General features: G+C 56.3%; 55 protein-coding genes (2 of these 55 cut by a window edge). 30 read left to right on the plus strand and 25 right to left on the minus strand.

The genetic code is table 11. The features are described 5' to 3' along the window. Both JQR86_RS10170 and JQR86_RS10175 read right to left on the minus strand, forming a co-directional pair. A protein-coding gene (locus tag JQR86_RS10170; RefSeq protein ID WP_434153513.1) for a hypothetical protein crosses the window boundary here: on the minus strand, positions 1-7 show its start. 203 nt of this gene lie to the left of the window's left edge; the window shows 7 of its 210 coding nt (coding positions 1-7); it begins with the start codon at positions 5-7; its stop codon lies off the left edge, out of view. Positions 8-46: 39 nt separating this feature from the next. Next, positions 47-763 carry a type III secretion protein gene (locus tag JQR86_RS10175; RefSeq protein ID WP_125912893.1) on the minus strand — a complete coding sequence of 239 codons (717 nt, stop codon included), beginning with the start codon at positions 761-763 and terminating at the stop codon, positions 47-49. Positions 764-995: 232 nt separating this feature from the next. Between JQR86_RS10175 and JQR86_RS10180 the strand changes: the two genes are divergently transcribed. Then, positions 996-1784, plus strand: a complete 789-nt coding sequence (locus JQR86_RS10180; RefSeq protein WP_434153514.1) for a tetratricopeptide repeat protein — start codon at positions 996-998, stop codon at positions 1782-1784. Between the two features lie 33 nt (positions 1785-1817). Here the strand turns inward: JQR86_RS10180 and JQR86_RS10185 are convergent, their stop codons facing one another. The 8 genes from JQR86_RS10185 to JQR86_RS10220 form a co-directional block, all read right to left on the minus strand. Next, the gene (locus JQR86_RS10185) at positions 1818-2207 is read right to left on the minus strand and encodes a CpaD family pilus assembly lipoprotein (protein WP_010798167.1); all 390 of its coding nucleotides are present in this window, start codon (positions 2205-2207) and stop codon (positions 1818-1820) included. Then, the gene (locus tag JQR86_RS10190) at positions 2197-3555 is read right to left on the minus strand and encodes a type II and III secretion system protein family protein (RefSeq protein ID WP_434154882.1); all 1359 of its coding nucleotides are present in this window, start codon (positions 3553-3555) and stop codon (positions 2197-2199) included. Before JQR86_RS10190 ends, JQR86_RS10185 begins: the two co-directional genes overlap by 11 nt. A gap of 52 nt (positions 3556-3607) precedes the next feature. Then, positions 3608-5707 (minus strand): type III secretion system export apparatus subunit SctV, encoded by a 2100-nt coding sequence (gene sctV, locus JQR86_RS10195; RefSeq protein ID WP_434154883.1) that lies wholly within the window; start codon positions 5705-5707, stop codon positions 3608-3610. Positions 5708-5721: 14 nt separating this feature from the next. Further along, on the minus strand, positions 5722-6069 hold the full coding sequence (locus JQR86_RS10200; protein WP_150347488.1) for a tetratricopeptide repeat protein: 348 nt from the start codon (positions 6067-6069) through the stop codon (positions 5722-5724). Next, positions 6066-6440 (minus strand): hypothetical protein, encoded by a 375-nt coding sequence (locus JQR86_RS10205; protein WP_434153515.1) that lies wholly within the window; start codon positions 6438-6440, stop codon positions 6066-6068. Before JQR86_RS10205 ends, JQR86_RS10200 begins: the two co-directional genes overlap by 4 nt. 43 nt (positions 6441-6483) lie before the next feature. Continuing rightward, positions 6484-7389 carry a SctD/MshK family protein gene (locus JQR86_RS10210; RefSeq protein ID WP_434153516.1) on the minus strand — a complete coding sequence of 302 codons (906 nt, stop codon included), beginning with the start codon at positions 7387-7389 and terminating at the stop codon, positions 6484-6486. 120 nt (positions 7390-7509) lie between these two features. Beyond that, positions 7510-7671, minus strand: a complete 162-nt coding sequence (locus tag JQR86_RS10215; RefSeq protein WP_010798161.1) for a hypothetical protein — start codon at positions 7669-7671, stop codon at positions 7510-7512. Between the two features lie 581 nt (positions 7672-8252). Then, positions 8253-9221: a DNA replication terminus site-binding protein gene (locus JQR86_RS10220; RefSeq protein ID WP_312508005.1), complete on the minus strand. Its 969-nt coding sequence runs from the start codon at positions 9219-9221 to the stop codon at positions 8253-8255. 710 nt (positions 9222-9931) lie between these two features. On the opposite strand from JQR86_RS10220, the gene JQR86_RS10225 reads away from it, so the two are divergent. Next, positions 9932-11239 carry an alpha/beta fold hydrolase gene (locus JQR86_RS10225; RefSeq protein WP_434153517.1) on the plus strand — a complete coding sequence of 436 codons (1308 nt, stop codon included), beginning with the start codon at positions 9932-9934 and terminating at the stop codon, positions 11237-11239. Positions 11240-11277: 38 nt separating this feature from the next. On the opposite strand, the gene JQR86_RS10230 is transcribed toward JQR86_RS10225, so the two are convergent. Both JQR86_RS10230 and JQR86_RS10235 read right to left on the minus strand, forming a co-directional pair. Then, positions 11278-11640: a putative quinol monooxygenase gene (locus JQR86_RS10230; protein ID WP_219652087.1), complete on the minus strand. Its 363-nt coding sequence runs from the start codon at positions 11638-11640 to the stop codon at positions 11278-11280. A gap of 47 nt (positions 11641-11687) precedes the next feature. Next, positions 11688-12425, minus strand: a complete 738-nt coding sequence (locus tag JQR86_RS10235; RefSeq protein WP_122042664.1) for an SDR family oxidoreductase — start codon at positions 12423-12425, stop codon at positions 11688-11690. A gap of 363 nt (positions 12426-12788) precedes the next feature. Here JQR86_RS10235 and JQR86_RS10240 point away from each other — a divergent pair, with 363 nt between their 5' ends. The 8 genes from JQR86_RS10240 (at position 12789) to pip (ending at position 22265) form a co-directional block, all read left to right on the plus strand. Beyond that, positions 12789-13712, plus strand: coding sequence for an AraC family transcriptional regulator (locus JQR86_RS10240; protein ID WP_122042665.1), 924 nt, complete (start codon positions 12789-12791; stop codon positions 13710-13712). A gap of 399 nt (positions 13713-14111) precedes the next feature. Next, positions 14112-14933, plus strand: a complete 822-nt coding sequence (locus JQR86_RS10245; protein WP_404627507.1) for an NAD-dependent epimerase/dehydratase family protein — start codon at positions 14112-14114, stop codon at positions 14931-14933. 58 nt (positions 14934-14991) lie between these two features. Then, positions 14992-15894: an SMP-30/gluconolactonase/LRE family protein gene (locus tag JQR86_RS10250; protein WP_197870749.1), complete on the plus strand. Its 903-nt coding sequence runs from the start codon at positions 14992-14994 to the stop codon at positions 15892-15894. 65 nt (positions 15895-15959) lie between these two features. After that, the gene (locus JQR86_RS10255; RefSeq protein ID WP_434153519.1) at positions 15960-16943 is read left to right on the plus strand and encodes a TRAP transporter substrate-binding protein; all 984 of its coding nucleotides are present in this window, start codon (positions 15960-15962) and stop codon (positions 16941-16943) included. Between the two features lie 89 nt (positions 16944-17032). Further along, complete coding sequence (locus tag JQR86_RS10260) at positions 17033-17563, plus strand: TRAP transporter small permease (protein WP_010798152.1); 531 nt, start codon at positions 17033-17035, stop codon at positions 17561-17563. Position 17564: 1 nt separating this feature from the next. Continuing rightward, complete coding sequence (locus JQR86_RS10265; RefSeq protein WP_010798151.1) at positions 17565-18848, plus strand: TRAP transporter large permease; 1284 nt, start codon at positions 17565-17567, stop codon at positions 18846-18848. 220 nt (positions 18849-19068) lie between these two features. Continuing rightward, the gene (locus JQR86_RS10270) at positions 19069-21033 is read left to right on the plus strand and encodes a PAS domain S-box protein (protein ID WP_434153520.1); all 1965 of its coding nucleotides are present in this window, start codon (positions 19069-19071) and stop codon (positions 21031-21033) included. Between the two features lie 245 nt (positions 21034-21278). Continuing rightward, a complete protein-coding gene (gene pip / locus JQR86_RS10275) occupies positions 21279-22265 on the plus strand; it encodes a prolyl aminopeptidase (protein ID WP_434153521.1) in 987 nt (328 codons plus the stop codon). 133 nt (positions 22266-22398) lie between these two features. On the opposite strand, the gene JQR86_RS10280 is transcribed toward pip, so the two are convergent. Then, the gene (locus tag JQR86_RS10280; protein ID WP_434153522.1) at positions 22399-24360 is read right to left on the minus strand and encodes a glycoside hydrolase family 3 protein; all 1962 of its coding nucleotides are present in this window, start codon (positions 24358-24360) and stop codon (positions 22399-22401) included. Positions 24361-24496: 136 nt separating this feature from the next. Beyond that, positions 24497-25471: a Gfo/Idh/MocA family protein gene (locus JQR86_RS10285; RefSeq protein WP_434153523.1), complete on the minus strand. Its 975-nt coding sequence runs from the start codon at positions 25469-25471 to the stop codon at positions 24497-24499. Positions 25472-25701: 230 nt separating this feature from the next. Between JQR86_RS10285 and JQR86_RS10290 the strand changes: the two genes are divergently transcribed. Further along, entirely contained in the window at positions 25702-26367 is a 666-nt protein-coding gene (locus tag JQR86_RS10290) for a nucleoside/nucleotide kinase family protein (RefSeq protein WP_434153524.1), read from the plus strand. Positions 26368-26433: 66 nt separating this feature from the next. Here the strand turns inward: JQR86_RS10290 and JQR86_RS10295 are convergent, their stop codons facing one another. Further along, positions 26434-27147 carry a LuxR family transcriptional regulator gene (locus JQR86_RS10295; protein WP_010798145.1) on the minus strand — a complete coding sequence of 238 codons (714 nt, stop codon included), beginning with the start codon at positions 27145-27147 and terminating at the stop codon, positions 26434-26436. 120 nt (positions 27148-27267) lie between these two features. Here JQR86_RS10295 and JQR86_RS10300 point away from each other — a divergent pair, with 120 nt between their 5' ends. The 3 genes from JQR86_RS10300 to JQR86_RS10310 all read left to right on the plus strand — a co-directional run bounded on the left by JQR86_RS10300 (position 27268) and on the right by JQR86_RS10310 (position 28847). Then, positions 27268-27684, plus strand: coding sequence for a DUF4902 domain-containing protein (locus JQR86_RS10300; RefSeq protein WP_434153525.1), 417 nt, complete (start codon positions 27268-27270; stop codon positions 27682-27684). Positions 27685-27764: 80 nt separating this feature from the next. Beyond that, positions 27765-28346 carry an acyl-homoserine-lactone synthase gene (locus JQR86_RS10305; RefSeq protein ID WP_122042672.1) on the plus strand — a complete coding sequence of 194 codons (582 nt, stop codon included), beginning with the start codon at positions 27765-27767 and terminating at the stop codon, positions 28344-28346. 180 nt (positions 28347-28526) lie between these two features. Then, positions 28527-28847, plus strand: a complete 321-nt coding sequence (locus JQR86_RS10310) for an Arc family DNA-binding protein (protein ID WP_434153526.1) — start codon at positions 28527-28529, stop codon at positions 28845-28847. 401 nt (positions 28848-29248) lie between these two features. On the opposite strand, the gene JQR86_RS10315 is transcribed toward JQR86_RS10310, so the two are convergent. Continuing rightward, positions 29249-29944, minus strand: coding sequence for a TerC family protein (locus tag JQR86_RS10315; protein WP_434154885.1), 696 nt, complete (start codon positions 29942-29944; stop codon positions 29249-29251). Between the two features lie 211 nt (positions 29945-30155). Between JQR86_RS10315 and JQR86_RS10320 the strand changes: the two genes are divergently transcribed. After that, a complete protein-coding gene (locus tag JQR86_RS10320) occupies positions 30156-30941 on the plus strand; it encodes an exodeoxyribonuclease III (protein WP_010798139.1) in 786 nt (261 codons plus the stop codon). A gap of 68 nt (positions 30942-31009) precedes the next feature. Next, the gene (locus tag JQR86_RS10325) at positions 31010-31561 is read left to right on the plus strand and encodes a GNAT family N-acetyltransferase (protein WP_434153527.1); all 552 of its coding nucleotides are present in this window, start codon (positions 31010-31012) and stop codon (positions 31559-31561) included. A gap of 44 nt (positions 31562-31605) precedes the next feature. Here JQR86_RS10325 and JQR86_RS10330 read toward each other — a convergent pair whose 3' ends face one another. The 6 genes from JQR86_RS10330 to JQR86_RS10355 form a co-directional block, all read right to left on the minus strand. Beyond that, positions 31606-33315, minus strand: a complete 1710-nt coding sequence (locus tag JQR86_RS10330; protein ID WP_122042676.1) for an ABC transporter ATP-binding protein — start codon at positions 33313-33315, stop codon at positions 31606-31608. Between the two features lie 168 nt (positions 33316-33483). Continuing rightward, on the minus strand, positions 33484-34686 hold the full coding sequence (gene spt, locus JQR86_RS10335; protein ID WP_434153528.1) for a serine palmitoyltransferase: 1203 nt from the start codon (positions 34684-34686) through the stop codon (positions 33484-33486). After that, positions 34670-34933, minus strand: a complete 264-nt coding sequence (locus JQR86_RS10340; RefSeq protein ID WP_010798135.1) for an acyl carrier protein — start codon at positions 34931-34933, stop codon at positions 34670-34672. The genes spt and JQR86_RS10340 overlap by 17 nt, the downstream gene beginning before the upstream one ends. Before the next feature lie 37 nt (positions 34934-34970). Then, positions 34971-35885 carry an NAD-dependent epimerase/dehydratase family protein gene (locus JQR86_RS10345; RefSeq protein WP_286788628.1) on the minus strand — a complete coding sequence of 305 codons (915 nt, stop codon included), beginning with the start codon at positions 35883-35885 and terminating at the stop codon, positions 34971-34973. A 4-nt stretch (positions 35886-35889) separates the two neighbouring features. Further along, positions 35890-37638, minus strand: a complete 1749-nt coding sequence (locus tag JQR86_RS10350) for a fatty acyl-AMP ligase (RefSeq protein WP_286788629.1) — start codon at positions 37636-37638, stop codon at positions 35890-35892. A 42-nt stretch (positions 37639-37680) separates the two neighbouring features. Next, a complete protein-coding gene (locus JQR86_RS10355) occupies positions 37681-38130 on the minus strand; it encodes an HIT family protein (protein WP_125889038.1) in 450 nt (149 codons plus the stop codon). A 292-nt stretch (positions 38131-38422) separates the two neighbouring features. On the opposite strand from JQR86_RS10355, the gene JQR86_RS10360 reads away from it, so the two are divergent. Both JQR86_RS10360 and JQR86_RS10365 read left to right on the plus strand, forming a co-directional pair. Next, entirely contained in the window at positions 38423-39511 is a 1089-nt protein-coding gene (locus tag JQR86_RS10360; RefSeq protein WP_434153529.1) for an N-acetyltransferase, read from the plus strand. Further along, positions 39495-40325 carry a nucleotidyltransferase family protein gene (locus JQR86_RS10365; RefSeq protein ID WP_286788630.1) on the plus strand — a complete coding sequence of 277 codons (831 nt, stop codon included), beginning with the start codon at positions 39495-39497 and terminating at the stop codon, positions 40323-40325. The genes JQR86_RS10360 and JQR86_RS10365 overlap by 17 nt, the downstream gene beginning before the upstream one ends. Here the strand turns inward: JQR86_RS10365 and JQR86_RS10370 are convergent. Then, positions 40316-41098: a phosphocholine cytidylyltransferase family protein gene (locus JQR86_RS10370; RefSeq protein ID WP_286788631.1), complete on the minus strand. Its 783-nt coding sequence runs from the start codon at positions 41096-41098 to the stop codon at positions 40316-40318. The two genes, JQR86_RS10365 and JQR86_RS10370, sit on opposite strands and share 10 nt — an antisense overlap. Before the next feature lie 148 nt (positions 41099-41246). Here JQR86_RS10370 and lptF point away from each other — a divergent pair, with 148 nt between their 5' ends. The 6 genes from lptF (at position 41247) to JQR86_RS10400 (ending at position 47459) form a co-directional block, all read left to right on the plus strand. After that, positions 41247-42320 carry an LPS export ABC transporter permease LptF gene (gene lptF / locus JQR86_RS10375; RefSeq protein ID WP_286788632.1) on the plus strand — a complete coding sequence of 358 codons (1074 nt, stop codon included), beginning with the start codon at positions 41247-41249 and terminating at the stop codon, positions 42318-42320. Beyond that, positions 42317-43390, plus strand: a complete 1074-nt coding sequence (gene lptG / locus JQR86_RS10380; RefSeq protein WP_286788633.1) for an LPS export ABC transporter permease LptG — start codon at positions 42317-42319, stop codon at positions 43388-43390. Before lptF ends, lptG begins: the two co-directional genes overlap by 4 nt. A gap of 105 nt (positions 43391-43495) precedes the next feature. After that, on the plus strand, positions 43496-44680 hold the full coding sequence (locus JQR86_RS10385) for a CDP-alcohol phosphatidyltransferase family protein (protein WP_074825498.1): 1185 nt from the start codon (positions 43496-43498) through the stop codon (positions 44678-44680). A gap of 37 nt (positions 44681-44717) precedes the next feature. Continuing rightward, complete coding sequence (locus JQR86_RS10390) at positions 44718-45644, plus strand: diacylglycerol/lipid kinase family protein (protein ID WP_010798125.1); 927 nt, start codon at positions 44718-44720, stop codon at positions 45642-45644. A gap of 8 nt (positions 45645-45652) precedes the next feature. Next, positions 45653-46621 carry a hypothetical protein gene (locus JQR86_RS10395; protein WP_434153530.1) on the plus strand — a complete coding sequence of 323 codons (969 nt, stop codon included), beginning with the start codon at positions 45653-45655 and terminating at the stop codon, positions 46619-46621. A gap of 67 nt (positions 46622-46688) precedes the next feature. Then, on the plus strand, positions 46689-47459 hold the full coding sequence (locus JQR86_RS10400) for an aspartyl/asparaginyl beta-hydroxylase domain-containing protein (protein WP_434153531.1): 771 nt from the start codon (positions 46689-46691) through the stop codon (positions 47457-47459). A gap of 53 nt (positions 47460-47512) precedes the next feature. On the opposite strand, the gene JQR86_RS10405 is transcribed toward JQR86_RS10400, so the two are convergent. Both JQR86_RS10405 and JQR86_RS10410 read right to left on the minus strand, forming a co-directional pair. Further along, positions 47513-48280 carry an aspartyl/asparaginyl beta-hydroxylase domain-containing protein gene (locus tag JQR86_RS10405; RefSeq protein ID WP_286788634.1) on the minus strand — a complete coding sequence of 256 codons (768 nt, stop codon included), beginning with the start codon at positions 48278-48280 and terminating at the stop codon, positions 47513-47515. A gap of 58 nt (positions 48281-48338) precedes the next feature. Continuing rightward, positions 48339-50756: an ELM1/GtrOC1 family putative glycosyltransferase gene (locus tag JQR86_RS10410; protein ID WP_312124636.1), complete on the minus strand. Its 2418-nt coding sequence runs from the start codon at positions 50754-50756 to the stop codon at positions 48339-48341. A 300-nt stretch (positions 50757-51056) separates the two neighbouring features. Between JQR86_RS10410 and JQR86_RS10415 the strand changes: the two genes are divergently transcribed. The 6 genes from JQR86_RS10415 to JQR86_RS10440 all read left to right on the plus strand — a co-directional run. Continuing rightward, positions 51057-52097: a purine-nucleoside phosphorylase gene (locus tag JQR86_RS10415; RefSeq protein ID WP_150347513.1), complete on the plus strand. Its 1041-nt coding sequence runs from the start codon at positions 51057-51059 to the stop codon at positions 52095-52097. Positions 52098-52449: 352 nt separating this feature from the next. Next, a complete protein-coding gene (locus tag JQR86_RS10420; protein WP_125889078.1) occupies positions 52450-53187 on the plus strand; it encodes a FadR/GntR family transcriptional regulator in 738 nt (245 codons plus the stop codon). Then, a complete protein-coding gene (locus JQR86_RS10425; RefSeq protein ID WP_407363252.1) occupies positions 53184-54179 on the plus strand; it encodes an ABC transporter ATP-binding protein in 996 nt (331 codons plus the stop codon). Before JQR86_RS10420 ends, JQR86_RS10425 begins: the two co-directional genes overlap by 4 nt. Beyond that, entirely contained in the window at positions 54176-55267 is a 1092-nt protein-coding gene (locus tag JQR86_RS10430; RefSeq protein WP_434153532.1) for an ABC transporter ATP-binding protein, read from the plus strand. The genes JQR86_RS10425 and JQR86_RS10430 overlap by 4 nt, the downstream gene beginning before the upstream one ends. Before the next feature lie 47 nt (positions 55268-55314). Further along, on the plus strand, positions 55315-56766 hold the full coding sequence (locus tag JQR86_RS10435) for an ABC transporter substrate-binding protein (protein ID WP_434154886.1): 1452 nt from the start codon (positions 55315-55317) through the stop codon (positions 56764-56766). A gap of 55 nt (positions 56767-56821) precedes the next feature. Further along, on the plus strand, positions 56822-57671 hold the 5' portion of the coding sequence (locus JQR86_RS10440) for an ABC transporter permease (RefSeq protein WP_407363250.1). 98 nt of this gene lie beyond the right edge of the window; only the first 850 of its 948 coding nucleotides appear in the window; the start codon lies at positions 56822-56824; its stop codon lies beyond the right edge, outside the window.

A 57671-nucleotide genomic window follows, 5' to 3' on the forward strand; every position in this document is an offset into this window, starting at 1 on the left:
TTGCCATGTCCTTCTCCTTGTCTGTGAGGGCCAAAAGGCCAGATGTTCAACCCTGTCCGCTAAAGACTTCGGTTTCCGCGCCACCCCTAAAAATACGAATGCCCTGGCTTTTTCCCCTCGAAATAACGGGCCTTTCCAGGCCTTCGAGACTGCGCTGCACATAGCCAATGTAGGCAGGCGGCCCGGATACGCTCAGAACCGAGCGGCCGGGGTTGAGCTGTATCGATACGTTCTCGCCTACCAGGCCCAGCTGGTCGAGCACGCCTCTCAAAGCCTTCTGATCGAACCGGCGGGTATCGATGACCTGACTGATCAGCTCGCGGTTGGCGTTCACATGCAGGGCGCTGCCGTCGTAGTACCAGACCAGCCCCTGGGTGGCGCTGATACGCGAGAGAAACTCACCCGCGCGCTCCGCCCGCACATGGCCCTGTACCCGGCCCTTGACCTGATCGGACAAGACCACAGGCAATGACAGATTACGACCGAACTCCATCAGTACGCCGCGTACATCCTGATCAATCACAACGTAGTGATAGGGCTGGTCCAGCCAGACAGGTTTCTCTGTCTGTGCCCAGCCATCAAGCGCAACCCCTGCAAGCGCAAGCAGGCAACACAGTGAACGTAAACAGCGAGCGGTAAAAACAGGCAACGGCATGGCTTGCTCGTTCTTCTTCATCTCTTCCATACCCGGCTCGATGCCACATACGACTCGAACCGATGGCAGACAGTGATCCATCCCTGTACGAAGCAAACCAAACGACAACTCCGGCTTATCCTTTATCCGGAACGTTCGGACACTTTCTCGATGCCCCGAGTATGGTGAGGCTTTGTGACAAGCCCGTTGCAAGTCACCCAATGAGTGTTGTCTGTATCACAGAACCAGGGCGGTACAGGACAAGCCTCAAACACAGCCGGGCGCTGTCATCGAGCTGTCATGTTTGTCCGGCCAAATGCGCAGGATGTGGCTCTTTGCAGTCAAAACATGGAGTGTGATTTTGCCTACCTCCCGCCCTACCCGGCTCGCCCTGGCTGTTGTGTGCTCCTGGCTGGCCGGTTGCAGCTCTGCACCTTCCAATCCTCACCCTGATCTTCAGCTGGACAAACTGGCATCCGACATCGAACGCCGGGGCGACCCTGCCACCGCGTCGGCCCTGTATGCACGCGCGGCTCAACAGCAGCAGGACGCTCCCGCGTTCATTCGTCTGGGTAATGCCCGGCTTGGCAGCGGAGATGCCAACGGTGCCGCCCAGGCCTTTCGCGAGGCTCTGATAAAGGAACCCCATAATCCCGACGCGCTGTTGGGATTTGGTAGTGCCCAGCTACGGCTCGGCAATGCCAGCAGTGCGGCAAATGCGCTGAAGGAAGTTGCCCCGCTCAAGAAAACGGCCAGTACCTATAGCAAGCTGGGCACGGCCTACAGTCTGTTGGGCCAGTCAGCCGCAGCGGAAACAGCCTTTTCCAAGGCGCTTGAATTGGCGCCCGGCAATCTGGACATCCAAAGCAATCAGGCCGTCGCCATGGCATTGGGAGGCTCACCGGATCGTGCCGTCACACGGCTGCGTGAAGTCACCCGCTCCCCTCTGGCCATGCCAGGCCATTACCGCAACCTGCTTCTGACACTGGTACTGGCCGGTCACGAGCAGGAGGCTACGGGCTTGGTCATTCCCCAAACGACACCGGCTCAAAAAGCCCGGCTGCTCGAACAGGCCCGGCAGATCAAGTCCCTGCGCGACCCGATGCAACGCGCCCAGGCAGTAGGGCTTATCGCCACTCATCTCAATTAAAAATGTTCGCCAGACCTGATCTGACGAACATCATCACATTCCGACAGCGTTACGGTTTGCCGCTTCCTGCTCGAGCCGTTGCCGCCTGATGTCATCGGCGGTGTGGCCGGTGATATAAGCTTCTGCCGCACGTGCTACCGGAGCAGCCATGGCGGGTCCCATCGGACGACCACGCTGTAGGTCAGTAGGTCGCTCGATCATTCTGGCCAGATTAAGCGCATTGGCGCAGCCCATGGGTAAACGATCGGGCGCTGCCGCTGTTTCGGGACTCAAGCACACACGGGGCACCCATACCGCCTGACCGTTGCGATCAGCCAGACGGACATAATCCGATGCATAGGACACCGGCTCCAGTGAGCACCCCGCCAGCAGCATGACAGCCGCGCCGAGCACAGCAAGGGAGCCTCTCGAATCAATCCACATAAAACCCGAACTCCGAGTAAGGCTTGGTGGGCGTGGTAGACGTTCGCGCCAAGTGCTGTGTAGGATTGGACGCGCTCGGATCAAGTGGCGTAGCCAGCGTGTGGTCTGACTCAGGCTCGACAAGGTACGGCGTGATCAGAATGACCAGCTCGGTTTCATTGCGCTGAAAGCGTTTGGACTGGAACAATGCACCCAGGATCGGAACGTCACCCAGCATGGGAAGCTTGTCCATGTCCTGCGCGCTGTTGCGCTGGAAAAGACCGGCGATGGCAAATGTCTGACCACTGCCTACCTCAACACGCGTATCGGCCCGCCGGACCTGGAACGTTGGCACACTGGTGCCCGCTATCTGCACAGCACTGGTCGTTGAAAGACTGCTGACCTCGGGGCGAACCTGCATGGCGATACGCCCACTGGGAAGCAGCGTAGGCGTAAAGAGCAGCGATACACCAAATGGCTTGTATTCAATACCTACCAGGTCACGACTCACAGGAACCGGTACCGGCACTTCGCCCCCTGCCAAAAAACTGGCCGTTTGCCCCGTTACCGCCGTGATGTTTGGCTCTGCCAGAATTTCGAGAATGCCGTTACTTTGCAGCGCATCGAGTAGCACATCGATATTGGCGCTGCCGGAGCTGTAACCTGCCGAGATCAGATTCGTGGCCCCGGCTACTGCCGACTGCGCCAGCGGACCGCCTGTCACCAGCCCGAACGAAAACGAACCACGGGTAATGAGCGCATTCCAGTTCACCCCATACCGCAGCAACTGCTCGCGTGACACCTCGGCGAAACGTACCCGGATATTGACCTGGGGCGATTCAGGATACGTCGTGGTGTTCAGGGGTGGCGGGCCACCGGCTGGTGTCTGGCTATCGAGTAATGCATTCATATCCAGCGCCGACGCAACATCCTGTGTGGCTCCCTTGGCTATCAGCCGCTTGCCGGATTGCGCCACCGAAACGCTGCTGCCTGGCTGCAATGCCTGTACGGCCTCCTTGATCGGCCCGACATTGGGCTGGACCTTGAGCTGCCAGGTGCCTTGAATGTCCTCGCTTGCACTCAGGGCAATCAAATTCGTTTCGCCACTGGTCTTGCCATAGACATACACCACTCCCGGCGAGACAACGCGCAGATCGGCAATGGCAGGATCAGCGACAAATACCGACTCTACCGGCGCCTTGAATTTCACAATCTGGCCCTCCCCCGAGGCGAGGTAAAGCACACGCCCCTCAGAACTCACCCCCTCAACAGGTTGCGCAACGGCCCGCCCGGGAGCCAGCCAGCCGCCGGACAGTAAAAGACAACCGAAACCAATAATCAGCCATTGTCTTAACGTCGGTCTCGGCACACACCCTGCCTGCCGGTAATCCTCAAACACCCTCACCATCCTTTCTGTTCCCTTACAACGGTTGTGGAGCCGTCAACGATTCCGTTACGGTGTGTGGCAAGGCCGCATTGGCCTCCGGTAGCGTGAGCGTCGTCAGCGACTGCACGGTGAATTCCCGGGTCAGGTCCTGGTAGCACAGCACGGGAACATCCAGATCATGCCGGGTCAGCAACTGCCGGAGCGGGCGACGGATGTCCGCCGTCACCATGACCACCGGATTCAGATCATGACTGGCAGCGTCATACGCGTGCTGAAGCTGGATCGTAATGGTGCGGGTCAATTCGGGTGGCAGTACCGTAGGGCGGCCTTTATCACTGCGGCGCAGTGGCGCCCGTAGTGCCTCCTCCAGGTCTCGGGAAAAGACATAGGCTGAAATGACGCGGTGACTGTCGGCGTACGCATAGCAAATCTGCCGGGCTAGCGCAGCACGGACGTGTTCGGTCAGAATGGGCGTATCCAGATCACGCGGTGCCCACTCCACAATCGCCTCAAGAATGGCGCGGCGGTTGCGGATGGAAATATGCTCACTGACCAGCCGCCTCAGCACATCCGCGATTCGCTGCAAGGGCAGCACACGGAGGGCCTCCTTAACGAGCTCGGGATACTGCTCTTCCATCTCGGTCAGGATCTGACGGGCCTCCTGGATACCCAGGAATTCAGCCGCATAGCGGCGTAAAGTCTGATCCATGCAGGCGTCAAACGTCTGCGCCAGATCTAGATGCCCTACCCCAGCCTCTACCAGCGTGGCAGCCTGTTGTGCATCCACCCACAGGGCAGGCTTACGGCGTAACAACGGGGCCGAGGCTGTATGCTCGATTGCCAGCAGCTCGAGATGAACTTCATCGTCCTGCAGCAACACCGCATCAGGGCGGATAGCTCCCTCCATGACGGGCACGCCCTCCAGATCAATCCTGAACCGCTCCGCCACGGCGTTGCGGTCAATGCGCAAGCCGATACGGGGAAGCTCGACGCCCAAGTCCTCACTGATCTCGTAACGAGTACTGTCCAATCGCTGCCTGAGCGTATTGAGCGAGACCTGTGACACATGGGCTTCACTGATCCATAGCGTAATGCGGAAATGACCCGTGTCCTCTACATCTTGTATTGGCTCAGCCATAACCTCACGTGGTTCCGGCTCCTCCTGAGCAGCCGGAACTTGTTCCGCGGTCTGTTTACGCCGATGCATGTAGAAGGCCGTTCCGCCCAGGACCAGCGAAATGGCAATGAATACAGGCGCCGGGAATCCTGGAATAAACGCAACGCCCAGCAGAATGGCAGACGTCAGTGCCAACGCCCGCTGGTTGGCGCTTAGTTGACTAATAATTTCCGTGCCGAGATCTGTCTCTGCATCGGTTGTTACGCGCGTGACTACCGTGCCTGCGGCAACCGCAATCAACAGGGCAGGAATCTGGGCGATCAACCCATCGCCTACGGTTAATAGCGAATAGGTATGCACCGCCTCGCCAAAGGGCATGCCCCGCTTGATCATACCGATCAGCAAGCCACCCAGCAGGTTCACGCACAGGATGACCAATCCGGCGATCGCATCTCCTTTCACGAATTTCATGGCACCGTCCATGGCCCCATAGAGCTGGCTTTCCCGCTCCAGGCGTGAGCGACGTCGACGGGCTTCGGCCTGATCGATATCACCATTACGCAGATCGTTGTCGATACTCATCTGCTTGCCTGGCATCGCATCCAGAGTAAAGCGAGCCGCCACCTCGGCCACTCGCTCGGCGCCCTTGGTGATAACGATGAACTGCGCCACGGTAATGATCAGAAAAACCACCAGGCCAATGACCACCTCACCGGCAATCACGAAATTGCCAAATGCCTCGACAATATCCCCCGCTTCTCCGTTGAGCAGGATCAACCGGGTCGTGGTGATGGAAAGCGACAGGCGAAACAGCGTACTGAGCAGAATTACCGGCGGGAGTGCAGAGAAATCCACTGAATGCGACACGTAGAACGCAACGACTAGAACCAACAGACTGAACGCGATATTGGTGCCGATAAGCACATCGACCATTACTGTGGGGAGCGGGATAATCATCATCACGATGGCCAGCATCATGAACAGTGCAATGACGATATCGGTACGCTGTGAGGCCATTACAGCCAGGCGGTTCAATCTGGCGAGCACGTTACGGCCCTCCGACTATCCAGATATTCACGAAAACAGCGTCGTGCCTCGTCTTTGGCACCCAACGCCCATAATGCGCGGCTACGCAGAAACTTGAGCGGCATGCTTGACCCTTCAAGCTGCTCCAGCCTTCCGATAGCAGCCAGTGCCCGCTCCCCATCACCAGTGGCAATAAAGCCATTGGTGAGCGTACGCAGCAAAGCGGTATCTGCCGGGTCGATCTGAATAGCCAGAAGCAGATAGATCAACGCTCGTCGCTGTTGTCCGCTGCGTAGATACAGAGCGCCAAGCGAGTGCAGCAGCTGTACTGCCTCGCGATCCTGTACGTTCATAAATCGTCGATCTCGCTCAACCGCATCCCAAGCTCCCGACGTTGCTGGATTTCCTGCTCAAGCAGGCTGGCAGCAAGTGCTTTGATCTCCGGCTCGGCGTCCAGCCGAGGCAACACCGTATCAATGATGTGTTCCAGCACCTGAAGCGAATGGCCAGGGCTGAAGATGCCAGGGTCGTTAACGGGAGGGCCGATCAGCTCCGCCAGCTCGTTACGCAGGGATTTGAACGGAGTCCGGCTGCGCAACCGCAGCAGCGACTCGAACACCTCACTCTGCCTGGCCCTGGCAACCGAGCCGGTCCGACGCAGGGATTCGCTGGACGCCTCTTCAGACCGCTGCAGGTCCAGCGGTCGGCTGGTATCGATTCTCATCGAAAAGGCCTCCCACCCAGGGGTTGTGTAAGCAATGGCAGCGTCATAGGGTCAGGGCAAACTCGTGGCCGTTGCGACTCAGGACAATCCGCTGCGGCTCTATCCCCTTGAGCACCCAGCCGTCGTCCAGCGATGCGCCGGGGTAAAGACGTGTACCGGACTCACTAACCACATAAGGATCCTGTCCCAGCCATACCGCCTGGAACCTGACACGGGGAGAAACCGGCGCCTTGCGTAGCGTGACCGAGCTGACCAGTACATGGCTGCTGCCATATTCACCATCGAACCACTTCTGGATATCGACCCAGGCTGGCTGCTGAGCAGTATCAATTTCACCAGAGAGCATGAAATGGCGACCTTGTGATTCCACATGCAGCGCGGAAAGTCCAGCAGCCTCAAGTCGGGACAGCAATTGCCGGGCAACCTGATCGTCCCGCACTACGGGCTCCTGACCAGCGCCGCTGTCGAGTACCGGGCTAGTCGGCGCGTCCGCAACAGGCAATAAGCGATCTTCGGCTTCGCTGGTGCCGATCAACGTATACAGGCCTAGCAATACCGCCGCGCCAAAAAGTGCCATCATACCGGCGTGGGTAACAGGCCATCGCTTGGGAGGCGCAACCAACTTTGTCAGCGGAGCAGATAAGCGGATTCGAGCCTCTCCAACGGATAACTCGACCGGTAATGGCAGGCGCAGTCCCTTGCCCAAAGGAATTCGTTTTTTAGCCGTGAGTACATCGCCTCCAATTGCCTCAACGGCGACTGTATTTTTCTCCAGACGCAACACGGCATGGCGAGGCGCAACGCCTGCATCCCTGAGCACCAGATCCACCTCGTCGGAGGCGCCCAGGCAATAGGCAGGTTCATCCAGCGATACCGATACGCCGGTATGCAGTCCCGCAATGACCTCAAGAGTAGGCACTGCAGGTTTTGAGCCGGGAAGAGAAGACATTGCGGACATCATTGTTTTGCCTGACCCGGCACGCATGGCAAGGCCAGCCTGCATGCAGGTCCAATCTGGAAAGCTGTCTGAACAAACAGACGGCGCCATAAGGCGCCGCCCGTCCACACCTTAGTTCTGAGGACGCTGTTTGGTCGCGTCAAGCTCAGTTTTCTTCTCGGTGGTGATCTCAGTGATCTTCGCGGATTTTTCGATGGCGGCATCGAAAGCGGCAGTCATTTTGTCGATAGCAGCGTCGGAAGAACTGGTGCTGGTCGGAGTAACATTACTCATATCAATATCTCCTTATTGAAAGAAATTAGACATGCGCCAACTGCTACTACACGGCTGCAGAGAAGAGCATATTTCCAGCAACGTCCTGATTCTTTCGAACCCCAATCGCTGCCAGACGAGTGAATGTTGCCCCGCAAGGCATGAACATTTAATTACACGAATATTAAGAATTATAAATAGCTGCAAACCGACCCTTCATATAATGAGCTTTAATGTCTTAATGCCATGATCTCCAAGCAATTAAGAATTCTTTGTCACTTTATCGGTCAAGATTGCAACGCACTAATTATGCGAACAGATTCACTAAGCAGCATATTCAAACAGTTAATTGAGTAAATATTTGTAAATAACCGCTAACAAGCAGATGCTTATATATGGGCTGAGCGAGTATTGCTTTGTATAAAGCATTACTCGCTTAGCAAACAGCATATGAATAAGATTTGGCAATGCCCCGCATATGAATTAAAGATAGAGTCTTTCAGTCATCGAAACGGAACATATTCCACTCAACCAATGCGTTAGTCTGTTGACCCTTATTTAATCCACCTTCTGCGTACATATTGTGAGTGTCCGTTTACCACTCAACGCTTTTGATAAGTAGACGAGACTAACGCTCGTGCCACGGCGGTCGAGTCCCCACGGGCCGTCCTGGGGCTGCGCTTACGGTCGGGCGCGGTTTTAAGGTACAGCCCCAGGCGCGGAATGATTTCCTGGCGGGGCATCTTGTCCGAGCGCTCAGCCTGAGCGTTTTCTGCATCAAATTCTTCGAGCGCATCGACCCGCGGCCACGGCTGCTTCTCATCCAGTGAAACAAAAATCGGTAGATTGGCGTGAGGCATGGCGTCATAACGAGGGCTTTTGGAGAAATACAGCATCACGCGCGGATGGGGCGCAATAGGACGGTAGCGATGCAGTTCGGCCTTCGCATCCAGAAACCCCAACGCCTTGAGCTCAAGCCTCAGATTGCGTTCCTTATCCATATCAGCCTTGGCCACGGCATCAGCCAGCTGCGTTTCGATCTTTTCGATCACATCCTTGACAGGGATGCTTTCCGGGGCCGCCGTTTTACCCGCCCAGGTGAACAGGATACGCCGTGGCACCCCTTCAAACACCTGGATATGGCGCTCGATCTGCTTGATGACGATCGGCAGCTTGAGAATGCTCCGAAGATGCTTTCCCTTGGATAGCGATTTCAGGTTCATGGAGGCCGTTTCCTGAGCCAGAACCTCAAGAAAACGATCACGCGCGGCATTGGCCTCGCGGGCGTACTCCAGCACTGACTGCGAAACACCGATCCACCCTGGGAGCCGCATGACAGTACTAGGGTGCTGCCCCTCCTCCTGCTCGAATTGCAGGATGGCCTTTTTCGCAGCCTCGATGGCAGGCTCGCCCACTAGCTCCATCGGTGTGATTTTAGTCTGGCCTTTAGGCTCCTTGTTGATGGGAAGCAACCAGACTTGTGCATGAACCACCGCCGAAGGCCACGTTGCGTTGAAGGCTCGCTGAGCTTCTACCATTTCCTGCCACGCTTCGCGCACGTCAGTGATCATGAGCACCTCTTTCCTCAATAAGTAATACCAACAGTCATTATAGCCGTCTCATCCCAATCTGACCGATTAAACATATTCACAATCAGATAAAGTCCTTGTCGATGCGCCTATTAACCTGCATTAAGCTGCAACAGGCTGGAAATGCGGCTCTTTTACTTATTATTGGGCTGGTATTACAAGACAATGTTTCGTTTACCTCTCTAGTTAGCTTCAACGTATCGTTTGATCGGCTCCGTCATCGCTTTGCAAGGGATAAAAGGTACTCACGTTCGTCGCTTCCAAGGCACTTTTTCTTTTCCAAACTATCGGTCATTAAGCAAGGCATACATTTGTTGACCTTGCCCTTTTCACATTCGAATCGGTACGAGCTTATGCTCAGGCCGATGGTGATACGCCGTGACATGAGGAGCCTTGAGATGTGCAGCCCCCTTTATTTCAGCCGCTATTCACTGCGGAAACTGCTCATCATCACTGATTACTTCCCGGCAAGAACTTCCCCTCTGGGCCCTTGATGGAACGGGCCCTTTCGCGGCAGCGAGCTGTTCAAAGCTCGTTTTGGCCCGCTCTGCGGGCCTTCTTTTTTCTGCATGTTCAGACAACATTTACAATGCTCACGCCCAGGAGCCCGCGCATGCCGCATGATTGGCTCATGATGCCTTCAGGCACGCTGCGACCTGGGCAAGGCTCGATATACATGGGAGCTGTCCCTTATGTTCAAACTCGCTTACGCCCCTTACAAAACCTGGACGACTATTCCTTCGCTCGGCATTCGCATGCACGCCCGCACCTGGCTAGCCCATGAAGACGATCCACATCAGGTTCCAATCATCCTGATTCATGGCCTGGCGCTTTCAAGCCGCTATATGGTCCCGCTGGGGAGACGTCTCGCATCGATGGGTCATGACGTCATGGCACCCGATTTGCCCGGTTTCGGGCGTTCGCCTGCGCCGCGGATGTCCAAGTGGCCAGCAGGTCCGGATGTCAGAGAGCAGTCGAATCATCTGCTGGCCTGGATGGATGCCAACGGAATCCACAAGGCGGTGCTGTGCGGCAACTCCGTAGGCGTACAAATCGCCGTTGAAATTGCGGCACGCTTTCCGGATAGAGTCGAGCGCCTGATCCTGATCGCACCTACGCCAGACCCGGCCTATCGGACACCGGCGCGGCAGTACGCCCGCCTCGTCTTGAACATGCCGTTCGAGGCACCCTCGATCAACCCGCTGATGCACATGGAGTATCTTTCCAATGGCCTACCGCGCATGGTTCAGCAGCTTCGCAGAACGGTGGACGACCCCATAGAAAACCGTCTGTCCCACGTGCATGTTCCTGCCCTTGTAATCCGTGGCCAATACGACAAGACCCTTACCCAGCAGTGGGCAGAGGAATTCACCAGTCTACTTCCCAACGGCAAACTGGTGGTTGTAGAAGGCGCGGCGCACAACGCGCACTACACCGCCGCGCCGCTCATGTCGCAGCTGGTCCATCGGTTCATCACCGGTCGTTTCGATACCCGAGCAACCGACATGAGTAATGAAATTGTCGTCTCCGGAATGGATCAGGGTCGTGATCGGCTGGCGCCAGCCAAGTTATTATCACCTCGCATGCACGGCCTTCTGGACTATGCCTCAGCAGGCCTCTGTCTGGCATTGGCAGGTGTCAACGAGTGGGGACCGCGCACCCGCCAACTGTTTGCCGTTGCAGGTCTTTCAACCGCAACCTACAGTCTTCTGACCAACTACGAGTATGGTCTGGTGCGCAAGCTGCCCATGACGGTTCATCTCAATATCGATACCTGCAGCGGATTGAAGCTCCTTCTGGCCGCCGCTACCTTGCTTCGCGGCGAGCCTATAACCGGACGCTGGGCCGTTGCGGCTCAAGGTACGTTCAATCTGCTGGCTGTGGCGGCAACACGAGTTCCAATGGGCCCGGCTCGCCTGGTGCCGGTGCAAAACCTGAGCCTCTGCGCTCCTACGGACTACCACCCCGCTACCGCCGATGAGAACACCTACTCCCAATGACGTAAAACGCAGCTCACAACTTACAATGGCGCCTGCGCCTAGCCACAACAGGCATAGGAGCCGCAACCAGGCGAGCTGAACCGTGGAGTTGCCCAACGATAGGCGTTGGGCAACTCGTTACCTTCGAACGTCATGAACTCCATACGGGCCGCAAGGGAGCCATTTACCAGGCGCATCCACAGCTCGGCTGGAAGCGTGTTGAAGTAGCTGTCCATATCCGACTGCGACTGCCATTGGCCATACACCAACCAGCAGTTTTCCTCTTCTGGCGATGGCATGACGGTAAAGGTGAGACACGTCTGCCCTGGATAAGGCAATCCCCTGAGACATGCCCTGAGGGCTGCGGAGCGCCCGGTACGGGCATGGATCAAGAGCAACGATATATAAGGCGATGCGGACATGAGTCCTCCTCCGAGATGAAGTGCCATGGGATGAAACCAGAAGCCCCTTAATAAGGGCTCGCGGTCGGCCTGACGATAATCTCGCTTACGTCCACTTCAGCAGGCTGTTCAATTGCAAACGCAATGGCGCGTGCGATGGACTCCGGTGAAATAGCCCCTCGGCGAAACGCGTCCATGGCTGCCTGAGCGGTTGGATCGGTGATGGTGTCAGCCAGCTCAGACTCCGTTACCCCGGGCGAGATCACAGTGACGCGGATATCGGCTCCTACCTCCTGACGCAACCCTTCGGAAATGGCCCTGACGGCAAACTTGGTTGCACAGTAAACCGCGGCAGTAGGACTGACAGCATGCCCGCCAATCGAAGACAGATTGATGAACTGTCCGCTACGCTGCTGTTGCATGACCGGCAAGCCCGCCGCAATCCCGTGGAGCACGCCCCGAATGTTCACATCGATCATGCGATTCCATTCGTCAACCTTGAGCGCTTCAAGCTTGGAAAGCGGCATCACACCCGCATTGTTGACCAGCACATCCAGACGTCCGCCCTGCTGCTGAGCAAACTGCACAAACGACTCCATATCTTCCAATGCGGTAACGTCGAGCCGGCGGTAGTCAGCCTTGCCGCCCTGCTCCCTGATTTCAGCTACCAGGGTCTCAAGCCGCTCTGTACGACGCGCCCCTAGAATGACGAAGCCGCCCTGTGCCGCCAGATACCGTGCGGTTGCTTCGCCAATGCCACTGCTTGCGCCGGTAATTGCGATGACCTTGCCTTCTAGACCTTTCATACGAATCTCCTTGCCTGTCAGTGAGGGCGGCCGGTGTTGCCGCGTTAGTGACAAGGCTAGAGCCGAAAGGCATTCAGACGTTAGACGGATCCTGCTCGCTTCTTGCCTGATCCTGCACGGAGAAGAATGCAGTGGGCCAGGAAGCGCCTGTCCAACACGATTATTCGCGCTCTGCAGGCAAGGTTGGACTACGCTGGCTTTCACAATCCTGCGGACCGCGGGCGTACCATGACAGGATCAGGCAAGAAGTCAGCAGAATTGATATAACCCTGCATTGCCACTTTTGGTTATCGTGACGCCTGACTTGATCGGTACGCCTGTGCACGCCGATACAATGGGAACCGCTAGCTTCAGGGGATCAGCATGGACTGTGTAACGCATGAATCCACTCATAGTCGAGACACGCTTCAGCAGCAGGAACTGGCAGCGCTGATCGATCAGCTTACGTTGACGGATGGCGCTCATACCACCCGGATCGACGGTCTCTGCCTGATGCGTGCAAGCCAGCCCTCTGATCCTGTCCATGGCATCAGCAACCCCAGCTTTTGTGTCATCGCACAGGGTCGCAAGCAGGTTACGCTTGGCGATGAATGCTTTACCTATGACCCGCTGTATTACCTGGTGGGCTCCGTCTCGCTTCCTGTGACCGGCCAGATTATCGAGGCTACCCCCGAGCGCCCCTATCTCTGTATTCGGATCAACCTGGACCCGGCAGAAATTACCCGCCTGATAGCCGACGCCGGCCCGACAGGTGTCCCCGTCGTACCAGCTCACCGGGGCCTGTACGTCGAGCGCGTGGATAATGCCATGCTCGATGCCGTGACTCGACTGGTTCGTCTCTTGCACACCCCGCGTGACGCGGCGATGCTGGCCCCTCTGGTGCTACGAGAGATCTATTATCGGTTACTGCGTAGCCCCCAGGGATATCGACTGTACGAAATGGCAATAACGAACAGCCAAACCCACCGTGTAAATCGCGCCATCAACTGGTTGAATCAGAACTACATCGAGCCGTTGAAGATCGATGAGCTTGCCCGGCGCGTCAATCTGAGCCCTTCAACGCTGCATCATCGCTTCAAGGCGGTGACTGCAATGAGTCCACTGCAATATCAAAAGCAGCTACGCCTTCAGGAAGCCAAGCGCCTAATGCTCCATGAGGGCATCGATTGCTCGTCGGCAGCGCACCGGGTGGGTTATGAAAGCCCCTCTCAATTCAGCCGCGAATACAGCCGGTTGTTTGGCGCGCCGCCCATGAAGGATATGGCCCGTTTAAGAGCGAGCGCGTAGTAACACCTGACGTCCTACCGCCCGCACTTAGAACCTTGCGCGCACCTAGCACGGCAGACTACCCCGGCGGGATTAGACCTTTGTCTAACCAACAGCAATGACCTATCGGTCAAACCCAGCATTTCTCTGCTCCGCTCTTATCAATCAGGTCATTACGCCACTATAGGGCGCTTGTACCCTGGGTTTGAGCTTAATCGACACCCTTAAAAGCTTGTAAGAGAATGTTTCCAGCGAAGGGTTTCCTTACAGGAGTCTTGGCGAAACTCGTAAGATACGACAACTTACCGCCTCCAAGAAAAAGGCGTCGTTGACATCGCAGGTAAGCACTGTTAAAAATTTCGCCATCTAGTCGTATGATGTCTTACGACTCAAAATAATACTAATAACCAGGAAACTGACATGGCGACCAGTTCTGTAGAGAATCAGCGTTTGAACCGTATCCTTCTCACCGGCGCCGCAGGCGGTCTCGGGAAGGTACTCCGCGAAGCCCTCCGCCCTTACGCTGAAGTGATTCGGCTTTCCGATATCGCCAACATGGCACCCGCCGAAGGCCCCCATGAAGAAGTCGTTCCGTGCGACCTTTCTGACAAAGCCGCCGTCGATGAGCTCGTCAAAGGTGTAGATGCGATTCTGCATTTTGGCGGGGTTTCGGTTGAGCGTCCTTTCGAGGAAATCCTGGAAGCCAACATCAAAGGCGTCTTCCACATTTACGAAGCGGCACGCCGCCATGGCGTCAAGCGCGTCATCTTCGCCAGCTCGAACCACGTCATCGGCTTTTACAAGCAGACCGAACGTATCGATGCTAGCTCGCCGCGCCGCCCAGACAGCTACTACGGGCTGTCCAAATCCTATGGTGAAGACGTCGCCAGCTTCTATTTTGATCGCTATGGCATCGAAACCGTTAGCATCCGTATCGGCTCCTCCTTCCCCGAGCCGCAGAACCGCCGCATGCTGGCTACCTGGCTGAGCTACAACGATCTGACCAATCTGATCGCCCGCTCCCTGTTCACGCACAATGTTGGCCACACCGTCGTGTTTGGCGCTTCCAAGAACCGTGACGTGTGGTGGGATAACCGCCTGGCCGCTCACTTGGGCTGGGAGCCACAGGACTCCTCCGAGCAGTTCCGCGAGAAAGTCGAAGCAGAGCCGGCTCCGGCTGCGGATGATCCGTCCATGGTGTATCAGGGCGGCGCTTTCGTCGCCTCGGGTCCGTTTGAATAAGTACGCCGTTGCTTGCGATGGATCAGGACGATCGGACTGAACAAGAGAGATAAGAATGATGCAAGCTGAACTGATTCTGGATGCCCGCAACGGTACGGGAGAAAGCCCGGTCTGGAACCCACGGGAACAGGCGCTCTACTGGGTCGATATCCCTGCTCGTACCCTCAACCGCTGGAGTGCTGCCGATGGCAGCACCCGCGCATGGCTGGCTCCAGAAATGATCGCCTGCGTGGCACGCTATGACGGCAGTGACACTGCATGGTTGGCAGGCCTTGAGAGTGGTCTGTTCAAGGTAGAGATCACCGACGGAGACACCTTGCAAGCCACAGCCCTGGCCAACGTGACGCACCCGACCGGAAACATGCGCTTTAATGATGGGCGCTGTGACCGCCAGGGTCGCTTCTGGGCGGGAACCATGGTCATGGATATGGCAGCTGCAACACCGGCGGGAAAGCTATACCGCTTCCCTGAGCAACACTCGACTGCAGCCGATGGCCTGACCCCAATTCTGGAAGACCTTATCGTACCCAACGGCCTGGGCTTCAGCCCGGACGGCCGGACCATGTATCTGTCCGACTCCCATCCCAATGCACAGCTGATCTGGGCATTCGACTACGACACGGATACCGGCACGCCCCACAATCGCCGCCTGTTCGTTGACATGAACAATCATCCAGGTCGCCCTGACGGCGCCGCGGTGGATGAGGACGGTTGCTATTGGATCTGCGGTAATGATGCTGGCCAGATCCATCGCTTTACCCCGGATGGGAAGCTGGATCGTTCGCTGACCGTACCGGTAAAAAAACCGGCCATGTGCGCCTTTGGCGGACCGGGCCTGGATACGCTGTTCGTCACCTCCATCCGACCTGGCGGTGATCTATCTGATCAACCTCTGGCGGGCGGTGTGTTTGCCTTGAGGCCTGGCGTGAAAGGCCTGGAAGAGCCGACGTTCAGAGGATAGAACAACGCCTTCTACTACCGCTGTACTCCTCATAACAAAGACAAGATGTACTAAGGAGTTATCTCATGAATTTCAAACGTAACCTGTTGGCCGCTACATGCTGTGCGCTTCTGACTCCCGCGATCGCACTGGCTGATATCACCCTGAAGTCTTCGGACGTTCACCCGGCGGGCTACCCGACGGTCGTTGCCGTCGACAACATGGGCAAGAAACTCAAGAAGGAGACCGACGGCGAACTCAGCATTCGCATGTTCCCCGGCGGCGTCCTGGGTAGCGAAAAGGAAGTGGTCGAGCAGGTTCAGCTGGGCGCGATTCAGATGGCCCGCATTTCCATCGGATCGGTAGGCCCGGTGGTACCGGAAGTCAACGTGTTCAACCTGCCCTTCGTCTTCCGCGACGAAGCGCATATGCGCAAAGTGATTGATGGTGAGGTAGGCCAGGAGTTGCTGGATACCGTAACCAACTCCAACTTCAATCTCGTGGCCCTGGGTTGGATGGATGGCGGTACTCGCCATCTGTACACCAAAAAGCCGGTGCGCAAGATAGAAGACCTTGGCGGCATGAAGATCCGTGTAATCGGCAACCCAATCTTCATTGACACCCTGAACGCCATGGGCGGCAGCGGTATTGCGATGGCAACCGGTGAGATCTATAGCGCCTTGCAGACCGGCGTGATCGATGGCGCGGAAAACAACCCGCCTACCATGGTTACGCAGAACCATTTCCAGGTAGCCAAGTATTACACCCAGACAGGTCACCTGATCCTGCCGGAAATGCTGGTCATGTCCAAGGCCACCTGGAACAAGCTGACGCCGGATCAACAGGCGCTGGTCAAGAAAACTGCACGCGAAGCGCAGATGGAAGAGCGTGAGCTGTGGGACAAGTACAACGCGGAAAGTGTCGCCAAGTTGAAAGCTGCCAACGTTGAGTTTATCGAAGTTGACCGCAAGCCTTTCTATGACGCCACCGCGCCGGTACGTGAAAAATATAGCCAGCAGTACGGACCCAAATTCGCCGAGCTGGTCAAGCGTGTTGAAGCGGTGCAATAAGGCCTAACGGCCATTACAACAACAACCTGACATGCCCTGCTCGCTCCGAGGTCCTCTCGCAGCGAGCATGCGGCCGCTCGGAGCTTTTCATGAAACATGCTCTTCTGCGTGTCAACGATGTCATCTATACCCTCTGTGTCTGGATAGCGGGCCTGTCAATTCTTGTCATCTCGCTCATCATTCCGTGGGGTATTTTTACCCGTTACGTAATGGGAACCGGTTCATCCTGGCCGGAGCCTATCGCCATTCTGCTCATGTCCATTTTCACGTTCATTGGCGCAGCGCCCAGCTACCGTGCCGGTGCGCACATGGCTGTAGCAATGTTTACCGATCGTCTTCCGCCACTGCTCAAGAAATACGATGCCGTTCTGGTCAATCTGCTGATGACCGCCATCAGCCTCTTCATGACGATCTGGGGTATCAAGCTGTGCATGGCGACCTGGTACCAGTTCACCAGTGACCTGGCCTGGCTCCGGGTAGGGATTGCCTATTCGCCTATCCCAATCGGTGGCGCGCTGACCCTCTGGTTCGTGCTCGAAAGAATCATTTTTGGCGATCAAAGCCAACGGCGCGTCGTGCAATACGATGCGGTAGAAGAAGCGGCCGAAGGAGTTGCCTGATATGGATGCGTTCGTATTACTAGGCAGTTTCATACTGCTGATTCTGCTGGGCATGCCGGTTGCCTACGCACTTGGCCTAGCGGCGCTCGTCGGCGCCTGGTGGATCGATATTCCGTTCGATGCGCTGATGATTCAGGTGGCTGGGGGTATCAACAAGTTTTCCCTGCTGGCCATTCCCTTCTTCGTGCTGGCGGGGGCCATCATGGCCGAAGGGGGTATGTCGCGGCGGCTGGTGGAGTGCGCCAACGTACTGGTAGGCTTCATCCGCGGTGGGCTGTCGCTGGTCAACATCCTGGCCTCGACCTTCTTTGGCGCAATTTCCGGCTCCTCCCTGGCGGATACCGCCTCGGTAGGCTCGGTACTGATTCCGGAAATGGAAAAGAAGGGTTATCCGCGTGACTATGCCACTGCCGTTACGGTCAGCGGCTCGGTTCAGGCGCTGCTGACTCCACCCAGCCACAACTCCGTCCTGTACTCGCTGGCCGCCGGTGGTACGGTTTCCATCGGCTCGCTGTTCATCGCCGGCATTGGACCGGGGCTTCTGCTCAGCGCCATCATGATGCTGATGTGCCTGTTCTTCGCCAAGAAGCGCAATTACCCCAAGGGTGAAGTCATTCCCATGAAGCAGGCGCTGAAGATCTGCGTCGAGGCGCTCTGGGGCATGATGACCATGGTAATCATTCTCGGTGGCATTATCTCCGGCATCTTTACAGCAACGGAATCTGCTGCGGTTGCCGTGCTGTGGGCATTCTTCGTGACGATGTTCATCTACCGCGATTACAAGTGGAATGAACTGCCCAAGCTCATGCATCGGACCGTACGTACGGTCTCTGTGGTGATGATCCTGATTGCCTTTGCCTCAAGCTTTGGCTACATCATGACGCTCATGCAGATACCGGCACAGATCACCGGCGCCCTCATGACCATTTCGGAAAACCGTTATGTAATCCTGATGTGCGTAAACATCATGCTGCTGATCCTGGGTACGGTAATGGATATGGCTCCGCTGATCCTGATCCTGACGCCTATCCTGTTACCGGTCATGATCTCCATTGGCGTAGATCCCGTGCATTTCGGCATGATCATGCTGGTCAACCTGGGTATCGGTCTGATCACCCCACCGGTAGGCGGCGTGCTGTTCGTGGGCGCAGCTGTAGGCAAGGTGACTATCGAGCAAACCGTAAAGGCGCTGCTGCCGTTCTATGTAGCCCTGTTTGCAGCCCTGATGGCCGTAACCTATATCCCCGCAATCTCTCTCTTCCTGCCCAGCCTGATGGGTAACTGATCCATCGCATGACTGCTGGTCTTATCGAGACCAGCAGTCCCTCTCTACTGCCGACTGGCAGCTCATCGGATCACCCCTGCAATTCGCTTCGTTTCCCCGCAATTTTTCCTATAGTGAACGTGCCATTATTGATAGCCTTTCAGTACGTTACTGCCTGCATTAATGGCCTGAGCCTGTTGAACCTATAAGAACGATAAAGCCCCACCTGGAGGATGCCTTGATGCAACATGCCGAACGGCTGCCTGCCGCTCTCATCGATGAGGGGCAGTATCGTCTGCTCGTGGAAGCCGTTTCTGACTACGCGATTTTCATGCTGGATCCGGACGGTTTCGTAGCAAGCTGGAATCCCGGCGCTCGCCGCTTCAAAGGGTACGAGACAGCAGAAATCCTCGGTCATCACTTTTCGTGTTTCTATACCGCTGAGGACTTGCTGACCGGCCTGCCCGGTCGGGCACTTGAGCAGGCCCGCTGTGAAGGCCGGTTCGAGCAGGAAGGCTGGCGTGTACGCAAGGATGGCACACGCTTCTGGGCGCATGTCGTAATCGACCCTATCCGTAACGCACAAGGCACGCTGTTGGGCTTTGCCAAGGTGACGCGCGACCTTACCGAGCGAAAGGCGGCGGAAGACGCCTTGAGAAAAAGTGAAGAGCAGTTCCGCCTGCTGGTTCAAGGCGTCTCCGATTATGCCCTTTACATGCTGGACCCGACCGGTCAGGTGACCAGCTGGAATGCCGGTGCCGAGAAGATCAAGGGCTACACCCCACAGGAAATCATCGGTCAGCATTTCTCACGCTTCTACACCCCTGAAGATCGGGAAGCAGGCCTGCCGCAACAGGGGCTGGAAACGGCTCAACGTGAGGGTCGTTTTGAAAAGGAAGGCTGGCGAATCCGCAAGGACGGTACACGCTTTTGGGCCAATGTTGTCATCGATGCAATAAGGGACGACAACGGCACCCTCCTCGGCTACGCCAAGGTCACCCGTGACATCACCGAGAAACGGGAAACCCAACTGGCTCTGGAGCAAGCCCGAGAGGCCCTTTTCCAGTCACAGAAGATGGAAGCCCTGGGCCAGCTGACCGGTGGGATTGCCCACGACTTCAACAACCTGCTCATGGTGTTCATTGGCTGCCTTGAACTGGTTCGCAAGCGTCTGCCGGATGATCCCAAGGTTACACCGCTGCTCGACAATGCCATCCAGGGGGCACAGCGAGGCGTTTCTCTGACCCAGCGCATGCTGGCCTTCGCACGCCGTCAGGAGCTGAATCCGGAGACCATTGAGCTGCCTACTCTGGTCCGCGGTATGGCCGAACTGCTTCAGCGTTCCCTGGGCCCGTCGATCAAGATCGAAACCCGCTTTCCGCTGATTCTCAAACCCGCCCACGCCGACACTAATCAATTGGAGCTGGCCCTGCTCAACCTGGCCATGAATGCACGAGACGCCATGCCGGAGGGCGGCTCCATCATCATCTCGGCCCGTGATGAACTGATCTCCCAAGGCCATCCCAGCCACTTGAAACCGGGGGCCTACGTCTGCCTATCGGTACAGGACACCGGCCAGGGAATGGATGAAGACACATTGTCCCGTGCCATGGAGCCTTTCTTTACCACCAAGGGCATCGGTAAGGGAACGGGGCTTGGACTGTCCATGGTGCACGGCCTTACCGAACAATCCGGTGGCAGGCTCATCCTCAAAAGCCGGCTGGGCGAAGGCACTACAGCCGAAATCTGGTTACCCGCCGCACACGTATCTGATGCCGGCATGCAGACCACTGACGAACCCCTACCCGCGCCTTCAACAGACAAACCCGAAAATACCTTTCATATTCTAGTGGTAGACGATGACCCACTTGTTCTGACCAGTACCGCCGCCATGCTGGAAGACCTGGGAAACACCGTTTACAAGGCCTCCAGTGGCGCCCAGGCGCTCGATATATTGAGGAAGGCATACCCTCTTGTGGACTTGGTCATTACCGACCAAGCCATGCCTTACATGAGCGGCACTCAATTGGCAGAGGCCATACGGGCTCATTGGGCGGACCTTCCCATAGTGCTCGCATCAGGGTATGCCGAGTTGCCAGCAACGCTTTCGGTTGATCTGCACAAGCTAGCTAAGCCCTTCCGCCTGGAAGAGCTGGCCAAGGCCATTGATCAGGCCATGCGTCCAGACGCCATAGCCTCGGCTTGATGCTCTCACGCCGGGTGGCCATCGCGCACCCGGCCTTCCATCGGCTCGATAGCTTTCAATAGAAACTCCACACCAGCGAAACAGCTCCTATAAAACGTATCCGAATCAATAACCTGATCTGGATTACCACCCTCTTCTCAGCTCATACCTCATTCGCCCTAACCTGATATGGCAGGTATTGCCTCACATTCAGCAGGAAGCCGCACAGTCGAATAGAGCAGTAAATCTGTCTTGCGGAGTTATCTATGGATGCTCAGTGTGAAGTTTGTTATTCAATTTTCCCTCCCATCGAGAATCCCAACCGAAGCGGGATGCTTCAGGTTGACGACACCCATCAACTCTATTGGGAGGAGTCCGGCAATCCCGAGGGGTTACCCGTCGTCTATCTGCACGGCGGACCTGCCGAAGGGGCCCCGCCCTCCAAGCGCCAATGCTGGGACCCGGACTATTACCGCATCATCCTCTTCGATCAGCGTGGCGCGTTACGCTCCACTCCCCTGGCCGAGGTTAAAAACAACACGACCCAGCATCTGATCGATGACATCGAGACCCTGAGGGAGATGCTCGGCATTGACAAATGGCTTGTCTGTGGCGGCTCATGGGGAACCACCTTGGCGCTTGCTTATGGCGAAGCCCATCCTGAGCGTTGTCTGGGCTTTGTCCTGCGTGGCATCTTTCTGGGCACAACCGATGAGATCAACTGGTTCGTTTACGGTATGCGCCTGTTTTTCCCAAAGGCCCATGAAGACTTCGTCAAGTGGCTACCGGAGGAGGAACAAGGCGACCTGTTGGAAGCCTATTGCAAGCGAGTGATCTCGGAAGACAAAGATGTCCGGCAGGAGGCTGCCCGTTACTGGGTAAAGTATTCCGGCAGCTGTGCGCTGCTGCGCCATGATCCTGAAGGCGTTGAAGAGCAAGCCGCTGACGATACGACCATGATGGGCATGGGTATCCTGGATCCGTATTACTTCAAGCACAGCATGTTTCTGGAAGACGACCAGTTGCTTCGTAACATTGACCGTATCAACCACCTGCCGTGCGCCATTGTGCAAGGTGGGCACGATATGATCGCAACGCCTCATGCTGCCTATCGACTGCACAAATCCTGGCCAGGCTCCGTGCTGAACATGGTGCCTGATGCAGGCCACTCACCAATAGAACCCGGAACGCTGAGTGGGCTGGTCCAGGCGTTCGAGGTCTTCAAGAAGACCGGCGATTTCCACCAGCCTTGATAGCTCTGTCACGACACAGATACCGCTGGAGCGCTTGCAATAGACCACGCCACACAAAACCTGTGGCGTGGTCGAGGCTGCTGGCAGGGTTTGCCACACCAGCAACCACACGGCAAGCCTTTCCAGAGAGCAGTTAGAACATCAATCCATACCCCATCGGGTACAGAGGTTTGCGGTTGCCTTCCTGGTTGGTTGAGTGACGGTTGATTACCTGTTCCATGGAAAGCGGCAGATCAAACGGTAGCTTGCCTTTGAAGCGGGTCGGATTGACTACCGCGTCCAGAAGGATCTCGTCGGATACACCAAAGTTGCCGATCAGGGCGCCTACCTGCCCCTGAAGCTTGGTCAATATGGCCGGACGATCCAGGTACACACTTACAACGGTCGGCACACCCTTTGCGCTGGCAGCCTTGATCTGGACAAGGTCTGGATTGTCCTCCGGGTAGTCCAACGAACCCTCATGCTGCATGCTTCCGAACAGATAATTCGGATGTAAGAGCTCGTAGGGCGCTGTGGAACGCATGATGGCAACGTCCGCCTTGTCCAGCGAGTCCACGACATTCAGGCCGGCCTTTTGCGCCGCAGTGGCATCGACGTTATAAAGATAAACGTTTCGGCCTTGGCCAATAGGCAGCAACTTGCGGTTCTTGAGCAGTACCAGCGAGTTCTTTTGCGCGTCATCTGCCAGTTGCTGATGCTCTGCACTGCCTACAACCTCGGCGGCCTTGGATTCATCCACATACGGATTCTCGAAGAGTCCCTGCTCGAACTTCTGCTTCATGATGCGGATGACCGCCTCGTCCACACGACGCTCGGACACAAGCCCCTGCTTGACCGCACTCACTATAAGACTGCTGTCATCCACTCCGCCAAGCTGGTCGACCCCGGCGTTGATGGCCTTGGCGGTACGCTCAAGCTCTGTCAGCGACTCGACCCCCCAGGGCATTCCCAGCGAGAACGGCTCACCCGGCTTGCTGCCGTTCTGGCAAGCCTCGTTACAGTCTTTGGTGATCAGCCAGTCGCTCACGACGACGCCCTTAAAGCCATAGCGGTCCCGCAGGAGATCCTGCAACAGGAAGCGATTGAATCCTGCTCCCACCTGCTCTTCAATCGGCCGTCCCTGGTGAGAGGCGTTCTGCAGAATCGAATAGGTCGGCATGACGGAGCCTACATTCGCCTCGAATGCCCCTATGAACGGAACGATATGCTGACGAATGTCCTTGCCGTAGAAATCTGCGTATTTGCCATAGGCATTGTGGCTGTCCCAGCCATCCTTCGCTTCTCCATAGCCTACCCAGTGCTTGACCACAGTCACCACACTGCCCGGGTTTAGGAAATTACCATTCTGCATGCCTTGAACATAGGCGCGAACCAGACGCTTGGCCAACTGGGCATCTTGTCCGAAGGTACCACTGCCACGGGGCCAACGCGGCTCGGTATAGAGATCCGCCTGCGGAGATAGCGCCACGTTGATGCCTACCGCGCGATACTCATCGCGTACGACCTCGGCAAAGGTCTTGACGACCTTAGCGTCCCCAATGGCGCCCAACCCCAAGGCTTCCGGCCATTTGGAGAACGAACCGGACTGGTTGCTGGCACCTGGTGTGTAGAGGAAAGAGTTGCGGGGGTCGGTGCTGATGCTCAGGGGAATCGCCAGCCGCGATTGTTCAGCCAAGACTTGCAGCGCATTGTTCTGTTTGGCGAAATTCTCGGGGTCTGTATCCAGGCGCGTGATATAGGTGTTTACCTTCTTGGTTTCGATCGTCTTGGCAATCGCCTCCTGATCATAGACGGCACCGCCACCCAGCCCACCGGCATCCGCTACGGTCGGAAAGGTGCCATGCATCATGGCTCCTGCCTTCTCCTCAAGCGTCATCCAGGTAACCAGATTGCGGGCACGGTCCTCGGCAGGCAGTCGCCAATCCTCATAACGATCCAGCCGACCGTTACGGTTCATGTCCTTGAACTGTAAGCCGCCCACCGTTAGTACAGGCAGGTCTTTCTGCTCAAGCGTTACACCGTGCGAAGAAATACCTTGCGCCGAGACTCCTGTCGCCAGTGTGGCTAAGCTGATTAAAGCAGCGGCCTTTTTCATCGAACCCTCTCTTTTCCTTGTTATTGGTTAACGTAGCCCACTAATGATCTAGGGCACTGGAACTATAGAGCAGGTTTTACGAATCCGCTTGCTAACCGCACCGATTTGTCTGGCGCAGGTATTTCAACAAGCTTATCTATGTCTTGGCGCGCCCCAGAATCTGGTCCATTACCCTGTCCGTCTTGACGGCTTCCCGCGCCAGCGCAGCGTAGTCACGCTCACCTCGAATATGCGCATTCATACCCAGCACGTGATACCACTGGATATGCTCAGGGTGCTGGATGTACTCGCTAACGGTTTCTTCAGCGTCCAGCCGGACCGGCTCATCACCATATACTGAAAAGAGAATACGCCCCCGACTGCCAATGATTTCGACTCGATCTTCATGGCGGTCAGCCACAAAATTCCAGCACCCCATGCCGAGCGCGCCGGATGAGAAACGCCAGCTTGCAACTACTGCATCTTCCGCCGCATAGAGCCCTGCCTGTCTTGCAGTGAAACCGCTTACGGCCACGATATCGCCCAACAGGTACTGGAACAGGTCAAGGCCATGACTGGCCAGATCGGCAAAGTATCCACCTCCTGCGACAGCCGGGTCGGTTCGCCAGTTGGCCTGCTGCTCCAGATCTTTTTGCGAAGGCGGCTTTATCAGGCTCCAGGTCAGCTGCCTGACCTCGCCAATATGGCCCTGCGTCAACCATTCGCGTACCCGCTGAAACCGGGGCAGTGACCGACGGTAATACGATACGAAAAGATGGCGACCCGCCTTGTCGAATGCCTGCTGCATCTCCTCGCTCTGCGTACTGCTGAGCGCCATCGGCTTTTCGACACAACAATGTTTGCCTGCGGTGGCCACCTGCATGCTGTAGGCATGATGGCTGTCGGGAGGCGTTGCGATATAAACAGCGTCCACGTCCGGATCATCGATCAAGGCTTGCGCATCGGTGTATACCCGCGCAATGCCATGACGCGCCGCATAATCGGTGACTGCCTCGGCACGGCGGCCCATCACCGCTACCAGCGCAGAGCCAGGCGCCTTGTAAAAGGCTGGCCCGCTTTTCCGCTCCGTCACATCCCCACAGCCAATCATTCCCCAGCGCACAACATCCATGAATTCTCTCCCGTTCAAGGAATCAATAGGTTTGGCACTTTTTCCCTTGTCTTCGTGCGATGCGACCACGCAGACTCAGGACTACCGTACAAAACAGGTGTGTCGGAATAGTAGTCACTGCACCCTATGCTGCGAACTGTTAGTTGGTAACGGCGCGGTGACAAACCGTCTGCCCAGGCATACAGCCCGTTCGGCATAGACAATCCATCCGCAACAAGAAGCGAGCCACGATGACCAGCAGCCAACGTCCGGTAGCGGGCCTCTCCCTACCTAAACCCATTATCGAGCGGGCCGAAGCCCTTTTGCAGCAAGGTGGTCGTCGCCTGCTGGGAATCGCTGGCCCACCGGGTGCTGGCAAGTCGACCGTGGCGGATCTGCTGGCGGCTGAGCTGGGCACGCGAGCATTGGTCGTACCCATGGACGGCTTTCATCTGGCCAATCGGGAGTTGGCTCGCCTTGGCCGCGCGGAGCGCAAAGGGGCACCGGATACGTTCGATGTGTATGGATACCGGGCCCTGCTGGAGCGTCTCAGGCACCAGCAGGCAGACGAAACGGTCTACGCGCCCTCGTTTCATCGTGACATCGAGGAAGCCATTGCCGGATCGATTCCAGTCTCATCCGAAGTGTCGCTGATCATCAGTGAGGGAAACTATCTGCTACTTGAGGAGGGCCCCTGGCAACCCGTGGCCGAACTGTTCGACGAGTGCTGGTACGTTGCTGTCGACCCTGATGAGCGCCGTACCCGGCTGATCGAGCGCCATATGCATTTTGGGCGAAGCCGCGAAGCTGCTCAGGCCTGGGTTGAGCAGACCGATGAGCCCAACGCTCTGCGTATTGACCAGTACAAGGATCGAGCCCATCTTCAGATTCCCTGGTCTGATGGACCGGCCCGGTAAGTGAGCTGCATAATGAATCAAGGACCTGGCTGATGCGTTTCAGACAGGCCCTTGAGGCAGTAGTCACTAGAATAACATCCCCAACAAAGACGCTTTGACCGCCGCCTCCGCCTTATTGGATGCATGAAGTTTCCGCATGGCATTTACCAAGTGAAACTTAACGGTACGCTCGTCGATATTAAGAATCAGTCCAACTTCGATATACGTCTTGCCTACGGCTGTCCATTTGAGAACTTCCCGCTCACGGCAAGTTAGTTCACTCGTACATTCAGGCATGGTTTTCGGAGCCAGAAAACGCACCATTGAAGAATGAACAAGCGTGGTCAGCCATATAAGCTTGGCTTCTTTTTCGTCGAGTTCTGTAACGGTAAGTTTTTCCGAAGAACGAACCAGCGACAACAGCCCCATCGTTCCAAACTGCCCTCGCGACGACAGGCACCAGCCATGACGAATGTCATGCTGCATCGCCTCTTCCCAGAAATCATGCTCCACCGCTGGTTGCTCCGCTGACCAGATCAGAGGGGACTGTTCCCGGATACCGTGCCGTACGGTTGGGTCGATGCAGTAATAATTATTAGCTACATACTTACTTTTCCAGGCATCAGGAAATGTTGTAAGAAGTTCTATTTTTGGGCTAGAAACAGGAAGTGGCGCCTGAAGGCCATAAGAACAGAATTGAAACCCCAGACCTGAAATGATCTTTCCAAGCTCACTGAACAATTGATGTTCGGATTTAGCCCCGGAGCATAAAGAGAGATAATCCTCACGCCAGTCTTTCACATTACTTCAACCTTTGTAAAAGATGCCCAAATGGGCAGTGGTTTGTTTCTAACAGGCTCCGTACCATCATCTATTGGTGATGACTTAATTATTGCGAAACAACTTGTAAGGTGATGAATCTTGGTCGATTTAGGTATTCTTTCGTCGCATCCCAAGGGCGCTGCCATGTCTTTATTAGCACCAGATCATTTCATCCGCATGTCTTACAAGGAGTTCAGCGACGTCACCTTTTACCAATACATGGCCTGGATGGACATGGATCTCGTCGAAGAGCTGCAAAGCCTTGGAATAGACGCCGCTTCTGCCGGATTTTGCGAATGGGCCAGCACGACACATTCACCCTCCATCAGCATTGGCTGGACCTGGTTCAGACAAAGTTCAATTGGAAGTCCCTACCTTGCTCCCGGTGGAATCAGCACCAATCTGATGCTGCGATGTGCAACCGGTTACGATCTGGGACCACGGGCTACAGAAGAACTACTAATATCCTGGCTCTCTCGACAAAACTGGCAGTCCGGAATTCCAGTCACCTTATAAGCAGACCTGTCCAGATGGGCAGCTGTCCAAAAAAACGTCGCTCTCTTGTAATGGAGTAAAGACACTTACGGAGATGCGATATGCTTAATATGGTAACAGGGACGGTTAAAGATTTAAAACCGGCCATGGCACAGGCCCTTTCGGTATATCGATACAACATTTTTGTTGAAAAGATGGGTTGGCCTCTCGAGTGTCAGGAAGGTAACGAACAAGATGAGTTCGACCGTGAAGACACCCTTTATGTAGTGGCACATGACAGCAACAACGAAGTCTGTGGCTGCGCCCGCTTACTGCCTACCCATAAACCGTATCTGCTGGGTGAAGTCTTCCCCGAATTAATGGAAGGCGCGGCCTTACCGCATTCTTCCGATATTTGGGAACTGTCTCGCTTTGCCTTGAGCACCCCCAAAAATAAAGTATTAACCGCTGCGCAATCATGGCAAAACAATATCGCCTTGATGTCAAAAGTAGTTGATGCCGCAAGTGCTCGGGGAGCGCGCCGCCTGATCGCTTTTTCCGGCGTGGGCAACGAAAGACTGCTCAAACGTGCCGGCCTGAATATTCACCGTATTTCCAAACCACATCTTATTGATAACAAACCGGTCGTCGCTTTCTGGATAGAAATCGACAACCAGACAAGAAATGCATTAGGTCTTCAATAAAACGACCTGATTGCCATGCGTGCTTAATAAAAAGATGGATAGACCAATCAATAAAAGGACGTTGATAAAAAGGCCCTAGTTTGGCTTTAAAAACACATCAGGTGATCCCTGCCTTTCAACACCTGAAAGCCAGCTTGACCTTGAATATACGCTTCCCAATCATTTAGATGACTTAAACTCATGACTCAGGCAATCAGATCTTATTCCAGCCGTACAGCAGACAAATTTGTCGTCCGTCTTCCTGAAGGAATGCGCGATCATATTGCGGATGTAGCCCGTCACCATCACCGGAGCATGAACTCCGAAATTATCGCTCGCCTTGAGCAGAGCTTGATCCAGAATGGTGAAATGGACGGTAGCGCCAGAATGCGGCTGGATAGCCCTGAGCTGAGCGCCCATGAACGCGAACTGCTGCAGCGCTTCAGGGGCTTGTCAGGACGTCAGCAGAACGCCTTGATTTCATTGATCGCCGATAACGCAGCGACAACAGCACGCGAATAGGCACTCTTATCCGGGCCTGTCTTCCGCCATAAAAGCGGGTCCGGATCTTTTCAGGTACAGCCCAAGGCTTACCCCTACACCCCCAGTACCCCCCGTCTCTCGTTCATCCCCTCTAAAAACAAGCGAACCGCAGATGACAACAGCGCCGCATTATCTATAATTGGATTCTGCCTTTGCTCTCTTCTTGTCATCTTTAACAGGCTGCAATGTTTGCTTGCTTCTTCGCCCTTGCGTCCCTGTATGTTCAGAGGCTTTCGCCATGCGCGTCTTTTACTTTCTCTTGATTCTTACCACTGGTCTTGCATTTCTCTGGTTATCACTCTCTGATATCCCCGGCCTTATCACGTTCTCGTGAATACTTCTGGTGCCTGGGCTTTATCAGGCGCCAGGCTAACCTCACCTTAAGCACCACCTGACCGTAGCGCACGATGTTGCTGATAGCGCCCCAGCAACGTACCTAGCGCGACAACGATCAGCGCGCCTGTTACACCCGCTGCGTAATGCGCCCATGAAGGCAAGGCAGGCAGGCTGGTATCGGCCACCGCCATTCCACCCGCAATCCAGCCCAACAGCGCCGCGCCCAATTTGATGATGATTGGAAAACGCTCCATCAGGCGCAACACCAGCTTGCTCCCCCAAATAATGATCGGGATGCTGACCACGATTCCAAAAATGACCAGTTCGAGCTGGCCATGGGACGCCCCTGCCACCGCCACAACGTTATCCAGGCTCATAAGCGCATCTGCCACAATAATGGTCCAGATAGCGCCCAGCAGTTTCGGGCTTGCCTTCAAATCAGCATGTTCGTCCTCACCCTCGGGCAGCATCAGTTTTACACCGATCCAGGCGAGCAGCAGCGCACCAACTAGCTTGAGATAAGGCAACGTCAGCAATTCAAGAGCGAAAAAGATCAATACGATCCTGAGCAGGATGGCACCGAGCGCACCGCCCAGAATGGCTTTATTTCGCTGCGCCTCGGGCAGTTTTCGACAGGCCAGTGCAATCACCACGGCATTGTCTCCACCCAGGAGGATGTCGATCAGAATGATCTCCCCAACAGCAAGCCAAAGATCAGGATTATTCATTAGCTCATTCAACATTATCTCCCTTGAAACAAGGACAGCCGTAAGGTGCCGGAGCCAGAAGACGCAAAGTCTGCCGGTGAGGATTTACACCCCTTGTGGAGCCTCAATGTATCCAAAGGTTTCATGAAGAAGTGCAGACGACCGGAAAGAACGACTGCTGCCGAGGTCATACGTCTATCCCTACAACGCATTGTGGATGACATTACCGCTACAAGGAGCTCTTGTGGAACCGCTGAAAATCGCCACATTCAATGTGAATGGCCTGCAGGCACGACGTGCTCATCTGCTCGAATGGCTACACCGTGAATCCCCTGACATTGTGTGTTTGCAGGAATTGAAAATGGCTGATGCCAGTTTTCCTGTCGATGAGATCCAGAATGCCGGTTACGGTGCGTTATGGCAGGGCCAGAAGTCCTGGAATGGAGTGGCTATCCTGGCAAAGGGCGAAACGCCCCAGGAAAGTCGACGCGGCCTCCCGGGTAATGAGAACGACCCCCAGAGCCGTTATCTGGAAGCGGTCGCTCATGGAGTCGTCGTGGGTTGCCTGTATCTTCCCAATGGCAACCCACAACCAGGTCCTAAATTTGACTACAAGCTGGATTGGTTTGAAAAGCTGAATGCTCATGCTGCCCAGCTGCAGGCAAGTGGTCATCCGGTCGTTCTTGCAGGCGACTACAATGTCATTCCTACAGATGAGGATATCTATAGCACGCGCTCCTGGCAGAAAGATGCGTTATTGCAACCGGAAAGCCGAGCCTGCTTCGAGCAGCTTCTGGAACAAGGCTGGACCGATGCCCTGCGCACCTGCCACCCTAACGAGCGCATCTATACATTCTGGGACTATTTCCGCCAGCATTGGCAGAAAAACTCAGGCATGCGTATCGATCATCTCCTGCTCAGTGCATCACTTGCGCCACGCCTGCTGGATGCCGGTGTAGACCGCTGGGTACGTGACCAGCCCCATGCCAGTGATCACGCTCCTACCTGGATTACGCTCAAGGCCCCATAGACGAAGACACGATTCGGTCATGGACACCATGCTACATTCGGGATCTGTCCATCGCCACAAAACAGACCGTGAATCAGCCTACCCTCCTATCGGACCGTTTGCTATTAAGCCCGCTCCTGCCAAGTGATGCGCCACGCATTCAGTTGCTGGCCAATTCGCCCTTGATTGCCGATGTAACGGCGCACATTCCCCATCCGTATCCCGATGGATTGGCCGAATCATGGATCGCTACTCACATCGCTCGCTGGGAAGCCGGCGAGCTGGCTGCCTTTGGCATTCGATTGAAACAGACAGAGCAGCTGATTGGCGTCATTTCGCTGAATCACATCCGTGACCGACGCGCTATCGTTGCCTATTGGATCGGCGTGGATTACTGGAATCAGGGATACGGCTCCGAAGCCTGCAAGGCTATTACAGACTTTGGCTTTCAAACGCTGGACCTGATTGAGGTGCGCGGCAATCACCTTGCGCGCAATCCTGCCTCAGGCAGGGTTCTGGTCAAGAGCGGCTTCGAGTATCTGTTTTCCAAAACCGCTTCGCTAGGTCTGAAAACGGAAGACGAAATGATGATGTTCTATCGACTCACCCGTAGCCCACAAGGTGAGGCAGCCAGCGTCTGAACGGATGCCCTCCGGGGCAGACCGGACGGCATCCGTGTTAGAGGTCAATGCGCCACCTCGTCGAGCTCATTGCTTTTGATCTGCGTCAGCCGCCCTTCGAACAGGCGATACACCTGATCGGCCACATCAATCAGTGCAGGCCGGTGCGATACGGCAATTATGGTAATACCAGGGGTTAGCGCTTTCAGGGTATGGCTGATCGCGGCTTCGGACTCAGGATCTAGCGCACTGGTGGCCTCATCCAGAATCAACAAACGAGGGTTATGCGCCAGGGCACGGGCAATAACGATACGCTGACGCTGCCCGCCCGAAAGACGTCCGCCCCGCTCCCCTACGACAGCATTCATACCGCCGGTGAGTTTTTCCACGAACTCCCATGCTCCGGCTTGCTTCAGCGCCCGCTCGGCATCAGCAGCCGTAAGCTCGGGATCACCCAGCGTAACGTTAGCCAGAACGGTGTCATGCAACAGTAAGGTTTCTTGCGGCACATAGCCAATCAGGCGACGCCATTGGCGCTTGTCGAGCTCCTCAATCGGAACACTGTCGATCAGGACACGTCCAGACTGGGCAGCCAGCAGCGCACATATCAGATCCAGAATAGTGGTCTTTCCCGAGCCAGACGGCCCGATAAGACTGGTGAACGTTCCGACCGGAATAGTAAGGTCCACCTCGCTCAGGATCGGTTTGCTTCCGTAATGAAAGGACACCTGCTCGAACACGATAGCGCTTTTCAGAGACGGTGTGCGGGTGCCGCCATTGGGCTCAGCATCCGCCAGCGCCGCGTTGATGGAATCCTGTAACGCCCAATAGGCGCTCTCCTGTGCGGCCATCCGATGATAGCGCTGCTGTGCCTTGTGAAGCAGACCCAGTACCCGTACCACCAGAAAGATGAGCACCATGACAGACGACAGAGGCAGCTTCCAGACCACCAGCGCCGCATACAGCCCAGCGGCTGCCAGGATGGCAAGCATGGGCTCCTGAAGCGCACGCAACGCTTCACGGCTCATGACCTCACGTTCCATCGCCTTGTTGAGCTCGGCTGCCTGATGGCGAAGCAGCGAATCGGCAATGTCATAACGCGCCATGGCTTTGAGCGGCTTGACCGACCCCAGCGTATCGGTCAGATGAGCCAGCAGCTCGCGCATGAGACTGGTCTGACTCTTGCCGGCGCGTCGGGACGTCTTTACCAGGCGCTGCAGGGCCATCAGGAGAAAACCTCCAAGGATGAGCGAAACCAGCGTTGCCTTCCACGAAACGATGAACGCAATGACGGCATACACAACCGCCTGAATGACCAGCGCCAACATGTTGGCCGCATGCTCATATCCTGTCGAGGCACGATAGGCTTCGGTCGCTACAGCATTGGCCAGCGCACCGGCAGGCTGACGCAGGTAGTATTCCCAGCGACTCCCCAGCAACGCACGAATCAGATCGATTCGAAGGTCAGTGGCCACATGGGCTACGGCATAACCGACCTGACGGTTACCCAAGAGTACCAATGTACTGCTCAGCGTCAGCCCCACAACGATCACGACCAGCATCGTTACCAGCGTAGGCTCAAGACCCACCAGCCCAAGGACATGAATGACCTTATTGGCCAAGTCAGAATGCGCCTGATCACCCAGGGCAATGGAGAGTAGCGGCAGTAAGGTCGTCAAGCCGACCCCTTCCGCGATACCTGCCAGCAGCAGGCTTATCAACATCAGAAACGTACGCACCGGGTAAGCCCGGCCGTAAGCAAAAAGAATCCGCATGGTATATCCGTTAGCGATGGGCTCGGTTAACTGGATAGGGAGCGCACGGCTCAACCTATCGCCAGACTACAAAGGGGTAATCCAGCTCCGTATCCCTGTGAGCCTATAGCTTGGTTCATAAACTCTTGATCTGCCTTACCCCTGTGAAAGCGGCGTAAGGCAGACACGTCAGCTGACTTGCGCCGCGGTCGAAAACACATCACGTAGCGTTGCAAAGGCAGCAATGATCTGGTCGATCTGTTCTGGCGTATGCGCCGCGCTAACACTGCAGCGAACCAGCGCATCCCCGTTGGGGCTGGCCGGAGGCAGTACTAGATTCACATAAACGCCCTGCTCGATCAGCGCTTCCCAGAAGGCAACGCCCTCCTTGGGCGAACCCAGTATGACCGGAATGACAGGACTCGGTCTTGAACTTACCCGATAGCCTAACGCCGACAATCCCTTGTGCAGCTGTCGTGCATTGTCCCAAAGCTGCGTTCTAAGCTCGGGACGGGTACGTAGGCTACGTAACGCCGTACGCACGGAAGCAATCACTGAAGGCGAAGGTGACGCTGTAAAGATATAAGGGCGACTTGCATAACGAAGCAGATCAAACTCAGCGTGCTGGCTTGCTGCAAAGCCGCCAATCGCACCCAGACTCTTGCTGAACGTACCCAGGATGACATCTACTTCGTCCTCGACGCCCAGCTCCTCGGCCAGACCGCGGCCGTTGGCACCCAGCACCCCAACGGAATGCGCTTCATCAACCAGCAGATATCCACCCAGACGACGCTTGATCTCGACGATTTCCTTGAGTGGCGCCTGATCACCCATCATGCTGTAGATGCCTTCTACAATGATGATCGCATCACGGGCCTTTTCGCCCAGGCGAAGCATGCGCTTTTCCAGGTCGGCGGCATCGTTATGCCGGAAGCGAATGACCTGTGCCCCACCCATGCGGCAGGCATCATAGATACTGGCATGGCAATCGGCATCCAGCAGCACGATGTCGTCCGGCCCCGCCAGGGTGCCGATAATGCCCAGGTTGGCCAGATAGCCTGTCGAGAATACAATGACCGAGCGGCGCTGAAAGAAATCACCTAATTCCTCTTCAAGTGCCATGTGGCTGCCGTAGCTGCCATTGGCCATGCGCGAGCCGGTCGTACCAGTGCCTTCATGTTCCAACGCCTGCTGGGCAGCCTTGATGCATTCAGCATCGAAGGTCAACCCCAGGTAATTGTTGGTTCCCGCAAGCACTACACGCCACTGCCCAATACGTCCTTCAGTAGGCGTATAGATTTCGTCGATGCGCGTACCAAAGGGACTGGGCTCCGCCTGGATCAGAGCGGTACGTTCCTGTGCCAGCTTGTTGAACTTATCGAACAGTGCCATCTGCAGGCTCCAGCAAGGCGATGACAGCATGTGCCAGTTGCGCGGGGGTTCGGACATCGGTCAGGACATTGAGCGGGATGGAGATATCGAACTCGTCTTCCATTTCCATCAGAAGATCCATGACCTTGATGGAGTCCAGGCCAAGCTCCTGAATCAGATCGATGTCGGGATGAATAGGCGTACCGGGAGGCGCAAGGCGATTGAGGTAAGCAAAGATCTTTTCTAGTATTTTTTCTTGGGATGTCATGACTAAGTCCCTAAACGGAATGAATGCCCTAGGCCTTTCAGAAACTACGCTCTTGCAAAGCCTTCTCCAGCAGGATATTTGGATGCCATCCCAGTGCCTGCTCAACGGCTGCATTACTGCATGACCAGTCAGGATGTCTCAACTCACCTACCTTGGCGGGTGTCAGCATGGGTGCACGTCGTGTCAGGCGGGAAAGGGACAGATTGACCTGTGCCATTCCCTCAAGCACTGCGGCAGGCACAGTAACCTTACGCACCGGCCCTTGGCGAACTCTTTTAGCAATCTCGGCAATGCTCTGCCAGTCATAGCCGTCAGGATGACCATCACTGAGTTCATAGGTAGCCGAGTGTACCTGCGAGGCACCGACCCAGGCCACCACAGCGCGGACGAGATCTTCCACATGAATGAATGACAAGCGTGCGGATTGCTCACCCAGCGTCAATAGCCAGCCACGCAGCAACCACTGGAAGAGTGGCCGCATCTCCTTGTCGCCCGGCCCATAAACTGCGGTAGGTCTGAATACCGTAACCGGAAGGTCGCCGGCCCGTTGCTGGATAGCCTGCTCTGCCTCACGTTTGGAGGCTGCATACCAGGACAACTCTGGATGCCGAGCCGCTAAAGAAGACATCAAAAGAAACCGCCGGCCTGCACCAATCCGCCGTACAGCCTCCATCAGATGGGCGCTGCCGTCGACGTTGATCCGGTTGAACTGATGGGGCGTGCTGCCTCTAACGGCACCGGCAAGGTGGATAACAATGTCCGCCCCGTCTACCAGATGCTCAAGTGAATCAGGCTCCTCAAGGGAACCCTTGATCCAGGTGACACCGTCGCGGGGGCCGTCTTCGCGTCGGTTTAGAGCGCGTACCGTGAGATTCGCTTCAACCAGACGCTTGCGCAAGATGGTTCCGATAAAGCCTGTCGCCCCCGTGAGGGCGACAACCTGAGCGGTCAAAGGCTTATCCAGCAGCAAGAGAGAGGCCGCAATCAGCCTCGATCTGCTGGATAAACCGCTTGCGTGCCTCGGCTCGCGAGGGCTTGCCGGAGGACGTACGCGGTAATGAATGAGGCGGCACCAGCTCCACCCGGCAGGTAAGGCCAAACTCGCTGTTGATGAGCTTGGTCAGCGATTGAGCAAAATGCTCACGCTGTTCCAGATCCATGATACGGCACTGAACCTGGACGACGACCTGAGGCTCCTCTTCGCCTGGAATAAGAAAGGCAATGACGTCGCCGGGGCGAATATCCGGCTGGCATTCGGCCAGGTACTCAATGTCTTGAGGCCAGATATTACGTCCGCGCACAATGATCAAGTCCTTGCGGCGACCGGTAATATAGAGCTCACCCTTGGAGAGATAGCCCAGATCTCCCGTATCCAGCCAATCACCTTCAGGGCTCATGACTGCCTGGGTAGACTCTTCGTCGCAGAAATAACCCGACATCAGGCTCGGCCCTTTCAGGGTAATACGACCGATTGCACGCTCAGGCAAGGCATGTCCGTTGTCATCACGGATTTCAAGCGTATGTCCGGGCAGGGCCGCACCACAATTGACAAAGCTGCTGGCGTTGCTGTCCGGCCCGTCGAAAGGAATGGCCTGGGAATGGTGCTCAAGCTCCCAGCGATTGATACGGTCCGTCTGGATACCGGTATCACGACGCGCGAAGCTGACGCCCAGGGTGCTCTCCGCCAGTCCATAACAGGGCAAAAACGCCTTGCGATCAAAGCCCGTCCGTTCGAACTGCATGGCGAAACGGTTCAACACCTCTGCCCTGATAGGCTCGGCTCCAATACCTGCGATGCGCCAGCTGGACAAATCAAAACGCTCCATATCGCTTTCGCGAACACGGCGCGTGCAAATGTCGTAACCAAAAGGAGGTGCAAACGAAATCGTACCGCGGTTCTGGCTGATCAGACTCAGCCACTGCCTGGGACGCATGGCAAAGTCCTGAGTCCGCAGATAGTCAACGGACAGTTGGGACGCCATCGGGCCAAGGACAAATCCGACCAACCCCATGTCATGATAGAACGGTAACCACGAGACGCAGCGATCACCCGGCTGAACGCCCAGGCCATCTCGCGTAATGCCTTGCAGATTCGCCATCACAGCCCGCTGCGTTACAACGACACCACGCGGGAAACGGGTACTGCCGGAGGTGTACTGCAAATACGCGACCTCATCGGCACGGGAAGGCGCCAGCTCGACTGCTATAAGCGGGCGCAAGGAGAGCTCCTTGGCCGTACCGATGAATCGCATCGGCTGCTCAGCGGCCTCCTCGGCAAACTTGACCAACTCGGCCGGTGCGAATACGGCAGAGGCTTCGCAACTTTTGAGGAGTCCCTTGAGTTTCTTGACGTAGATATCGTGACTGCCTAGCCCCGAGGGAATCGGCAGCGGAACGGGCACAAAGCCGCCGTACTGACAGCCGTAGAAAACCTCCATGAAGGACAGATCGGTGTCGGCGATCAGGGCAACCCGATCTCCCCGCTCAAGGCCCAAACCATGAAGCCGTTTAGCGACCTTGAGAGCCTCTCTTCTGAGGGCACCGTACTGTACAACAGCCGTCAGGCGGCAACGGCCATCATAGAAGTTCAGCCCTGTTTCACCTTCAGCCGCATAATCAAGCGCTTCCGACAACGTCGAAAAATCAGCCAGGCGCTGAGGTAAACCGTGTTGAGTTAGTGTTGCAGACATGTACAGTTCGGCCATCCCTTTGGTCCTGCTTTCAGCACATCGCATGCAGCGGGCCGATCAGCAAGGCCAGCAGCGCATCAGTTCATCACGTAAATTAATGTTGTCGACCTCCTGAAACTCAATCGATGAATTCAGCTGAGGGGGTCCTGGCCAGGCACTATCACTGAACTCCCGGTCAGCCCAAGTACGGGGACTCTTGTAACGAGGTATTACATGAAAATGGACGTCTGGATCGACCATCATCAACATTAGATAGTTCAGTTTGTCGTAGTTGAAGATAGTTTTTAAAGTGCTTTCAATGTCGACAGTAACAGCTTTGAGCTCTGCAAATGCTGCCGGACTCAACTCGGCAAAGGTCGTTACCTGCTCCTTGGCAATCAATACCAGAGAGCCCAACGTTACCTGCTGGGGTCGCAACAGCACCGCCCAATAGCGGTAATCACGAATCACAGTATCAGGAGCGCCAAACTTCTTCATGGTGGCGTTCAACGCATCAGTCGATTCCATCCAGACCCCATTGATCATCGTATGATTAGGTTCGGCTACGGAAGTTAAATGTTTATGCGCTGCTTTGAAAGCCTATTCGAATCACTAATGCTTGTTATTTTTTGAAACATTCGTAAACCATAAGCGCATAATCGTGCCGTGGGAAGAAGTAATGTGTGTATGTAAGGAAGCATGTTTCTAGTGCAACGCGAAGCATCGTTCAGCTAACCAAGCCAAAGGCCTTCATGTGGACCAACTTACTTCCGGGATCAAACGAACAATTGAAGTTAGACCTGTTGTCAGCAAGACGGATATGGCGACCTTTATCGGTTTCCCGGGCCGCCTCTACAAGAGCGACCCGAACTGGGTCGAACCTTTGCATTTCGAGCGCCACGAGCACCTCTCCCGAAAAAATCCCGTATTCGAACATTTGAAATGGCGGGCCTGGATCGCCTGGTCAGGCCACGAGCCGGTAGGACGTATCACGGCGCAGGTGGACACGCTCCATCGAGAGCGTCATGGTCAGGACACCGGTCACTTCGGCATGCTTGAAGCTATTAATAATCCGACCGTCTTTCAGGCACTGATCGATACGGCTGAAGCCTGGCTGCTCGAGCAAGGCGCTCGTCGTATTACAGGCCCCTTCAGCCTGACCATCAATGAAGAGAGTGGCCTTCTCGTCGAAGGCTTCAATACACCGCCGATGTTCATGATGGGTCATGGCCACCCTTACTACAGCCAGCAGTTGGAGAACAATGGCTACCGGCCCGCTGCCGATCTTCTGGCGTACTGGATGCGTACGGACGAGCTCAACTTTACGCCGACCATGCGCCGTATGATGGATCGCTACCGTGGGCGTGTTCGCATCCGAACGCTGGACCGTAGCCGTTTCGCCGAAGAAATGCAGACGCTGCGCGATATCTTCAACGATGCCTGGGCTAACAACTGGGGCTTCGTTCCCTTTACCGAAGCCGAGTTTCGGGAGATGGGTAACAACCTCAAGCTGCTGGTGCCCGATGACCTGCTGTACATTGCTGAAGTAGATGGCAAGCCCAGCGCATTCATCATTGCCCTGCCCAACCTGAATGAGGTGATCAGGCCACTCAACGGCAAACTCCTGCCCTTTGGCTGGCTGCGTCTGGTGTGGCGACTCAAGATTCGCAAGCCAACCACAGCGCGCGTACCGTTGATGGGGGTACGTCAGGAACATCAATTCAGCCGCCTCGGTCCTACGCTGGCGCTGCTCCTGATCGAAGCGCTCAAATCACCCTTCGTCAGGCACGGCCTTGAAGCCCTGGAGATGTCCTGGATTCTGGAAAGCAATACCGGCATGCGCACTATTCTCGAGCAGATTGGCACCCACCAGTACAAGCGATACCGCGTCTATGAAAAGCAGCTCTGAATCCAAACCTTTTTCGGCACTGGTTCTGGCCGCTGACCGACATGACGGGGACGCAGTGGCAATGGCGGCCGGTGTGGACTGCAAGGCATTGGCAACCGTAGGCGGCATTCCGATGGTTCGCCGTGTAACTAGCACTCTGCGCTCAAGCCCTCTGGTGGAGCGCATTACGCTCATAGGCCCTACCCGCGCCCTGTTGCGCCAGGAACCTCAGGTAGAAGCATGGCTGCAAGCCGGTGAAATCAACTGGCTGAGCCATGCGAATTCCCCCAGCGCCAGCGCCGCGCTCGGCCTTGAGGGGGAAGATCCAACGCAACCGGTGTTATTGACGACTGCCGACCATGCACTGCTGACGCCGGACATGGTTGAGTACTTCCTAACCGAGGCCCGGCGCAGCGGATGTGATTTTGTGGTGGGCGTCGCTCGCCTGGAAACAGTCAAGGCGCGCTTTCCCGGAAATCGCCGCACGGCAATCAAACTCAAGGACGGCCCTTTCTGTGGCTGCAACCTGTTTGCGTTTATGACGGAGCGCGGCCATCAGCTGGCTCCCTTCTGGAGACGGATCGAGCAGGAGCGCAAGCGACCATGGCGAGTCATTACAGGTGCCTTGGGCTGGACGGCAGTGCTTCGCTACCTGGCGGGGACGTTGACCTTGGAGCAGGCACTGGAGCGGTTGTCACGCAAACTGAACATGCGAATTGGCGCGGTGGTGCTGCCCTTTGCCGAGGCCGCAGTTGATGTGGATACGCCAGCGGACCGTCAACTGGTAGAGACGATCCTGTCAGAAAGAGTCGGGCGTGAAGCGGCTCAGTATTGAGCCGCTGCTGATGTCGCCATCTGCCACGTATGCACCTTGTGCTTGGCAGCTTCGAGATCCTGAGGGAAATCCAGCTCGCCCCAGCTCAGTCCTTCGATGGACTGTACGAAAACCTGGCCGGTCTGCTGAGCGATTTCATCGATAATGCTCAGATACCAGCGCTGCAGGGCTTCAGGCTTGCGCATGTTGTCCTCAAGCGCCTTGCGAAACAGAACGGCCCCCTCCGGCTGGAAGTACATCATGCCAATTGATTCGCCATTGACCGTTGGCAACGGCAACGTCTTGCCCACACGCATCAGCTGATCGCCTTCGAGACAGACCTTCATATCATCGCTGTCATAGGAGGGCTTGCGGTCGATGGCCAGTGTGATAGGCCGCGGCGACGTACCCAGAAGACGCTTGAGTACCGGTAGATCAAACAGCGTATCGCCATTGAGTAGCAGAAAATCATCACGCATGGCTTCGCGCGCCATCCAACAACTGGCCAGGTTATCCGCAACCTCATAAAAGGGATTGAACAGCGTGTGGATGACGCCTGCACCATAACGGTCACTCAATACACGCTCTACCTGACCCGCCTCATAGCCTACGACAACCGTAATGTCTTCTATTCCTGCGGCCATTAGGCCATCGATCTGCCATTCGATAACCGTACGCCCCTCAAGCTCGATAAGGCACTTGGGCTTGTTTTCAGTATAAGGAAGAAGCCGACGTCCTTGCCCCGCGCTTAAAATGATCGCCCGACTGGGCTCATTCCGTTCAAGATGATTCAATGCCGTCTCCTAACAGGAAGGAACTTAACCACCTCGAAGCAGCCAAACCCCGGCCAAACATTTAAGGATGGTTATTCAGCCAGTTACGTATGAATAAACGGTATAGTAACCGGCGGGTGTTTTGGAACCACAGAAGGCTCCAGAGTTCATGCGTCTAATTGAGCGTTATGTTATTTCCGAGGTATGCCGTCCTTTACTGGCCATGGTGGGCATTCTTACCTTCATTTTTGCCAGCTACTCCTCGGAACGCTATCTGGCTGAAGCTGCGAATGGCACGTTGGCACTGAGTGTCGTTCTGGATATCGTCTATTACAAGGTACTTATTGCGCTCGAAGTGCTTGTCCCTGTAGCGCTTTATGTCGCGGTCGTCCTGAGCCTGGGACGTTTGTACCACGATACGGAAATGACGGCTATTGCTGCATCAGGTGTCAGCCCGCTGCGCCTGTATAAAGCCATCCTGTTGATTGCGCTGCCCGTTGCGATCGCCGTTGCCTGTCTTTCCCTCTATGGCCGACCCTGGGCATATGACAACGCTTATCGACTCGAACAGCAGTCCAAAACGGATCTGGACGTCAATCATTTGCAGGCCGAACGCTTCAACGTCAATGAAGACAATGGTCGGATGATCCTGGCAAAACACATCGAGCCTGACTCAGGCGCGTTAAAGGATGTGCTGATCTACGACAGCGGCGCAGAAAGAGCCCACCTGTTCAGGGCCCGCCAAGCATTGATTACAGACCCTAATCCGGAAGACCCTGTTCTGTCCTTGGAACAGGGTACTGCCTACTCGCTGGAGCGCCAGGGCAGCCGGGACCAGACCATGCTTTTCAAGGATATGACCCTGCACCTGGCGCCGGTTGCACAAACAGCCGAGTATCGACGCAAGGCCGCACCCAGCAGTGCCCTCGCAACTTCGTCAGCCTTATCTGATCAAGCAGAGCTGCAATGGCGCCAGACCCGAGGCATCACCACCCTACTGTTAGCACTTTTTGCCATACCACTTAGCTATACCGCTCCCCGCAAGGGCCGTTTTGCGAGAATGCTACCGGTCACGGCGGCATTTGCTCTGGTTTTCTATGCCAGCGACATTTGCCGGAGCATGGTTGGCAATGGCTCGTTGCCCCTCTTTCCCGGCATGTGGCTGATCCCTATTCTCATGATGCTGGCGCTGCTTGTCGCCATCCGGCGGGACGTAGGCAAGAAGCGGATCCGCACGGCATGAAGATCATCGACAAGTACCTGTTGCAGTCTCTCTTCATGGGCTTCATAGCTGCTGCCGCATTGTTACTGCCACTGTTCAGTACCCTGGACCTTGTCGGGGAGCTTGATGACATCGGCGGAGATTACCGGCTTGTCCAGGCCATTGAGGTAGTCGCCATGACGCTGCCTCGACGCATGGTAGAACTCGGCCCCTTCATTGCCTTGCTGGGCGGTATCGCTGCACTGGGGCAGCTGGCTCTGACGCAAGAGCTCAACACGCTGCGTGCTGCTGGCATCTCTGCTGCTCGTATCGGACTGAGTACCGTGTTAGCCGGCGCGCTGCTTGCGGTAGCACTGGCGGCAGTCGATGAGTTTGCTGCCTCGCCTCTTCAGCAAAGCGCTATTCAGCTACGTGCACATGCCATTGCCTCAGTCGAAGGGAATGGCAAGGATGGCAGCATCTGGGGGCGTAAGGACCAGCAGTTCGTTCGTGTAGGCGGGCTGCGCCTGGGACGGATTCCTACCCATATCGAAGTGTTCAGCTTTGACGGCGACGAGGTACTCAAGGAGTATCTGTTTGCCAACTATGCCGACATTCAGCCCAAGGGGATATGGCAGCTGCATGATGTGACGGTAAAGCGCTGGGTCGATGGTGACGAGACGGTCGAGCACATGGATCAGATGATTTGGCAATCAGTGCTGCCTGAAACGCGCCTGCAGGAGGTTGCGCTTCCGGCGGAGAGTCTTTCCTCCCGGCAGCTTTACCACTACATCGAATTCCTGAAGGATACCGCGCAACCAGCGGCCCAGTATGAAGTGGCCTTATGGGAAAAGCTTGGAACACCTCTGCTGACCCTGGCCATGATACTGCTGGCAGTGCCTTTTTCATTTAGCCAGGTACGCTCCACCGGGCTGGGCAGCAAGCTGGCCCTTGGCGCAGTGACGGGACTGCTGGTTTATTTGACCAATCAGATTATTGTAAACCTGGGCATTCTGTTCGGACTTGTTCCTGTTCTGGTGGGAACCGTTCCGGCGCTGTTAATGCTGGTATTCTCGATGAGCCTGATTTTTCGGTTCGACAGAAAACGATAAGGCGGTACGAAAGGCTGCCAAACAGGCGGCGGCCCTCGTCAGACAGGGCTCGCAAGGCTTAATAATTTAAATAACACATCCATTGCGTGGACTAAGGCAGAACTTATGACGATACAGGTCCATCTGGTAGGCCGTTGCGAGGTGATCTTGTGGGGCCTGACCTCACGGGAGCGGCTGCGAAGAATCCTGAAGAAATTTCCCAAGGCGCATCTGGCCAGCCCCGGCGAAGCGCTTCCTGCTGAAGGTGATGTTCTGCTGCTGCGCGAGGATTACCTTTACGATGACCGGGTATTAAGAGGATTGCTGGATACCCAAGACGTTGCCTTGCAGGACCCTCGGGATGGCGCGGTTGTCGCGGCCCGACTCTCCGCCTCGCGCTTGTCTGGCGTGGCCGACCTGAATGCACCTGCTGTCGCTCAGCTACGTCCTGCGCAACCTGACACCGTAGCCTCCGGCCTACAGACCCAGCTGCGCAAGTTCGATCAGCCTTGGGTAGCAAGAATCACCCAAAGCAACCGCCAGCACCTGGAAAAGTCCTTGTTCAATGGTGCGTACAAGGGTGTAACGGACTTTATCACCCGCGGCGTCTGGCCTGTGCCGGCACGCTGGGTGACCCACCTGTGTGTTCGTCTGGGCCTGAGTCCTAACCACGTCACGACCGCCAGTTATGTGCTGGCCATCCTGGCCGGCTGGTGGTTTTGGAACGGGCAGTTCGGCCTGGGCCTGATCGCCGGCTGGATCATGACCTTTCTCGACACCGTGGACGGCAAACTTGCCCGCGTAACGGTAACCTCGACCCGCTTTGGCAATATTTTCGACCACGCCCTCGACATCGTGCACCCCCCGCTCTGGTACATCGCCTGGGGTATGGGCCTTGCTGCAACCTGGAGCTACAGCCTGCCGCTTTCTCTCGTGTTCTGGGCTATCTTTATTGGCTATGTAGCAGGACGCCTGTGCGAAGGCTCGTTCAAGTTTGCCGCCCCTTTTTCGATGTTCCTCTGGAAACCCTTCGACTCGCTGAACCGACTGGTTACGGCCCGTCGCAATCCCAACCTCTTGCTGCTCACGCTGGCATGGGCTGCTGGGGCCAATGATGTGGGACTGCTACTGGTGGCAGCCTGGACAGTCATCTCGACGCTTGTTCTGGCGTGGCGCGTCATATGGGCCATTACGTTGCGGCGACGCGGTGCTGAATTGCAGCCGTGGTTGAGCCAGATCGACCTCAAGGCTGAAGGGCATCGTCCGGTGGTTCGGCTATTTGCTCCCCGCTCCGGGCTGGCCGATGCCTGAATACGAACTTCCCGTACCGAAACGGATCGGGATACTCATGAATCCATTAAGCGGTCGTGTTCGTCGGCGTCTGCAGCCTTTACGTGCATCGATTGCCACCCTGCCCGGTGTCATGTTGCATGAGGCTTCAGAACCAGCGGATATTACCCGCGCGCTGCTTCAATGGCAGGGAACCTCACCAGAACTTGTGGTTGTAATCGGCGGCGACGGCACGTTACAAGCCGTCCTAACGGCTCTGCTACAAACGTCCTCCACGCCCTTACCTGCCTTGTTGGTAATTGCCGGTGGCACCACAAACATGAGTGCCGCCGACCTGGGCACACGGGCGAAACCTGAGGCCGTACTGAAGGCCTTGCGCGCCTGGCTGGAGGGCCAGGGAGCGGCGCCGCGCCAGGTGGAGCGCGCCGCGATAAAGGTCGAGGGCAACGAGACGAGCGGGCCACAGTACGGGATGTTTTTCGGCACGGGAGCGATTCTGAGCGGTGTCCGGTATTTTCATCAGCATGTTCGCCCAACGGGTGTACGCGGTGCGCTAGGCCCTGCCCTGGCCTTTATCCGTATGCTGCTGTCGCTGCTGCGCAGCAAACCCCATCCACTTCTCCCAGCCACACCCGCGTCACTGAGAACCGACACGCATGACTGGAGCAGCAGCTGGCTTCTGGTACTCGCGTCAACGCTCGATAATCTGTTGATCGGCTGCCGCCCGTATTGGGGCACCGAAGCGGCCCCCATGCATTTCACAGCCGTCGAGCATCAGCCGCGACGGCTGATACGCGTCCTACCGTTCCTGCTGTGCGGTCGCGGCAAATCGGTCGCGCATGAGCGGGACGGCTATATCAGTCGTAACCTCAGCACACTCAGTCTTGAGGGCAGCTCACATTTTCTTCTGGACGGCGAACAGTTCGAGGCTACTTGCCCGATTCGTCTTTCAACCACCGCTCCCCTGCGCTTTCTAACTTACTGAGGCCGGCCATGCCAGATCTTGCCCCGCTCCCCCGTCCTTCACCGGCATTGCTTGAGGTAATCGCCAGGCAAAGCGGGCAACCGGTACGCCAGGAACTCGATTGCCTGTGTGAAGCGGTCCAGAGAAGGTTTGGCGCGTCCGTTGTTGGCGTACTGTTTTATGGCTCCTGCCTGCGAAGTGGCAATCCGGCCGAAGGCATCGTTGACCTGTATGCCGTTGTCGATAGTTACGCAGAGGTACATGCCAATGCGCTGCTTAGGGCCGCTAATGCATGGCTACCGCCTAATGTCTTCATGCTTCAAGCCCGAACGCCAGAAGGAGAAGTGCTGCAAACCAAATGCGCTGTGCTCTCGCTGAAGGATCTGGAGCGCGGCACTGCCCGCTGGTTCCAGAGCTATCTATGGGGCCGGTTTGCGCAGCCGTCTCGCCTGGTGTACTGCCGGGACGACACGATACGGCAGCGTATTTATCAGGCACTGGGCTACGCCGTCTTGAGGTTAGTGGAACAAACACTGCCCTCGATGCCGGAACGCTTTAGCAGTGAACAGTTATGGCAAACGGGCCTTGCCTTGAGCTACGGTACTGAACTGCGTCCAGAAGCCGCAAGTCGGCCTGCCGAGCTGGTTCATTATGATAAAACCTACTACCGTCAGTTAACGGCAGCCGTTGTCAGTGACTTTTCCGGCATGCATCGAATAGCGTTTGAAGAGGATCTTTATTCGCATATGCCTTCCCGCGAGCGCTTGCAGCAAAGCCGACAGATGTGGAGCACCCGGCGGCGTCAGGGACGAATGCTGAATATTCTTCGGCTCATGAAGTCCGTTTTCACATTCGAGAATGGAGTGGACTACATCGCTTGGAAGCTAGAACGGCATATGGGCCGGCCAATTGAGGTAACGCCTCGGCTGCGCCGCTACCCGCTGATCTTCGGCTGGCCGTTGCTGTGGCGGTTATTGAGGGAACGTCGTTTACGCTAAATCGAACGCAAGCGGAGCGCTCTTCGCTTGCATCAGGAACCATGCGGCACTGCCTACGAGGTGAAGAGTGGAAAAGACCCAGGACAACGCCACGCTGTCTACTCAGAAACGTAAACGCAAAAAGCACCGCCCCAGTGTGGCGATCGGCCTCTGGATCATCAAGCGCCTGGAAAAAGCGATCAAGCACTACTCCAGGGTAGAAACGACACCCTTTATCGATGCCGGCCAGTTTGCCTGGGTGCCTGAATTGGAAACCCACTGGGAAACGATTCGTGCCGAGCTGAACGAAGTCCTGCAAAACAAGCACAGGATTCCCAATTTTCAGGACATCTCCAAGGACCAGAAAAACATCACCCAGGATGATCGCTGGAAAACCTTCTTCCTGTACGGATACGGCTACAAGATGGATGGCAATTGCCTGCGCTGCCCGGAGACAACTCGCATCATCGAGTCCATCCCAGGCATGTTCACGGCGTTCTTTTCCATTCTGGAGCCTGGAAAGCACATCCCACTGCACCGCGGTCCCTACAACGGACTGCTCCGGGCTCACCTGGGGCTAGTCGTCCCCGAGCCGAAAGAAAAGTGCCGTATCGAGGTGGGTGGCGAGACCCGGCACTGGGAAACCGGTAAATGCATGATCTTTGACGATACCTACCGGCATCAGGTCTGGAACGAGACCGATGGCGTTCGCGTAGTACTGTTCCTAGACATTCAACGCCCCCTGGCTTGGCCAGGCTCGCTGCTTAACCGGATCATCCTACGACTGATTCGCTGGTCACCCTTCATTCAGGATGCGCGGCGCAACCATCGCGCCTGGGAACGTGGTTTGGAGCCGTAATAATAGAATAACGGCTCGGCGTTTCCTGGCGTCGAGCCGCCACTCAAACGTAGTTATTCATCCAGCAATTTCTGAGCATCGTCCCACGCAGCAAGATTGCGACGTGCTTCCTGAACGAAGGGGCTCCGCTTTACTGCACCTAAAAACAGGTCGCCCAAGAGCCGTCCCGGAAGGCGCAATGGCCGTTTGAACTGGATCAGTAGCACGACCCGGGTCTGATCGGTTTCATTCCAGACCTCATGGGGATAGGTGTCATCGAACACGATACATTTGCCATCGTCCCAATAGACCATTTCATCCCCTACCTGAATGCGGCAATTTTCACGTGGAGTGGGCGTCAGCAGTCCTAGGTGACACGTCATGATGCGCTTGGTCACTCCGGTATGCCGTGGAATGTGCGCACCCGGCGTCAGGATGGAAAAGAAAGCACTGTTCAGACCTGGCACTACGGACAAGGCCTCGGTGGTCTTTGGGCAACGCAGGCAATTCTCTTCGATCTTGTAGCCATACCCCCACAGAAAATAGGAGCGCCAGCTATTACCCTCGGCAATTCTGCGGTGATCAGGCGAAATATCGCGAAGCGCAGGAATTGAACCCATGCCCTTCAAGAGCTGTTGTACCTCCTGTCGTATACCCTCCCAATGCTGCTCCAGCGAGGCCGTCCAGGGAAACAGCTGCTTATCGAATACAGGCGGATCGCCGACCAGAGAATTTTTGGCCAGATAGCTGTTAAGCGCGGGCCGCAGCTTTTTACCGGTCCGGTAGAGGGCGCTGCGTTTGACTTTTGTTTTAGCGGCAACAGGAGGTGCGGCGTTGGTCATTGTACGTGTGTCCTGACGGTATTCGATGCGGCCCAGCGGACCGCCTGCATGTATGCGCCTAGATGCGATTTGCCGACAAGGCCCGCTCGCCTGTAATCACGGCCCGTACGGCCTCGATAGCACGCTGGCGCGAGGTAGCCATAAGTGCTGGCGACAGACCTGGCACTTGATCAAGTCCCTGCGGCAAAGGCAAAAGCCCCAGCGCTACATGAACTTCCTCGATTCTTCGCTCACGCTTGATGAGTCCTTCCTCTACAAGACTGTCGTAGAGTCGTCCGGTCTTGTTCTGCTGCCGGGGCGTGCCACGGCTACCTGCCACCCGGTCAATCACGCCCAGCTTGCGTTCAAGCGCATGATGCACACGCGCCTTGAAATGGCGCCGTACCGGTAATGGGAAAACTGCAACCGGTTTGCCGGTCAGGGCAGCCTCTGTCAGCATGGAGACACTTTCGCCGGTCACGATGAAGGCATCGGCCAACGCCAGCAATGCCCGGTAAGGATTATCGCTACCCTTGTCGAAACGGTAACACCAGTGCGGCGTCTCGATGGCCTCTAATAGCGACTGGGTAACCGGTTCTGCGGTACGGGGGCTTGTAGAAATCAGAAGCGATCCCCCCTTGGCCCGGACAGCAGCGCTGGCTTGGGCACCCAGCGTTCGCCCTGCGGCCTTGTCTAGTTCGTAAGGAATACTGCTTCCCCCTACCAACATGGCGACCCAGGGCCGCGGCAGATGCGCAAAACGCTCTTTCCAGACCGCCAGCTCCTGGTCAGACGGTATCTGATTCTGGATAAAGGGCACGGGTAAATCCACTACGTTGTCCCGTAGTGGCAGGCTGTATTGAGGTGTGGTCAGGACCAGATCAAAGCTGGATAACGGTGCGCGTGGGCGCCCAACGACTACCAGACGACTCCGCCCCTCGGAACGGCGCTGGATCCAGTGCGCCACCGGTGCTGTACGTCGTCCCGAACTCAAGACAAGATCCGGCCAGGGCGCGGCAAGACCCGGCGCGGACTGAGCCATCTTGCCCTGCAACAAGGCACCCGGCACATACTTGGCCGGCTTGAACCGCGTTTCCTTGCATTCATATGGCCAGCCAAGCGACTCGGCAATGGCAACCAGCTGTGCATTATCGCCCGCATGTTGGCCCAGAAGTACCCACACCCTGGGCAGCGCCTCTGCCCGTCGGGAACGTAACGGGAAGTCCGCCAGATAACGCTGCAAGGTGCCGTTGTCGTCTTCGCAATCAAGCTGCCAGCAACGATCCGGATAGCGCTGGGACACACGGCGCAGCAGTGCCCGCCATCCCTTGATCGAGCTGATGAGTGACTCATCCGTCCCCAGTCCTGTCCGGATGTAGACAAAACCGCGGCTAAGCCTGAACAGCCGGTCCACGAGCCAGGGCACATCTTCCGGTGGCAGATGCTCAAGACCACTGACCGCCAAAAGGTCATGGCTGGGCAGGTCTGGTTGGCGCAATTGCTCGAAGCGGTAGTGGGTCGTAGCCAGTGAGTCCTTATGAACATCAGTCCAATGCCCTACGAAGGCGATATCGTTGCCGCTCAGTGCGCTTGCAAAGGACAGGACATCCGATGGCAGAGACGCAGCAGGCGATGCCAGCGTCTGACAGGCTGCGTTAAAGTCTGGGCTAGGACTCGCCATGGTGTAAGGCTCGTAACCTTTAGCATTGGCCGCCTGCTCAAGGCTCAGGAAATACTCGGCATACGGGTTGATCTGATAGGAGTATTGCTCAGGTGTTGGCCGCCAGGGCTGCAAGTGCAGCGTGGTGTAGTGCAGCAATCTGGAACGGCCATGCTCATACTCAAGGTCACGCGCATGCCAGACGGGGTCGAGCTGTCCCCACAGGCCGGGTTTCTCGGCAGCCTGGGCGTGCAAGGCCTTCTTGCTTTCACGACGTGCCTTATCAAAATTCCAGACATCGATCATGCGCGCGCAATCGATCAAGGCGACGGCCGTGTCGTTTGGGGTTAACGCTAGATAACCATGCTCACCCATGGGCTGGTCGAAGAGGTCCGCCGGATCAGCCGTATAGATCTGATCCACATCGTTATAAATGGCGCGCCCATGACGTCCGGCCAGATCCGGAATGGCAAATCGATAATTCGTAAACCCGGTACGCCAGCGGCTTTCATCAAAGCCCGGCAGACGGGTCATGCGGTAAACCTCGTAACGCCGATCAGGATTGCGCACCTGCTCCAACGAATACACGAAGATCCGCTCGGCGCGGTATTGTGCAGGCTCGGTTCCCAGGAAAATACGTACAGCTGGCTGTTCGGGTGCCCCTGCCCTTGCTTCCAACACAATCGGCACAATATGCGGAACCGCCATGGGTGCATGGGCAGCCTGGCTACCGGATATTCCGACCGAAGCGGTGGAGGGAGACACTCGGTTTTTTTCCGAACGGGGCAGTTTCCACTTACGTATAGCGCGCGGCGCTTTCCAGGCAAAGAAAGTCATGCGTCCTCTTATGCTTCGATCTGAGGCAGAACAGCTGTACAACCTGCCTTGGTTGCTGACGGAAGAACTATAGTTCCCCTGTTCAGATTGAACAGGCTCTTGCACACATCACAAAGCGCGTGGCTGGCCCTTTGTTATCACTGCTTTTCCTATACTGCCAGCCCGTGAAGCCAACCCGCGTTCTATCAGCGATTCGTGTTGCAGACAACCGCTTTTGCACGTTTGCGCCTAGCGCTGGCATGTACCTTGAACATCCGGTGAGGTTTTTCACGCTCACTCTATAAGAGGCTATTCCATCCCATGCTGAAAAAATCCCTCGCAAGCGCGCTAGGACTGGCAGGTCTGCTGGGCGGACTTACCGCGGCGCCCCAGGTATCCGCAGCGGAAAAACCCATTGCGCCCAAAGTCATGCTGATCGCCATGTTTGGCCCGGAAGCCAAGACCTGGATCGAGCAACTCAAGCTCGATAAAAAGGTGCCGGTCGAAGGGTTGTCTGCCGAGTATCCGGATGTGCTCTGTAATGAGGCGCAGGTGTGTCTGATGACGACCGCAATGGGGCACACCAATGCCGCGGCGTCGACTATGGCATTAGCCTTCTCGCCCAAGTTCGATCTGCGCAAGACCTATTTCCTGGTCGCTGGTATTGCAGGAATCAACCCGCACGAGGGCACCATCGGCACTACGGCATGGGCGCACTATCTCGTGGACTTCGGCATCCAATGGGAGCTGGACGCTCGAGAAGCTCCGGCTGATTGGAAAGGTGGCTACCTGGGTATCAATACGCGTCATCCCACTCAAAAGCCTCCTCTGGACTACAAGACCGAGGTGTTCGAGGTTAACCAGAAACTGATGGAAAAGGCTTATGCCCTTTCCAAGGACGTCAAGCTCATCGAAAGCCCCGAGTCTACTGCGTGGCGCAAAAAGTACAGCTATGCGCCCGCCAACCAGCCTCCTGTGGTTACCCGCTGTGACACCGTCGCCGGCGATACCTGGTTCTCCGGTACGCTGCTCTCCCAGCGCGCCGAAGAATGGACGCGTACGCTGACGGATGGCAAAGGCCGTTACTGCACTACGCAGCAAGAAGACAACGCCACTTACGAGGCGCTGCTACGGGCCAGCCGTACGGGCCGTGTCGATATCCAGCGCCTGGCCGTAGTGCGTGGCGGCTCTGACTTCGATCGCCCTTACGAGGGTTATTCAGATGTTGAAAACCTGATCGATTACGCCAAGCAAGGCGGCTTTGAACCCGCCTTAGAAAACCTGTTCCGTACAGGCAATCCTCTGGTGCAGGACATCGTTAAGAACTGGAGTGCCTGGGAAAAGGGCGTTCCCTCCTCCTGATTAATGAAAACAGGACCGTGCATACATGTTCGGTCCTGTCAGTCACCCTAGCCGCACCGTTAACGTGCAGTGTCGCCCGTAAACGGACCATTCCCGTAACCAATCCAGAAATTGGTTCGCATAGAGACTGAACCAATGCCAGATCATCCCCTACTCCCTGCCTCCACACCTTTGTACCAAAAGCCTGACACGCCTGTAGTCATAGCCTAAGCGCCCGGTCATAACCGTTTCGCCAGTATGAACCAATCGCTATTGGCATCTCGCTTGCAAAACTGCCTGTAACTGTTGCGCCCTACTATCAAGCATATACGAGGCGCACAGACAGACATTCATGTTGGCCTGAGAGAGCATGATGCAAACGTGCGAAACGGAAACTCCTATCGATCAATCAGCCCGGATGGCACTCGATGCCCTTCGCCAGCTGGTGGCACAGCATTCGGCATTTCCGGAACGACCTCTGCCTCCGGAGCGTGATCTGGCTGCTGGCTTTGGCGTTAGCCGTCGCTCGGTTCGCCGCGCCCTTTCAGTGCTTGAAGCAGAAGGACAGGTGTGGCGCCGCCAGGGCAAAGGCACCTTTGTAGGCCCAACCCCACCCAGTGCGTCCCTGAGCTTTACCAAGCTGTCCAGCCGAACCAACTTCATCGAAATCATGGAGGCCCGCCTTTACCTGGAACCTGCTCTTGCCTCACTGGCTGCCATTCGCGCCAGCGGCGAGCAGATGGCAATGCTGCGGAGGCTCGCTGAACGTACCGGCCAACAACTCAATGCCCAGACGCCCGATGCAGAAGCACTGGAACTCTGGGACAGCGCCTTTCATAGAGGCATTGCGGAAGCCGCTGGCAACCGACTGATGCTGGATATTTTCGAAATGTTCGATGCCATTCGCCTGGACTCTGTCTGGCGCGACCTGCGCCAGCGTGCCCGCAACACTGACCGCATGCATGCGTATAGCCATGATCACGACGACATTGTGTCCGCGATCGAACAGCGTGACCCCGGCAAGGCGGCGATGGCCATGCGTGGCCATTTGCGTGCGTTGCAACAGGCGCTCGACACCGTTATCCATCACGATCTGGTGAACAGTTTATGAGCGAATCCCCATGCTCTGTCTTGAGTATCCGTAACCTGACCGTTCGCTTTAAAGGTGCAGCGGTCAATGTAGTAGATGGCTTGTCATTCGACATTGCGCCAGGTCGAACCCTGGCCATTGTTGGTGAATCCGGCTGCGGCAAGAGCGTAACATCCATGGCGCTGATGGGGCTTCTACCGGATAGCGCCCAAGTGCATGCCGATACTTCGACCTTCCTTAACGAACCTTTGCTGGCAATGACTGAGCAGCGTCGCCTGGATGTACGCGGTAACCGCCTAGCAATGATCTTTCAGGAACCCATGACGTCACTTAATCCGGCATTCACCATAGGTGATCAGATCACCGAGAGCGTCGTGCGTCACCAAAGCCTGTCTCCCCAACAAGCCCGCCGCCGGGCATTGGAGATGCTGGAAAAAGTCCGTATACCCGCAGCGGCTCAACGGCTGGAGGCTTTTCCCCACGAATTGTCAGGGGGTATGCGCCAGCGGGCCATGATTGCCATGGCGCTTGCCAACGACCCAGCCCTCATCATTGCCGATGAACCAACCACTGCACTGGATGTAACCATTCAGGCGCAGATTCTTTCTCTGATCGCAAACCTGCAAGCCGAAACCGGAACAGCCATGATGCTGATTACCCATGATTTGGGCGTCGTTGCAGAAGTAGCTGACGATGTAGCGGTCATGTATGCGGGCCAGGTTGTCGAAAGCGGTCCCGTTACTGCGCTGTTCGATGACCCTCAGCACCCCTACACCATTGGCCTGATGGGCTCGATGCCCTCGATGGGCCCGCGTGAAGATCGCTTGGCCACCATTGCCGGCCGTGTTCCCACGCCTGCAGAAATGCCCAGTGGCTGCCGCTTTGCCAGCCGCTGCCCTTTTGTGATTCAGGAGTGCCGCGCAGATCGTCCCCCGCTGCGCGAGATCACACCAGGGCATCTGGCAGCATGCATTCGTACACCGCTGGAGCAGCACTTGGGAGTTAGCGCATGAAAACGCCCGAACGCCCTATTCTTGAAGGCCTTCATCTGACCAAACACTTCACGTCACCTACAGGCTTTCTGCAACGCAAGAAGGCTCCTGTTCAAGCCGTCACGGATGTTTCCCTGTCGATCAGACGAGGCGAGACATTAGCCTTGGTAGGCGAGTCGGGCTCCGGCAAGTCAACCCTGGGGCGATTGCTGCTCAACCTACTGGCGCCTACCGCTGACGATGTCATCTACGAAGGCAGAAACCTGGGAAACCTGCCTGCGGATAAGCTCCGGCAGGCAAGGCGGGAATTGCAGATCATCTTTCAGGATCCCTTTGCCTCACTCAACCCCCGGATGACAGTGGCCTCTATCATTGGCGAACCCATCTGGCTGCATACCGATAGCCACCGCGCAGATCGCGCAGCACGAGTAGCAGAGCTCTTGCATACCGTGGGCCTGGCCCCTGAACATGCCAACCGTTATCCCCATGAGTTTTCCGGTGGGCAACGCCAGCGTATCGGTATTGCTCGCGCCTTGGCCTCCAATCCACGCTTGATCCTAGGGGATGAACCGGTTTCGGCATTGGATGTGTCGGTCCAGGCGCAGGTCGTCAATTTGCTGGAAGACCTCAAGCATCAGTTTGGGCTGACGCTGCTTATCGTCGCCCATGGACTGGCCGTGATCCGCCATATGAGCGACAGAGTCGCCGTGATGTATCTCGGGGAGATCGTGGAGCTGGCCGAGGTCGACACGCTGTTCGAAACACCACTTCACCCGTATACACAAGCGCTTATGGCCGCTGTGCCTGTCAGCCACCCCGGTCTGCGACGGGCTCGCCCCGTATTGGGTGGGGATATGCCAAGCCCGACCAATCCACCGCCCGGTTGCCGTTTTCACACGCGCTGCCCCCATGCCCGCCCCCTCTGCAGAGAGGCAAAACCTGCCTTTGAATCTGTCGAAGGGGCGCGTCAGGTTGCCTGCCATTTCTGGCGCGAAGTTGCGAATGCCGGAGCAGGCAATTTGATTGTGCCAACTCCCAGCCCCGCCTTCTCCCAACGCCTTCATCTATTCAAAAGCCATCAGCCCCTTGCCCTGGAGAGCCAGCCTTGAATCCTGTACGCCTGTTGACTGGAGCCTTGTTATTGACGATCGGCACCATGGCATTTGCCGAAACCACCCTGCGCATCGGCATCCAGGACGACCCGGATGTTCTGGATCCGCACCGTTCACGAACCTATTCGGGACGCCTGGTATACACCGCCCTGTGCGATAAACTGGTGGATGTTGCGCCGGACCTAACCTTTGTACCGCAACTGGCCACAGGTTGGAGCTGGAGCGACGACAACCTAACCCTGACCATGACGTTACGTGAAGGTGTGACCTTTCATGATGGCGAAGCCTTTGATGCCGCCTCGGTCAAATTCAATCTGGACCGAGCTCGTACCTTGCCCGATTCACTGCGCAAGAGCGAACTGGCCTCTATCGAGCACGTGGATGTAATCGATCCCAAGACCGTAGCGATTAAGGTGAAGCAACCGGACGCTACCCTGATCGCCCAGCTTTCCGACCGGGCCGGCATGATGCTTGCCCCCAACGCCTCACAAGGCGATGTCGGGTCCAAACCTGTCTGCTCCGGACCCTATAAATTCGTGCAGCGCGTACAGCAGGATCGCATCGTGCTGGAGCGCTTCGATCATTACTGGAACAAGCAGGCCTATCACTTTGATAAAGTGATTTTCCTGCCCATACCTGACACGTCGGTTCGTCTCGCAAACTTGCGCTCTGGAGACCTGGACATCGTCGAACGTGTTGCTCCCACGGACATCAAGGCGGTCAAGGATGACCGGAATCTTACGGTCTACAACACGCCCGGCCTGGGGTATATGCAACTGATGGTCAATGTCGCCAATGGTGACAAAGCCAAAAATCCGTTGGGAAGTGACAAGCGTGTCCGCAAGGCCTTCGAGCTGGCAATGGACCGGGACGCTATCAACCAGGTGGTATTCGAAGGGCTCTACGCGCCGGGCAATCAACCCTTTCCACAAAGTAGCCCTTATTTCGATAAGGAGCTACCACTCCCCTCGCGAGACATTGCCAAGAGCCAAGCGCTGCTGGCGGAAGCAGGCGTGAAGCTCCCGGTAAACGTTGAGCTCAAGGTTGGCAATACACCTGTCTCTCAGCAGGTAGGCCAAATTATCCAGGCGATGACGTCCGAAGCGGGCTTCAACGTCAATCTGGTCGCCACCGAGTACGCGACGCTTCTTAACGAGCAGCAATCCGGAAACTTCCAGGTAGGTATGAGCGCCTGGTCCGGTCGTCCTGATCCAGATGGCAACCTCCATCAGTTCGTGACATGCAAGGGAAACCAGAACGATGGCCATTACTGCAATCCAAAGCTGGATGAGCTGCTTAATAAGGCACGTACTGTCAATGACCAGGCCCAGCGTCAGGATCTGTATCGTCAGGCGATGACCATCGTGGCGGACGAAGCGCCGAACATTTACCTCTACTTCGAGCCTCGACTGATTGTGGCGAATCGCAAGGTGACAGGGTATGTCTCCAACCCGGACGGACTGATCCGCCTGGCCAACGTGTCATTCGCGCAATGACCGATACGGCCCGTTGCAGTAAACCGCACGGGCCGGTAATCCACGAGGGTTATGCATGCTGACGTTCATCCTTCGCCGCCTGCTCAGTGCCATCCCAACACTGGTTCTGGTCTCGCTCTTTGTCTTCACCCTGCAAAAACTGCTGCCCGGCGATCCGGTGCTAGCCATGGCTGGGGAGGAGCGCGACCCCGCTGTCATCGAATACTTAAGAGACAAGTATCGTCTTAACGATCCCGTACCGGTTCAATACCTGAACTGGGTGGGCAATGTCTTGAAAGGTGATTTCGGTACTTCCTTGCGCACCGAGCAACCAGTGACCGCGCTTATCGTCTCGAAACTGCCGGTCACCCTGGAATTGTCAGTTTTCGCCTTGCTGATTGCGCTGTTGATAGGTATCCCCACCGGTATTCTCTCGGCGGTGCGTAAAGGGAGCGCGGTAGATTACAGTGCGAACATCGTTGCCCTTTCTGGTATCTCTATTCCGCACTTCTGGCTGGGGATACTGCTCATCATGGTGTTTGCGGTAAAGCTGCGCTGGCTGCCCGCCTCCGGTTTTGTACCGTTCAGTGAAAACCCGCTGCAAAACCTTAAAACCTTGTTGTTACCAGCCTTCGTGCTGGGTGCAGGTCTTTCCGGAACCCTGATGCGTCATACCCGCAGCGCCATGCTTGAAGTGCTGCGCTCAGACTATGTGCGGACAGCGCGCGCGAAAGGGCTGTTTCCCAGAACAGTCATTCTCAAGCACGCCTTTCGTAACGCGCTGATGCCCATCGTGACGCTGACTACACTGCTGTTCGGCGAACTGCTTGGGGGCGCAGTCCTGACTGAGCAGGTGTTCAGTATTCCCGGCTTCGGCAAGATGATCGTCGATGCTGTTTTCAACCGGGACTATGCCGTGGTGCAAG

It is taken from the genome of Pseudomonas sp. JZ134 (assembly GCF_051027695.1).
GTDB classification, from domain to species: domain Bacteria; phylum Pseudomonadota; class Gammaproteobacteria; order Pseudomonadales; family Pseudomonadaceae; genus Chryseomonas; species Chryseomonas luteola.

Excerpts from the sequence above, each read along its gene's own strand:
- JQR86_RS10185 (WP_010798167.1), bottom strand. The coding sequence starts at position 2,207 with ATGTGGATTGATTCGAGAGGCTCCCTTGCTGTGCTCGGCGCGGCTGTC.
- sctV (WP_434154883.1), bottom strand. The coding sequence starts at position 5,707 with ATGGCCTCACAGCGTACCGATATCGTCATTGCACTGTTCATGATGCTG.
- JQR86_RS10200 (WP_150347488.1), bottom strand. The coding sequence starts at position 6,069 with ATGAACGTACAGGATCGCGAGGCAGTACAGCTGCTGCACTCGCTTGGC.
- JQR86_RS10205 (WP_434153515.1), bottom strand. The coding sequence starts at position 6,440 with ATGAGAATCGATACCAGCCGACCGCTGGACCTGCAGCGGTCTGAAGAG.
- JQR86_RS10210 (WP_434153516.1), bottom strand. The coding sequence starts at position 7,389 with ATGTCTTCTCTTCCCGGCTCAAAACCTGCAGTGCCTACTCTTGAGGTC.
- JQR86_RS10215 (WP_010798161.1), bottom strand. The coding sequence starts at position 7,671 with ATGAGTAATGTTACTCCGACCAGCACCAGTTCTTCCGACGCTGCTATC.
- JQR86_RS10220 (WP_312508005.1), bottom strand. The coding sequence starts at position 9,221 with ATGATCACTGACGTGCGCGAAGCGTGGCAGGAAATGGTAGAAGCTCAG.
- JQR86_RS10225 (WP_434153517.1), top strand. The coding sequence starts at position 9,932 with ATGTTCAAACTCGCTTACGCCCCTTACAAAACCTGGACGACTATTCCT.
- JQR86_RS10230 (WP_219652087.1), bottom strand. The coding sequence starts at position 11,640 with ATGTCCGCATCGCCTTATATATCGTTGCTCTTGATCCATGCCCGTACC.
- JQR86_RS10235 (WP_122042664.1), bottom strand. The coding sequence starts at position 12,425 with ATGAAAGGTCTAGAAGGCAAGGTCATCGCAATTACCGGCGCAAGCAGT.
- JQR86_RS10240 (WP_122042665.1), top strand. The coding sequence starts at position 12,789 with ATGGACTGTGTAACGCATGAATCCACTCATAGTCGAGACACGCTTCAG.
- JQR86_RS10245 (WP_404627507.1), top strand. The coding sequence starts at position 14,112 with ATGGCGACCAGTTCTGTAGAGAATCAGCGTTTGAACCGTATCCTTCTC.
- JQR86_RS10250 (WP_197870749.1), top strand. The coding sequence starts at position 14,992 with ATGCAAGCTGAACTGATTCTGGATGCCCGCAACGGTACGGGAGAAAGC.
- JQR86_RS10255 (WP_434153519.1), top strand. The coding sequence starts at position 15,960 with ATGAATTTCAAACGTAACCTGTTGGCCGCTACATGCTGTGCGCTTCTG.
- JQR86_RS10260 (WP_010798152.1), top strand. The coding sequence starts at position 17,033 with ATGAAACATGCTCTTCTGCGTGTCAACGATGTCATCTATACCCTCTGT.
- JQR86_RS10265 (WP_010798151.1), top strand. The coding sequence starts at position 17,565 with ATGGATGCGTTCGTATTACTAGGCAGTTTCATACTGCTGATTCTGCTG.
- JQR86_RS10270 (WP_434153520.1), top strand. The coding sequence starts at position 19,069 with ATGCAACATGCCGAACGGCTGCCTGCCGCTCTCATCGATGAGGGGCAG.
- pip (WP_434153521.1), top strand. The coding sequence starts at position 21,279 with ATGGATGCTCAGTGTGAAGTTTGTTATTCAATTTTCCCTCCCATCGAG.
- JQR86_RS10280 (WP_434153522.1), bottom strand. The coding sequence starts at position 24,360 with ATGAAAAAGGCCGCTGCTTTAATCAGCTTAGCCACACTGGCGACAGGA.
- JQR86_RS10285 (WP_434153523.1), bottom strand. The coding sequence starts at position 25,471 with ATGGATGTTGTGCGCTGGGGAATGATTGGCTGTGGGGATGTGACGGAG.
- JQR86_RS10290 (WP_434153524.1), top strand. The coding sequence starts at position 25,702 with ATGACCAGCAGCCAACGTCCGGTAGCGGGCCTCTCCCTACCTAAACCC.
- JQR86_RS10305 (WP_122042672.1), top strand. The coding sequence starts at position 27,765 with ATGCTTAATATGGTAACAGGGACGGTTAAAGATTTAAAACCGGCCATG.
- JQR86_RS10310 (WP_434153526.1), top strand. The coding sequence starts at position 28,527 with ATGACTCAGGCAATCAGATCTTATTCCAGCCGTACAGCAGACAAATTT.
- JQR86_RS10330 (WP_122042676.1), bottom strand. The coding sequence starts at position 33,315 with ATGCGGATTCTTTTTGCTTACGGCCGGGCTTACCCGGTGCGTACGTTT.
- spt (WP_434153528.1), bottom strand. The coding sequence starts at position 34,686 with ATGGCACTGTTCGATAAGTTCAACAAGCTGGCACAGGAACGTACCGCT.
- JQR86_RS10340 (WP_010798135.1), bottom strand. The coding sequence starts at position 34,933 with ATGACATCCCAAGAAAAAATACTAGAAAAGATCTTTGCTTACCTCAAT.
- JQR86_RS10350 (WP_286788629.1), bottom strand. The coding sequence starts at position 37,638 with ATGGCCGAACTGTACATGTCTGCAACACTAACTCAACACGGTTTACCT.
- JQR86_RS10355 (WP_125889038.1), bottom strand. The coding sequence starts at position 38,130 with ATGGAATCGACTGATGCGTTGAACGCCACCATGAAGAAGTTTGGCGCT.
- JQR86_RS10360 (WP_434153529.1), top strand. The coding sequence starts at position 38,423 with ATGGCGACCTTTATCGGTTTCCCGGGCCGCCTCTACAAGAGCGACCCG.
- JQR86_RS10365 (WP_286788630.1), top strand. The coding sequence starts at position 39,495 with ATGAAAAGCAGCTCTGAATCCAAACCTTTTTCGGCACTGGTTCTGGCC.
- lptF (WP_286788632.1), top strand. The coding sequence starts at position 41,247 with ATGCGTCTAATTGAGCGTTATGTTATTTCCGAGGTATGCCGTCCTTTA.
- lptG (WP_286788633.1), top strand. The coding sequence starts at position 42,317 with ATGAAGATCATCGACAAGTACCTGTTGCAGTCTCTCTTCATGGGCTTC.
- JQR86_RS10385 (WP_074825498.1), top strand. The coding sequence starts at position 43,496 with ATGACGATACAGGTCCATCTGGTAGGCCGTTGCGAGGTGATCTTGTGG.
- JQR86_RS10390 (WP_010798125.1), top strand. The coding sequence starts at position 44,718 with ATGAATCCATTAAGCGGTCGTGTTCGTCGGCGTCTGCAGCCTTTACGT.
- JQR86_RS10395 (WP_434153530.1), top strand. The coding sequence starts at position 45,653 with ATGCCAGATCTTGCCCCGCTCCCCCGTCCTTCACCGGCATTGCTTGAG.
- JQR86_RS10405 (WP_286788634.1), bottom strand. The coding sequence starts at position 48,280 with ATGACCAACGCCGCACCTCCTGTTGCCGCTAAAACAAAAGTCAAACGC.
- JQR86_RS10410 (WP_312124636.1), bottom strand. The coding sequence starts at position 50,756 with ATGACTTTCTTTGCCTGGAAAGCGCCGCGCGCTATACGTAAGTGGAAA.
- JQR86_RS10415 (WP_150347513.1), top strand. The coding sequence starts at position 51,057 with ATGCTGAAAAAATCCCTCGCAAGCGCGCTAGGACTGGCAGGTCTGCTG.
- JQR86_RS10420 (WP_125889078.1), top strand. The coding sequence starts at position 52,450 with ATGCAAACGTGCGAAACGGAAACTCCTATCGATCAATCAGCCCGGATG.
- JQR86_RS10425 (WP_407363252.1), top strand. The coding sequence starts at position 53,184 with ATGAGCGAATCCCCATGCTCTGTCTTGAGTATCCGTAACCTGACCGTT.
- JQR86_RS10430 (WP_434153532.1), top strand. The coding sequence starts at position 54,176 with ATGAAAACGCCCGAACGCCCTATTCTTGAAGGCCTTCATCTGACCAAA.
- JQR86_RS10435 (WP_434154886.1), top strand. The coding sequence starts at position 55,315 with ATGGCATTTGCCGAAACCACCCTGCGCATCGGCATCCAGGACGACCCG.